49 protein-coding genes (2 of these 49 only partly in view) are annotated in these 57,671 nt (G+C 71.2%); 22 read left to right on the top strand and 27 right to left on the bottom strand.

Translation table 11 applies throughout. From position 1 onward, the window contains the following. The 4 genes in view from KRH_RS06075 to KRH_RS06060 are tightly spaced (at most 55 nt apart) and all read left to right on the top strand, a layout consistent with a single transcriptional unit that may run on beyond the window. A protein-coding gene (locus KRH_RS06075; protein WP_226905880.1) for a DUF3099 domain-containing protein crosses the window boundary here: on the top strand, positions 1-237 show its 3' portion. It extends 147 nt beyond the left edge of the window; 237 of the gene's 384 nt are visible here — the last part of the coding sequence; its start codon lies off the left edge, out of view; its stop codon occupies positions 235-237. 40 nt (positions 238-277) lie between these two features. Next, positions 278-724 carry a hypothetical protein gene (locus tag KRH_RS12445; protein WP_012398306.1) on the top strand — a complete coding sequence of 149 codons (447 nt, stop codon included), beginning with the start codon at positions 278-280 and terminating at the stop codon, positions 722-724. Then, positions 724-1,698, top strand: a complete 975-nt coding sequence (locus KRH_RS06065; protein WP_041297355.1) for an SURF1 family cytochrome oxidase biogenesis protein — start codon at positions 724-726, stop codon at positions 1,696-1,698. Before KRH_RS12445 ends, KRH_RS06065 begins: the two co-directional genes overlap by 1 nt. Before the next feature lie 55 nt (positions 1,699-1,753). Further along, complete coding sequence (locus KRH_RS06060; RefSeq protein ID WP_012398304.1) at positions 1,754-2,863, top strand: alcohol dehydrogenase catalytic domain-containing protein; 1,110 nt, start codon at positions 1,754-1,756, stop codon at positions 2,861-2,863. Between the two features lie 60 nt (positions 2,864-2,923). Here KRH_RS06060 and KRH_RS06055 read toward each other — a convergent pair whose 3' ends face one another. Next, the gene (locus KRH_RS06055) at positions 2,924-4,522 is read right to left on the bottom strand and encodes an ABC-F family ATP-binding cassette domain-containing protein (RefSeq protein WP_012398303.1); all 1,599 of its coding nucleotides are present in this window, start codon (positions 4,520-4,522) and stop codon (positions 2,924-2,926) included. 397 nt (positions 4,523-4,919) lie between these two features. Between KRH_RS06055 and KRH_RS06050 the strand changes: the two genes are divergently transcribed. The 4 genes from KRH_RS06050 to KRH_RS06035 all read left to right on the top strand — a co-directional run bounded on the left by KRH_RS06050 (position 4,920) and on the right by KRH_RS06035 (position 8,100). Then, positions 4,920-5,552, top strand: a complete 633-nt coding sequence (locus KRH_RS06050; protein WP_012398302.1) for a biotin transporter BioY — start codon at positions 4,920-4,922, stop codon at positions 5,550-5,552. 51 nt (positions 5,553-5,603) lie between these two features. Continuing rightward, positions 5,604-6,314 (top strand): energy-coupling factor ABC transporter ATP-binding protein, encoded by a 711-nt coding sequence (locus tag KRH_RS06045; protein WP_226905884.1) that lies wholly within the window; start codon positions 5,604-5,606, stop codon positions 6,312-6,314. Then, positions 6,311-7,054 (top strand): energy-coupling factor transporter transmembrane component T family protein, encoded by a 744-nt coding sequence (locus KRH_RS06040; protein WP_012398300.1) that lies wholly within the window; start codon positions 6,311-6,313, stop codon positions 7,052-7,054. The genes KRH_RS06045 and KRH_RS06040 overlap by 4 nt, the downstream gene beginning before the upstream one ends. Positions 7,055-7,194: 140 nt before the next feature. Further along, entirely contained in the window at positions 7,195-8,100 is a 906-nt protein-coding gene (locus tag KRH_RS06035) for a KPN_02809 family neutral zinc metallopeptidase (protein ID WP_012398299.1), read from the top strand. Between the two features lie 27 nt (positions 8,101-8,127). Here the strand turns inward: KRH_RS06035 and KRH_RS06030 are convergent, their stop codons facing one another. The 6 genes from KRH_RS06030 to KRH_RS06005 form a co-directional block, all read right to left on the bottom strand. Further along, positions 8,128-9,369: an alpha-hydroxy acid oxidase gene (locus KRH_RS06030; RefSeq protein ID WP_012398298.1), complete on the bottom strand. Its 1,242-nt coding sequence runs from the start codon at positions 9,367-9,369 to the stop codon at positions 8,128-8,130. A gap of 269 nt (positions 9,370-9,638) precedes the next feature. Next, positions 9,639-9,998, bottom strand: coding sequence for a metal-sulfur cluster assembly factor (locus KRH_RS06025; protein ID WP_012398297.1), 360 nt, complete (start codon positions 9,996-9,998; stop codon positions 9,639-9,641). A gap of 33 nt (positions 9,999-10,031) precedes the next feature. Continuing rightward, positions 10,032-10,796, bottom strand: coding sequence for a Fe-S cluster assembly ATPase SufC (gene sufC, locus KRH_RS06020; RefSeq protein WP_012398296.1), 765 nt, complete (start codon positions 10,794-10,796; stop codon positions 10,032-10,034). Positions 10,797-10,884: 88 nt separating this feature from the next. Further along, positions 10,885-12,186 (bottom strand): Fe-S cluster assembly protein SufD, encoded by a 1,302-nt coding sequence (sufD, locus tag KRH_RS06015; protein ID WP_105590520.1) that lies wholly within the window; start codon positions 12,184-12,186, stop codon positions 10,885-10,887. Position 12,187: 1 nt separating this feature from the next. After that, entirely contained in the window at positions 12,188-13,663 is a 1,476-nt protein-coding gene (gene sufB / locus KRH_RS06010; RefSeq protein WP_012398294.1) for a Fe-S cluster assembly protein SufB, read from the bottom strand. Beyond that, the gene (locus tag KRH_RS06005; protein ID WP_012398293.1) at positions 13,660-14,424 is read right to left on the bottom strand and encodes a helix-turn-helix transcriptional regulator; all 765 of its coding nucleotides are present in this window, start codon (positions 14,422-14,424) and stop codon (positions 13,660-13,662) included. Before KRH_RS06005 ends, sufB begins: the two co-directional genes overlap by 4 nt. A 215-nt stretch (positions 14,425-14,639) precedes the next feature. Between KRH_RS06005 and KRH_RS06000 the strand changes: the two genes are divergently transcribed. The 3 genes from KRH_RS06000 to KRH_RS05990 all read left to right on the top strand — a co-directional run bounded on the left by KRH_RS06000 (position 14,640) and on the right by KRH_RS05990 (position 17,546). Beyond that, the gene (locus KRH_RS06000) at positions 14,640-15,632 is read left to right on the top strand and encodes an ABC transporter ATP-binding protein (protein ID WP_012398292.1); all 993 of its coding nucleotides are present in this window, start codon (positions 14,640-14,642) and stop codon (positions 15,630-15,632) included. Continuing rightward, the gene (locus KRH_RS05995; RefSeq protein ID WP_012398291.1) at positions 15,629-16,423 is read left to right on the top strand and encodes an ABC transporter permease; all 795 of its coding nucleotides are present in this window, start codon (positions 15,629-15,631) and stop codon (positions 16,421-16,423) included. The genes KRH_RS06000 and KRH_RS05995 overlap by 4 nt, the downstream gene beginning before the upstream one ends. A gap of 94 nt (positions 16,424-16,517) precedes the next feature. Further along, positions 16,518-17,546 (top strand): COX15/CtaA family protein, encoded by a 1,029-nt coding sequence (locus KRH_RS05990; RefSeq protein ID WP_012398290.1) that lies wholly within the window; start codon positions 16,518-16,520, stop codon positions 17,544-17,546. A 49-nt stretch (positions 17,547-17,595) separates the two neighbouring features. Here the strand turns inward: KRH_RS05990 and KRH_RS05985 are convergent, their stop codons facing one another. Both KRH_RS05985 and KRH_RS05980 read right to left on the bottom strand, forming a co-directional pair. Next, positions 17,596-18,507 (bottom strand): dihydrodipicolinate synthase family protein, encoded by a 912-nt coding sequence (locus KRH_RS05985; protein ID WP_041297354.1) that lies wholly within the window; start codon positions 18,505-18,507, stop codon positions 17,596-17,598. Positions 18,508-18,595: 88 nt separating this feature from the next. Further along, positions 18,596-19,492: a heme o synthase gene (locus KRH_RS05980; RefSeq protein WP_050738109.1), complete on the bottom strand. Its 897-nt coding sequence runs from the start codon at positions 19,490-19,492 to the stop codon at positions 18,596-18,598. 427 nt (positions 19,493-19,919) lie between these two features. Between KRH_RS05980 and tkt the strand changes: the two genes are divergently transcribed. From tkt to pgl, 6 genes are all read left to right on the top strand, one after another. Next, positions 19,920-22,031 (top strand): transketolase, encoded by a 2,112-nt coding sequence (gene tkt / locus KRH_RS05975; RefSeq protein WP_012398287.1) that lies wholly within the window; start codon positions 19,920-19,922, stop codon positions 22,029-22,031. An 87-nt stretch (positions 22,032-22,118) separates the two neighbouring features. Then, on the top strand, positions 22,119-23,225 hold the full coding sequence (gene tal, locus KRH_RS05970) for a transaldolase (RefSeq protein WP_012398286.1): 1,107 nt from the start codon (positions 22,119-22,121) through the stop codon (positions 23,223-23,225). Between the two features lie 138 nt (positions 23,226-23,363). Further along, entirely contained in the window at positions 23,364-24,968 is a 1,605-nt protein-coding gene (locus KRH_RS05965) for a glucose-6-phosphate isomerase (RefSeq protein ID WP_012398285.1), read from the top strand. Positions 24,969-25,010: 42 nt separating this feature from the next. Beyond that, complete coding sequence (zwf, locus tag KRH_RS05960) at positions 25,011-26,543, top strand: glucose-6-phosphate dehydrogenase (protein ID WP_012398284.1); 1,533 nt, start codon at positions 25,011-25,013, stop codon at positions 26,541-26,543. Further along, entirely contained in the window at positions 26,540-27,586 is a 1,047-nt protein-coding gene (locus tag KRH_RS05955) for a glucose-6-phosphate dehydrogenase assembly protein OpcA (RefSeq protein ID WP_081431592.1), read from the top strand. Before zwf ends, KRH_RS05955 begins: the two co-directional genes overlap by 4 nt. Then, positions 27,583-28,371 (top strand): 6-phosphogluconolactonase, encoded by a 789-nt coding sequence (pgl, locus tag KRH_RS05950; RefSeq protein WP_012398282.1) that lies wholly within the window; start codon positions 27,583-27,585, stop codon positions 28,369-28,371. The genes KRH_RS05955 and pgl overlap by 4 nt, the downstream gene beginning before the upstream one ends. Positions 28,372-28,537: 166 nt before the next feature. Here the strand turns inward: pgl and secG are convergent, their stop codons facing one another. The 13 genes from secG to KRH_RS05885 all read right to left on the bottom strand — a co-directional run bounded on the left by secG (position 28,538) and on the right by KRH_RS05885 (position 44,634). After that, entirely contained in the window at positions 28,538-28,792 is a 255-nt protein-coding gene (gene secG, locus KRH_RS05945; protein ID WP_041297353.1) for a preprotein translocase subunit SecG, read from the bottom strand. A 203-nt stretch (positions 28,793-28,995) separates the two neighbouring features. After that, a complete protein-coding gene (gene tpiA, locus KRH_RS05940) occupies positions 28,996-29,811 on the bottom strand; it encodes a triose-phosphate isomerase (protein WP_012398280.1) in 816 nt (271 codons plus the stop codon). Positions 29,812-29,847: 36 nt separating this feature from the next. Then, a complete protein-coding gene (locus tag KRH_RS05935; protein ID WP_081431591.1) occupies positions 29,848-31,071 on the bottom strand; it encodes a phosphoglycerate kinase in 1,224 nt (407 codons plus the stop codon). An 86-nt stretch (positions 31,072-31,157) separates the two neighbouring features. After that, positions 31,158-32,165 carry a type I glyceraldehyde-3-phosphate dehydrogenase gene (gene gap / locus KRH_RS05930; RefSeq protein WP_012398278.1) on the bottom strand — a complete coding sequence of 336 codons (1,008 nt, stop codon included), beginning with the start codon at positions 32,163-32,165 and terminating at the stop codon, positions 31,158-31,160. Positions 32,166-32,400: 235 nt separating this feature from the next. Continuing rightward, positions 32,401-33,393, bottom strand: a complete 993-nt coding sequence (whiA, locus tag KRH_RS05925) for a DNA-binding protein WhiA (protein ID WP_012398277.1) — start codon at positions 33,391-33,393, stop codon at positions 32,401-32,403. 49 nt (positions 33,394-33,442) lie between these two features. Then, positions 33,443-34,516: a gluconeogenesis factor YvcK family protein gene (locus tag KRH_RS05920; protein WP_012398276.1), complete on the bottom strand. Its 1,074-nt coding sequence runs from the start codon at positions 34,514-34,516 to the stop codon at positions 33,443-33,445. 27 nt (positions 34,517-34,543) lie between these two features. Then, positions 34,544-35,458, bottom strand: a complete 915-nt coding sequence (gene rapZ / locus KRH_RS05915; protein WP_012398275.1) for an RNase adapter RapZ — start codon at positions 35,456-35,458, stop codon at positions 34,544-34,546. Between the two features lie 58 nt (positions 35,459-35,516). Beyond that, positions 35,517-37,586 carry an excinuclease ABC subunit UvrC gene (gene uvrC, locus KRH_RS05910; protein WP_012398274.1) on the bottom strand — a complete coding sequence of 690 codons (2,070 nt, stop codon included), beginning with the start codon at positions 37,584-37,586 and terminating at the stop codon, positions 35,517-35,519. Beyond that, positions 37,579-38,274, bottom strand: coding sequence for a lysophospholipid acyltransferase family protein (locus KRH_RS05905; protein WP_012398273.1), 696 nt, complete (start codon positions 38,272-38,274; stop codon positions 37,579-37,581). Before KRH_RS05905 ends, uvrC begins: the two co-directional genes overlap by 8 nt. A gap of 12 nt (positions 38,275-38,286) precedes the next feature. After that, complete coding sequence (locus tag KRH_RS05900) at positions 38,287-38,976, bottom strand: HAD hydrolase-like protein (protein ID WP_012398272.1); 690 nt, start codon at positions 38,974-38,976, stop codon at positions 38,287-38,289. Then, positions 38,973-41,978 (bottom strand): excinuclease ABC subunit UvrA, encoded by a 3,006-nt coding sequence (gene uvrA, locus KRH_RS05895; RefSeq protein ID WP_012398271.1) that lies wholly within the window; start codon positions 41,976-41,978, stop codon positions 38,973-38,975. The genes KRH_RS05900 and uvrA overlap by 4 nt, the downstream gene beginning before the upstream one ends. A gap of 133 nt (positions 41,979-42,111) precedes the next feature. Next, the gene (locus KRH_RS05890; protein WP_012398270.1) at positions 42,112-43,992 is read right to left on the bottom strand and encodes an MDR family MFS transporter; all 1,881 of its coding nucleotides are present in this window, start codon (positions 43,990-43,992) and stop codon (positions 42,112-42,114) included. Positions 43,993-44,109: 117 nt separating this feature from the next. Continuing rightward, positions 44,110-44,634: a MarR family winged helix-turn-helix transcriptional regulator gene (locus tag KRH_RS05885; RefSeq protein ID WP_012398269.1), complete on the bottom strand. Its 525-nt coding sequence runs from the start codon at positions 44,632-44,634 to the stop codon at positions 44,110-44,112. Between the two features lie 216 nt (positions 44,635-44,850). Between KRH_RS05885 and KRH_RS05880 the strand changes: the two genes are divergently transcribed. From KRH_RS05880 to KRH_RS05860, 5 genes are all read left to right on the top strand, one after another. Beyond that, entirely contained in the window at positions 44,851-45,507 is a 657-nt protein-coding gene (locus tag KRH_RS05880) for an MBL fold metallo-hydrolase (RefSeq protein ID WP_041297581.1), read from the top strand. Continuing rightward, positions 45,504-46,496, top strand: coding sequence for a bile acid:sodium symporter family protein (locus KRH_RS05875; RefSeq protein WP_012398267.1), 993 nt, complete (start codon positions 45,504-45,506; stop codon positions 46,494-46,496). Before KRH_RS05880 ends, KRH_RS05875 begins: the two co-directional genes overlap by 4 nt. Positions 46,497-46,636: 140 nt before the next feature. Beyond that, positions 46,637-49,249 (top strand): DEAD/DEAH box helicase, encoded by a 2,613-nt coding sequence (locus KRH_RS05870; protein ID WP_012398266.1) that lies wholly within the window; start codon positions 46,637-46,639, stop codon positions 49,247-49,249. Between the two features lie 75 nt (positions 49,250-49,324). Next, positions 49,325-50,062, top strand: coding sequence for a transcriptional regulator (locus KRH_RS05865; RefSeq protein WP_012398265.1), 738 nt, complete (start codon positions 49,325-49,327; stop codon positions 50,060-50,062). Next, positions 50,059-50,559 carry a hypothetical protein gene (locus tag KRH_RS05860; protein ID WP_012398264.1) on the top strand — a complete coding sequence of 167 codons (501 nt, stop codon included), beginning with the start codon at positions 50,059-50,061 and terminating at the stop codon, positions 50,557-50,559. Before KRH_RS05865 ends, KRH_RS05860 begins: the two co-directional genes overlap by 4 nt. Positions 50,560-50,772: 213 nt before the next feature. On the opposite strand, the gene KRH_RS05855 is transcribed toward KRH_RS05860, so the two are convergent. The 5 genes from KRH_RS05855 to KRH_RS05835 form a co-directional block, all read right to left on the bottom strand. Beyond that, positions 50,773-52,080: a TerC/Alx family metal homeostasis membrane protein gene (locus KRH_RS05855; protein ID WP_012398263.1), complete on the bottom strand. Its 1,308-nt coding sequence runs from the start codon at positions 52,078-52,080 to the stop codon at positions 50,773-50,775. 270 nt (positions 52,081-52,350) lie between these two features. Continuing rightward, positions 52,351-53,565 carry a TerC family protein gene (locus KRH_RS05850; RefSeq protein WP_012398262.1) on the bottom strand — a complete coding sequence of 405 codons (1,215 nt, stop codon included), beginning with the start codon at positions 53,563-53,565 and terminating at the stop codon, positions 52,351-52,353. Between the two features lie 107 nt (positions 53,566-53,672). Next, entirely contained in the window at positions 53,673-55,808 is a 2,136-nt protein-coding gene (gene uvrB / locus KRH_RS05845; protein WP_012398261.1) for an excinuclease ABC subunit UvrB, read from the bottom strand. A gap of 213 nt (positions 55,809-56,021) precedes the next feature. Beyond that, on the bottom strand, positions 56,022-56,648 hold the full coding sequence (gene coaE / locus KRH_RS05840) for a dephospho-CoA kinase (protein ID WP_050738045.1): 627 nt from the start codon (positions 56,646-56,648) through the stop codon (positions 56,022-56,024). Beyond that, positions 56,614-57,671, bottom strand: the 3' portion of a protein-coding gene (locus tag KRH_RS05835) for a dephospho-CoA kinase (RefSeq protein WP_050738044.1). 1,336 nt of this gene lie beyond the right edge of the window; only the last 1,058 of its 2,394 coding nucleotides appear in the window; the start codon falls outside the window, past its right edge — the gene reads right to left on this strand; its stop codon occupies positions 56,614-56,616. Before KRH_RS05835 ends, coaE begins: the two co-directional genes overlap by 35 nt.

The following is a 57,671-nucleotide window of genomic DNA, read 5'->3' as shown; positions in this document are numbered from 1 at the left end:
GTGGGGGCGGCCCTGCTGCCGTGGTTCGCGGTGATGCTTGCCAACCGGGGGGCGGACCGCTCCGAGCGTGCCGGCTCGGCCTACCAGCCGCCCGCGCGCACCGAGCTGCCCACGGTCGCCGAGACCCGGGACCGCGCCCCGGATCCGGACACCGTGGTGGTGGACGCCGAGTACACGGTGCACCCCGTCCAGCGGCAGCTGCCACCGGCTCCGCCCTCGGCCACCCGGCGCAACTGAGCGCCCCCAGCCCCACTCTCCCCGGGAGGAACGTCACACGGTGCACTTCGATCTGCTCGGCTCGCTGGAGCCCCACCCCTCGGGGGACGACGACGCCGCCCCGGTTCCCGCGCGCGACACGCACCCCGCGGTGTGCTCGCGCCGCGGCTGCCGTGCTGCCGCACGGTGGGCGCTGCGGTGGAACAACCCCCGCGTCCACACCCCGGAACGCCGCAAGACGTGGCTCGCGTGCGACGAGCACCGCGAGCACCTCGCCGACTTCCTGGGCCAGCGCGGCTTCCTGAAGTCCGTGGACCCGTTCCAGGACCCCGCACCTGCCCCCGACGGCTGCGCACCGGGCTCCGAGGACCCGGCGGCGACCCCGGAGGGTCCCGCCCGAGAGGTGTCGGCACCGGGCCCCGAGGGCGCCACCGCTGGGACCGGGGGCGGGCGCACCCGGGGCGGCAGCGGCGTCGTCGGGACCGGTTCAGAGGGGCGGCAGCCGTGATGCGCAAGTACTCGTTCCTGACCACCCCGGCGTGGATCGGCTGGTTCCTCATGGCCTGCGCGGCCGCGGTGGTGTGCCTGTTCCTCGCGCAGTGGCAGATGACGCGCAACGACCACCTGGTGGCCGAGAACACCAAGATCACGAACAACTACGACGCCCCCGCCTACGACCCCGCGCGGGGCCTGCCTCTGTTCCAGGACTACGACGACTCCGCCACGTGGCACCCGGTGCGCCTCGAGGGCACCTACCTGCCCGAGGACACGGTGCTGATCCGCAACCGGCCCCACGACGGGCGCGTGGGCTACGACGTGCTCGTGCCGCTGCGCACCACCGAGGGCCCCGTCGTGGCGGTCAACCGCGGGTGGATCCCCACGGACGACTCCGCCAACGGGATGCCCTCCGCCGTGCCCGCGCCCCCGGCAGGGACGGTGACCGTGACCGCGCGGCTGCGCCCCTCCGAGGCCACCGTGGACCGGGGTGCGCCGGAGGGCCAGGCCGCCTCGATCGACCTGCCCGCCCTGAGCTCCCGCTGGGGTGAGGACCTGGCCACCGGTGGCTACGGCGACCTCGTCTCCGAGGACCCTTCTGCGGCGCACACCCCGCAGCCCGGTGAGCGCCCGGAGGTGGCCTACGGCCCGCACCTGTCCTACTCGATGCAGTGGTACGCGTTCGCGGTGCTGGTGTTCGTGGCCTACGGGTACTCGGCGCGCCAGCACGTGAAGAACGAGGAGTGGGACCGTGCCTACGCGGCGGAGGTCGAGCGGCAGCTGGCCCGCTACTATGACGCCGAGGGCACCTACATCGGGGACGTGGACGAGTCCCTGGTGATCCGTCAGCTGCAGATGGCCGACGACATGCCCGCCCACCTGAAGTCCCTCTACCGCCCGAAGCGCACGCGCGTCTCGTCCGTCCCCACCGCGGAGGACGAGGAGGACGCCCTGCTGGACGCGCTCGAGGCGCAGAACCGCCGGTGAGGCGAGCGGGCGGCGTCGCCCGTCCCGTGCCCACCACACCCGTGAAGGAGTTGCCGTGAAGATCACCGCCGCCGTGCTGGACGAGATCGGGCTGTCCCGCCCGTACGCCGAGTCGCACCCGCTGTCCATGCAGGAGCTGGAGCTGGACGGTCCCGGCCCGGGCGAGCTGCTGATCCGGGTGCGGGCGGCCGGGGTGTGCCACTCGGACCTGTCCGTGGTGGACGGCAACCGGCCCCGTCCGATGCCCATGGTGCTCGGTCACGAGGCCTCGGGCATCGTGGAGCAGGTGGGCGAGGGTGTCACGGACGTGGCCCCCGGGGACCAGGTGACCACCGTGTTCCTGCCGCGCTGCGAGCAGTGCGAGAACTGCGCCACGAACGGCAAGCTGCCCTGCACCCCCGGCACCGAGACCAACAACGCCGGGCTGCTGCCGGGCTGGGCCCTGCGGCTGCACCGGGACGGACAGGACGTGCACCACCACGTGGGCGTCTCCGGCTTCGCGTCCCACGCCGTGGTGAGCCGCCAGTCGGTCGTGCCCGTGGGGGCGGACGTGCCCCCGGAGATCGCCGCCGTGGTGGGCTGCGCCGTGCTCACGGGCGGCGGGGCCGTGCTCAACGCGGGGCGCCCCTCTGAGGGGGACACGGTCATGGTCGTCGGTCTGGGAGGCGTGGGCATGGCCGCGCTGCTGACCGCGCTGTCCCTGGAGGAGGGGCCCGTGATCGGTGTGGACGCCAACCCGGAGAAGCTCGCGCGCGCCACCGAGCTGGGCGCCACCGCCGTGCACTCCCCCGAGGAGCTCGCCGAGAACGGCGTGCGGGCGCAGGTGGTCATCGAGGCTGCTGGGCACCCGCGCGCCTTCGAGACGGCAGTGGCCGCCACCGCCCCGGGCGGCACCACCGTGACCGTGGGCCTGCCCTCCCCCGACGCGCGCTCCACCATCGCCCCGCTCGGGCTCACGGCGGAGGCCCGCACGATCGTGGGCTCCTACCTCGGTTCCGCGGTCCCCGCCCGAGACATCCCCGTGTACCTGGACCTGTGGCGCGCTGGCAAGCTGCCCATCGAGGAGCTGATCTCCGAGCGCGTGGCGCTCGCGGACATCAACGAGAGCTTCGACCGGCTCGCGGACGGCCGCGCGGTGCGCCAGGTCATCCTCTTCGAGGACTGACACCCGCGGCGCGCCGCCCGGGCGGCCCCGCGGCGTCGTCCCCGGCTCGCCGGACGGTGATCAAGCCAGGCTGATGAGGTCCTGGTACTCCTGGCTCCACAGGTCCTCCACGCCGTCCGGGAGCATGACCACGCGCTCGGGCTCGAGCGCCTCCACCGCGCCCTCATCGTGGGAGACGAGCACCACGGCACCCTCGTAGGTGCGCAGCGCGTTGAGGATCTCGTGGCGCGAGGCCGGGTCCAGGTTGTTGGTGGGCTCGTCCAGCAGCAGCACGTTCGCCGACGACGCCACGAGGGTTGCCAGCGCCAGTCGCGTCTTCTCGCCGCCGGAGAGGACTCCGGCGGGCTTGTCCACGTCGTCGCCCTGGAACAGGAACGAGCCCAGGATGGTGCGCACCTGGGTGTCCGCGAGGTCGGGCGCGGCGGACTTCATGTTCTCCAGCACCGTGCGGTCCGTGTCCAGGGTGTCGTGCTCCTGGGCGAAGTAGCCGAGCTTGAGCCCATGCCCCGCGACCACCTCACCGGTGTCCGGCTCGGACTGCCCGGCGAGCATCCGCAGCAGGGTGGTCTTGCCCGCGCCGTTGAGCCCGAGCACCACCACACGGGAGCCGCGGTCGATCGCGAGGTCCACGTCCGTGAAGATCTCCAGCGAGCCGTAGGACTTGGACAACCCCTGCGCGGTGAGCGGGGTCTTGCCGCAGTCCGCGGGCTTGGGGAAGCGAATGGCCGCGACCTTGTCCTGCACGCGCTCGCCCTCAATCCCCGCCATGAGCCGTTCCGCGCGGCGAATCATCTGCTGGGCGGCGGAGGCCTTAGTGGCCTTCGCGCGCATCTTGTTGGCCTGGTCCATGAGCACCCCGGCCTTCTTCTCGGCGTTCGCGCGCTCGCGCTTGCGGCGGGCCTGGTCCTGCTCGCGCTGCTGCAGGTAGTTCTTCCAGGTCATGTTGTAGACGTCCACCACGCAACGGTTGGCGTCCAGGTAGAGCACCTTGTTCACGACCATCTCCATGAGCTCCACGTCGTGGGAGATCATCAGCAGCCCGCCCTGGAAGCCGCGCAGGAACTCGCGCAGCCACACGATGGAGTCGTGGTCCAGGTGGTTGGTGGGCTCGTCCAGGAGCATGGTGTCCGCGTCCGAGAACAGGATCCGCGCGAGCTCCACGCGGCGGCGCTGGCCGCCGGAGAGCGTGTGCAGAGGCTGCTCGAGCACGCGCGCCGGGAGGTTGAGGTTGTTGGTGATGGTCGCGGCCTCGGACTCCGCCGCGTAGCCGCCGCCGGCCAGGAACTCGGACTCCAGGCGGTCGTAGCGGCGCATGGCCTTGGCGCGCACGGTCTCGTCCTCCGAGGCCATCTCCTCCTCGGTGCGGCGCAGCCGGGAGATCACGCCGGCGAGGTTGCGCGCGGAGAGGATGCGGTCCCGGGCCAGCTGGTCCATGTCGTCCACCTTGGGGTCCTGCGGCAGGTAGCCGATGGAGCCCGAGCGGGTGACCTCCCCCGCGGCGGGCAGCGTGAGCCCGGCCAGCACCTTGGTCATGGTGGTCTTCCCGGCGCCGTTGCGGCCCACCAGGCCCACCTTGTCGCCCTTGTCCACGCGGAAGTTCACCTCGTCCATGAGCAGACGCGCTCCGGCGCGCAGTTCGAGGTCGGTCACGGTGATCAACGGAGCAGGGCCTTTCGTGGGACGGTCACGCCGCGACGCGCGCGGGAACGGTGACGTCGGCGGTCGGTGCGGTGGCCCGGAGAGCCTCCGGGCATGCGGTCACCCCATGCGAGCGGGGAACCGCCCCAGTCTATCCGCTCGCGCAAATCCGCCACGGGGGCACCCGCCCCGCGGGCACCCCTTCAGAGGGGGGTCCCCCGCGGCTGGTCGCGTGCTGCGCCCCGTCCGCCGCGTTCCGCCCGCCGTGCTGCGGGCCCGCATGCGGCGCCGTGCCTTCCACCCCGCACCCGCGCTCGCGGGCCCCCTGCCGCGCGCGCCCCCGGACGACGACGCCGCCGCGCGCCGCCCGGCCGCCGCCTGGGCCGATCCCACCGGCCCAGCAACTAGACTGCAGCCCATGACAGAAGCCGCCCGCTCCCCTCGCACCGTGACCTCCTTCGACCTGGCCAACATCGCCGTGTTCGCCGCGCTGACCTGCGTGCTCTCGCTGGTCCCGGCCATCCCGGTGGGCCCGCTCGGGGTGCCGATCACGCTGCAGACCCTCGCGGTGCTCCTCACCGGCATGGTGCTGGGCGGCTGGCGGGGCTTCCTCGCCCTGGCCCTCTACGTGGTGGTCGGGCTGCTGGGTGTGCCGGTGTTCGCGGGCTTCTCCGGCGGGCCGGGCGTGCTCGGCGGGCCCTCCGTCGGGTACCTCCTCTCCTTCCCGTTCGCGGCCGCCCTGGTGGGCTGGCTCTCCCACCGCTTCGTGCGCGTGGAGCGCGTGAACCGCCCGGAGGGCTCCTCCGCGGTGGACCCGGACCGCCGCAGTGGGCTGCCCGTCAAGCTGTTCCTCGCCGGGCTGGCCGGGCTCGTGCTGACCCACGTGGTGGGCATCGTGGGCATGATGGTCAACGGCGGCCTCGCCCTGCCCGCCGCCGCGCTCGCTGATCTCGCCTTCGTGCCGGGAGACGTGGTCAAGGCCCTCGTGGCCGCGCTGATCGCCGTGGCCGTGCACCGGGCCTTCCCCCGCATGGCCGGAGCGGTTCTCTGAGTGGGCGGTGACGCCCACCCCGCTCGCACCCCGGCGCTGCGCTGCACGGACGTGACGGTCGTGGCAGACGGCCCCCGCGGGCCGGTGACCATCCTGGACCGGGTGGACTGCTCGTTCACCGCGCCCCGCACCGCGGTGATCGGGCTCAACGGCTCGGGCAAGTCCACCCTGCTGCGGCTGTTCAACGCCCTCGTGACCCCCTCCGCCGGCACCGTGGACACCCACGGCGTGGACCCGGTGGCCTCGCCCCGGCAGGCCCGCTCCCTGGTGGGCTTTGTGTTCACGGACCCCGCCTCCCAGATCCTCATGCCCACCCCGCTCGAGGACATCGAGCTCTCCCTCCGCACCCGGATCCGGGACCGGCAGCTGCGCACCCGCACGGCCACCGGGTGGCTGCGGCGCATGGGGCTGCAGGAGCGCGCCCACCACAGCGTGTTCGACCTCTCCGGCGGGGAGCGCCAGCTCGTGGCGCTCGCGGCGGTGCTCGCTGTGGAGCCCAGCGTGCTGGTGCTGGACGAACCCACCACGCTGCTGGACCTGCGCAACCGGCTGCAACTGCGCGAACTGCTCGACGGCCTCCCCCAGCAGCAGCTGATCAGCACCCACGACCTCGAGCTTGCAGCCACCGCCCAGCACGTGGCCGTGGTCCACGCCGCCCGGCTGATCGAGCAGGGTCCGCCCGAGCGGGTGATCCCCCGCTACCGCCGGTGGTGCGAGCACGGCTTCCCGGACGAGGCGCCCACCGGGGACCGGTCCGCGTGAACCGGGGAAGCGGCCCGGGCGAGGCGCGCGCCCACGACCGGGGCGGCGTCGTCCGCGGTCCCGGAACGCGGGCGTCCTCCGCGCGGAGGCAACGCACCCCGGCCCGGCTGCGCCGGGGCGGACGACGCCGCGCCCGCGGCGAGGACCTCCTGGGCAGCTACGTGCCCGGCACCTCGGCCCTGCACCGGTGCCCGCTGTGGGCCAAGGCCGCGCTGCTGCTCGGGGCATCGCTCGCCGTGATGCTGCTGCGCGCATGGCCCGTGTCCCTGGCCGTGCTGGCCCTGACCGCGGTGGTCTCGGCCAGCAGCGGACTCGGCCTGCGCCGCTGGGCCGCCTCGCTGCGTCCCCTGTGGTTCCTGGTGCTGCTGCTCACCGGGTACCACGTGCTCGCCACGGGTCCCGCCCGTGCCGCGGACGTTGTGCTCTCAATGCTCGCGGTGATCGCGCTGTCCCGCCTGCTGATCTCCAGCACCGCCCTGCCCCGGCTCATCGACGGACTCGTGCTGCTGTGCTCCCCGCTGCGCCGCGTGGGCGTGGACCCCGAGCGCGTGGGCCTGGCGGTGTCGCTGATGATCCGTTCCGTGCCCTGGCTCTTCGGCGTGATGTCCACCCTGCGCGACGCCGCCGCGGCCCGCACCGTGCGCCCGCACGCCGCCCGCCTGGTGACCCCCGCGGTGATCGCCGCGGTCGACTACGCCCACCGCTCCGGGGAGGCCCTCGCCGCCCGCGGCCTGGACTGACGGCGGCCCGGAACGGCCAGGCCCGGGGACACCCCGGGGCGCCTCGGGCGGCGTCGACGCCCGGTGACGCGCGCGACGCCACGAGCGGCGTCGGCGGCCCGTGGCGCGCCACCGCGGCCCGCCGGCCCTATGCTTCCCCCATGAGCTTCAACGAGAACTCCCAGCTGGACGCCGGGCGCGTCCGCTCCGGCGGCGGTGGCCGCGGCATCGCGGTGGGCGGTGGACTGGGCAGCGTGGTGATCCTGCTGCTCGCCGGACTGTTCTTCGGCCAGGACGGGATCGACGCTGTCACCGGCGGCTCCCAGGCCCAGACCACCGGCACGCAGCAGGTGGACGGCGCCCTGGCCGAACGGTGCCGCACGGGCGCGGATGCCAACTCCGACCCCTCGTGCCGCATGGTGGCCACCGTGCAGTCCCTGGACCAGTTCTGGGGGGACTACTACCCGCGGGCCACGGGCAAGGCGTACACCCTGCCAGAGGTCACGCTGTTCCGGGGCAGCGACAGCACCTCGTGCGGCCAGGCGTCCTCCGCCACCGGCCCGTTCTACTGCCCGCCGGACCGCACCGTGTACCTGGACACGGCGTTCTTCGAGCAGATGCGCACCGACTTCGGGGCGGGCACCGACGCCCTCGCCCAGGAGTACGTGATGGCGCACGAGGTGGGCCACCACGTGCAGAACCTGCAGGGCACCCTCGGACGCGCGCAGCGGGACCCGAACGGGCCCACCTCGGCGGCGGTGCGCACCGAGCTGCAGGCCGACTGCTACGCCGGGATGTGGGCGAACCACGCGGCCGAACCGGGCGGGAGCGTGCAGCTCAAGCCAATCACCCGCCCCGAGCTCTCGGACGCGATCGAGGCCGCCGGGGCGATCGGCGACGACCGCATCCAGGAGACCACCCAGGGCCGGGCGCACCCCGAGTCCTTCACGCACGGGACGTCCGCGCAGCGTCAGGCGTGGTTCCTCACCGGGTACCAGACCGGGGACATCCGGGCGTGCAACACGTTCACCGCCGAGTCCCTGGACCGGCCCGCCGCCCTGAAGTGAGCCCGGCCGCGGGAGGCCCGCGTGCGCTCAGCCGCGCGGCACCCGCTCCTCGCGCGGCAGCCACGGCGCGCGCATGCCGTGCGGGCCGAGGTCCGCGGTGCTCGCGGCACCCATCAGCATCATCGTGGTGCGGATCTGCGCCTCCAGCAGCTCGATGACCCGTGAGACGCCCTGCTCTCCCCCGGCCATGAGGCCGTAGAGGTAGGCGCGGCCGATCAGCACGAAGTCCGCTCCGGCGCACAGCGCGGTGACCACGTCCGCCCCGGACAGCACCCCGGAGTCCAGGATCAGGGGCACGTCCGGGCCCACCTCATCCCGCAGCTCGGGCAGCGCCGTGAGGGACACCGGCGCCCGGTCCAGCTGCCGGCCCCCGTGGTTCGAGACCACGAGCCCGTCAGCGCCCACGCTCATGGCACGGCGCGCGTCCTCCCGCGTGAGGACTCCCTTGACGTAGAGCGTGCCGTCCCACTGCTCGCGGATCCACTCGAGGTCCGCGAGGTTCAGCCCGGGGTCGAACATGGTGGAGATCAGGTCCGCCAGCGCCCCGGAGGTGTCCGAGAGGGAGGCGAACTTCAAGGAGTCCGTGGTGAGGAAGTTGAACCACCACTCGGGCCGGTAGGACGCGTCCAGCACCGTCTTGGGGGTGAGCCGCGGCGGGATCACCATCCCGTTGCGCGTGTCCCGCAGCCGCTGGCCCGGCACGGGGGTGTCCACGGTGACCAGCAGGGTGGTCGTGCCCGCGGCCTTCGCGCGGCGGATCAGGTCCAGGGAGGCGTCGTGCTCGCGCCACAGGTAGAGCTGGAACCAGCGCTCCGCGTCCGGCGCGGCATCCCGCACCTCCTCGATGGAGCGTGTGCCCATGGTCGAGAGGGAGAACGGGATGCCAGCGCGCTCGGCGGCCCGCACTCCCCCGATCTCACCCTCGGAGTGCATGAAGCGCGTGAAGCCCGTGGGGGCGATGCCGAAGGGCAATGCACTGCGGAAGCCCGTGATCTCGGTCGAGAGGTCCGCGGTGTCCGTGCCGTGCAGGATCCGTGGCAGCAGCTCCACGGACTCGAACGCCTCCCGGCTGCGCCGGTAGGTGAGCTCCTGGCCCGCGGCCCCGTCCACGTAGTCGAACGCGGGCTTCGGCGTGCGCCGCCGCGCGATCCGCCGCAGCGCCTCGACGTCCGCGGCCTTGGCGAGCCGCGCCGCCCGGCGATCCGGGTTGAACGAGCCGAACTGCATCAGCGGCTTGAGCTCGGACAGTTGCGGCAGATGACGTTCCATGGGTTCCTCCGGTCGCGGACTCTCGCTCGAAACTACCAGGGGCACGGCACCGCTCTGCGCAGGACCGGTGCGTTCGGATCCAGGGCGGTCACGTGCTCTGGGGCCCGGGCCGCCCGGCCGAACCCCGAGGGCCCCGGCGCGGTCCGCAGGGAGCGGCCGCCCGGTCTGCAGACAGCGGGAAGGGCACGACCCGTGCGGATCGTGCCCTTCCCGTGCCCCGTCTCCGGAGCGGTGGTCACCGTGGCCCGCGCGTGGCGGAGCCGGTGGGATCAGATGTTGAAGCCCAGGGCCCGCATCTGGTCCCGGCCGTCCTCGGTGATCCGTTCCGGACCCCACGGGGGCATCCAGATCCAGTTGACGTGCCACTCGTCCACCGCCGGGGACAGGTTCTGGGCCACCTGCTCCTCGATGACGTCCTGCAGCGGGCACGCCGCCGTGGTCAGCGTCATGTCCAGGCGCAGGGAGGCGTCCTGCTGGTAGTCGAGCCCGTACAGCAGGCCGAGGTCCACGATGTTGACGCCCAGCTCGGGGTCGATCACGTTCTTGAGCAGGTCCTCGATCTCGGCGAGGGACGCCTGGCCCTTGGGACCGGGCGCGTCGCTCACGGGTGCTGCCGTGGAATCGCTCATGGCGAGACCTCCTTCGTTGTGGTGGGCCCGGTGCTACTTGGCCGCGGCCTGGACGTAGCGGTCGTAGCCCTCGTTCTCGAGCTGGTCCGCGAGCTCGGGGCCGCCCTCGTCCACCACGCGCCCGTCCGCGAACACATGCACGAACTGCGGCTTGATGTAGCGCAGGATGCGGGTGTAGTGGGTGATCAGCATGATCCCGGTGTTGTCCTCGGACAGCGCGCGGTTCACACCCTCGGACACGATCTTCAGGGCGTCCACGTCCAGGCCGGAGTCGGTCTCGTCCAGCAGGGCGATCTTCGGCTTGAGGATCTCCAGCTGCAGGATCTCGTGGCGCTTCTTCTCGCCGCCGGAGAAGCCCTCATTGACGTTGCGCTGGAGCATGTCGGTGTCAATCTTCAGCTGTTCCATGGCCGCGCGGACGTCCTTGGTCCACGTGCGCAGGGAGGGCGCCTCGCCGTCCACGGCGGTCTTGGCGGTGCGCAGGAAGTTGGAGGTGGTCACACCGGGGATCTCCACCGGGTACTGCATGGCCAGGAAGAGCCCGGCGCGCGCCCGCTCGTCCACGGACATCTTCAGCACGTCCTGCCCGTCCAGGGTCACGGAGCCGGAGTCCACCTGGTACTTGGGGTGGCCGGCGATCGTGGAGGCCAGCGTGGACTTGCCCGAGCCGTTGGGGCCCATGATCGCGTGCACCTCACCGGAGTTGATGGTCAGGTTCACGCCCTTGAGGATGGGCTTGGCGGACTCGTCGTCGAGGATGACGGACGCGTGGAGGTCCTTGATCTCCAGAGTTGACATGAAACGTTTCTCCTTGGGTCTCGTGGGCACCGGCCCGTTCTCGGGTGCGGTGCGAGTGCTTCGGTGGGGCGACGACGCCGCCGCGGGCTCAGTTCTCGGTGCGGGCCAGTTCTGCCTCGAGGGACGCGCGCAGCTGCTCCTCGAGCGCTTCGACACCCACCTGCTGGATGATCTCGAACAGGAATCCACGGACCACCAGGCGGCGGGCCTGGTCCTCCGGGATGCCGCGGGACATCAGGTAGTACAGGTGCTCGTCGTCCAGCTGCCCCGTGGTGGAGGCGTGGCCGGCACCGGCGATCAGCCCGGTCTCGATCTCGAGGTTCGGCACGGAGTCCATGCGCGGACCGTCGTTGAGGATCAGGTTCCGGTTGAGCTCGTACGTGTCCGTGCCCTCGGCCTCGGCGCGGATCAGGACGTCCCCCACCCACACGCCGTGGGCGTTCTCGCCCTGCAGCGCGGACTTGTAGTTGACCCGCGAACGGCAGCGCGGCACGGAGTGGTCCACGAACAGGCGGGACTCCAGGTGCTGGCCGTCGTCCACGAACGTGAGGCCGTACATCTCCACGTCGCCGCCGGGGGCGGTGAAGCGGGTGGACGGGGTGACCCGCACGAGGTCACCGCCCAGGCTCACGAGCACGTGCTTGAACGTGGCGTCCCGGCCGAGGGTGGCCTGCTGCGAGGAGGCGTGCACGGAGTCGTCCGTCCACTCCTGCAGGGAGACCACGGTGAGGTTGGCGCCGTCGGCCACCGAGAACTCGACGTTCTGGGAGAGCACGGCGGTGCCCACGTGGCGCAGCACCACGAGAGCCTTGGAGTTGGACCCGGCGTCCACCACGATGTGCTGGGCCGCGGGCTCCTCGGACTCGCCGGTGAGCGTGACGATCACGGGCTCGGCCACCTGGGCGTCGCGCGGGACCGAGATCACGGTGGCCTCGCGGAACGAGGACCACGCGTTGGCGGAGACCCGGTCCTCCGGAATGCCGGCGGAGCCCACGCGGGGGTCCTCGCTCGGCACCGAGGTGACCTGAACGGCGTCGTCCCCGGAGACGGAGACGGCCGGCGCGGGACCCTGCAGGGCGGCGTCGTCGAGCCCGCGCAGGCGCTTGATCGGCGTGAATCGCCAGTCCTCGAGCTTGCTGCTTAGCGGCGGGAAGTCCGCGATGTCGTAGGACGTGGTGCGCCCGGCACGGGAGGAGTCCGGCACGCCGGAGATGTCCCCGTGCTGGGTGTGGCGGATCTCGGGCTCACCGGCCTGGTTGCGGCCCTCCTGCAGGGTCTCGCCCTCCTGGCTCATGCCCGGGATGGCCACGCGGTCCTCGCCGGTGGACACCCCGTTCACCTGCTCGTCGGCGTCCTGTGCGGCACGGGCGGTCTGATCAGTGGTGGACATATCAGCCAACGGATCCTTCCATTTGCAGTTCGATGAGACGGTTGAGCTCGAGCGCGTACTCCATGGGCAGCTCACGCGCGATCGGCTCCACGAAGCCGCGCACGATCATGGCCATGGCCTCCTCCTCGGGCATGCCGCGCTGCATGAGGTAGAACAGCTGCTCCTCGGACACGCGGGAGACCGTGGCCTCGTGGCCCATGGTGACGTCGTCCTCGCGGATGTCCACGTAGGGGTAGGTGTCCGAACGGGAGATGGTGTCCACCAGCAGGGCGTCGCACACCACGTTGGACTTGGAGTGCGTGGCGCCCTCGCGCACCTGCACGAGGCCGCGGTAGGCGGAGCGCCCGCCGTTGCGCGCCACGGACTTGGACACGATCGACGAGGACGTGTTCGGGGCGATGTGCACCATCTTGGAGCCGGTGTCCTGGTGCTGGCCCTCGCCCGCGAACGCGATGGACAGGGTCTCACCGCGCGCGTGCTCGCCGGTCATGTAGACCGCGGGGTACTTCTGGGTGACCTTGGAGCCGATGTTGCCGTCCACCCACTCCATGGTGGCGCCCTCGTGGGCGATGGCGCGCTTGGTCACCAGGTTGTACACGTTGTTGGACCAGTTCTGGATGGTCGTGTAGCGCACCCGGGCGTTCTTCTTGCAGATGATCTCCACCACGGCGGAGTGCAGCGAGTCCGTCTTGTAGATCGGCGCGGTGCAGCCCTCGATGTAGTGGACGTAGGAGTCCTCGTCCGCGATGATCAGCGTCCGCTCGAACTGGCCCATGTTCTCGGTGTTGATGCGGAAGTACGCCTGCAGCGGGATGTCCACGTGCACGCCCTTGGGGACGTACACGAACGAGCCGCCGGACCACACGGCCGTGTTCAGCGCGGCGAACTTGTTGTCGCCCACGGGGATCACGGTGCCGAAGTACTCCTCAAAGAACTCGGGATGCTCCTTCAGGGCGGTGTCCGTGTCCATGAAGATCACGCCCTGGGCCTCGAGGTCCTCGCGGATCTGGTGGTAGACCACCTCGGACTCGTACTGCGCGGCCACACCGGCCACCAGGCGGTTGCGCTCCGCCTCGGGGATGCCGAGCTTCTCGTACGTGTTGCGGATGTCCTCGGGCAGCTCCTCCCAGGAGCCCGCCTGCTGCTCCGTGGAGCGCACGAAGTACTTGATGTTGTCGAAGTCGATGCCCGACAGGTCCGCGCCCCACGTGGGCATGGGCTTGCGGTCGAAGAACTTCAGGCCCTTCAGGCGCAGCTGCGTCATCCAGTCCGGCTCGCTCTTCTTGGCCGAGATGTCCCGGACCACTTCCTCGTTCACGCCGCGGCGTGCGGACGCGCCGGCGTCGTTCTTGTCGGCCCAGCCGTACTGGTACTGGCCGATCCCCTCGAGCTCCGGGTTCATCTCCAGGATCTCGGAAATCGTGGTGTCGCCTGTCATGGTGCCCGCGGTGTCCGCGGGGTCGATGCGCTCGGTCATGACAACCCTCCCTGTCGTGCGGTTGTGTGGTTGGTGGAGTTCGTGTGGCCCGCGGCGCGCAGCTGCAGCGGGACGTGTGTGGTGCAGACGTGGGCGCCCGCGGCCATGGTGGAGAGCCTGCGAACGTCCACGTCCAGCAGCTCGGCGATCATGGCGGTCTCCTGCTCGCAGAACTCGGGGTACTCGTTCGCGATGTCCTGGATGGGGCAGTGGCCCTGGCACAGCTGGGCGGAGCGCAGCGTGACACCCTTGGGCCCGCGCGGTGTCACGGTGGTGTGGGACGCCACGAAGCCGTCGCGGCTCATGGCCGCAGTGAGCGCGTTGAGGCGGTCCTCGACGTCGGGTCCGGCCGCCTCGACCTGCGGGCGGTAGCGTTCGCGCCAGCGCCCGATCTCCTGGGAGACGAACGTGTCCACGAGGTCCTCCCCGCCCACCTCGCGCATGGTCTCCAGGGCCCGCCGGGCGAGCCCACGGTAGTCGTGGCCGAGCTGCTCGTGGCCGCCGGGGGCCACCACGTAGCGGCGCGCGGGACGGCCCGCACCGGACTGGGCGCTGCGCACCATCGAGACCTCGACGATCTGCTCGGACTCGAGCACGTCCAGGTGGCGGCGCACGGCCGCGGGCGTCAGCCCGAGGTCCTTGGCGATCTGCGCGGCGGAGATGGGCCCGTGGGCCAGCACGAGCGAGAGCACCCGGGACCGGGTGGTGTCATCCTGGTCCGTGCGGACCGTGCCCGGGTGGTCCGTGGCAGGTGAACTCATGCTCAGTGCAACACCCTTCGATGACGTGTGCGTGTGGAAGTTGCGCCCCGCACCTCACGGCGGACCCGCGGGGGTCCGGAGGGAGCGGGACTCCCCCGGTGGGACACGCAATACATAACGAGGGTATGTGGTATTCCATTCCCGTCAAAACGGTCGGGGAGCGCCCCCGCCCGCACCGGCGGCAGCGCCGGGCGTTCTACACTGACCGGGTGCCGATGCCGAGTGAGACCACCTCCGCCCCCGCCGCCGCGCCCGATCCCGACGCCGCCGCGCTGCACATCAGCGACCTCGTCAAGACCTTCGCGGGCCGCCACGAACCCGTCCACGCCGTGCGCGGTCTGAGCATGGCCGCCCACCGCGGCGCCGTCACCGCGCTGCTCGGGGCCAACGGTGCGGGAAAGACCACCACGCTGCACTGCGCCCAGGGCCTGCAGCAGCCCACCTCCGGGACCGTGCGCCTGCTGGGCGAGGACCCCTGGGGGGCCTCCCCCGAGCTGCGCGCCCGGGTGGGGGTCATGCTGCAGGACGGCGGGCTGCCGCAGGCCGTGCGGCCCGAGGAGCTGCTGCGCCACCTGGGTCGGCTCTACGCGGACCCCGTTCCCGTGCCCGAGCTCGTGGCACGGCTGGGCATCCAGTCCTTCGCGCACACCCCCGTCCGGCGGCTCTCCGGCGGCCAGCGCCAGCGCGTGGCGCTGGCCGCAGCGCTCGTGGGCCGCCCCGAGGTGCTGTTCCTGGACGAGCCCTCGGCCGGGCTCGACCCCCGCTCCCGCCAGCTCGTGTTCGAGCTCGTGCAGCGGCTGCGGGACGAGGGCACGTGCATCATCCTGACCACCCACCTCATGGACGACGCCGCCCGGCTCGCCGACTACGTCTACATCGTGGACCGCGGCGCCGTGGCCGCCCAGGGCACCGTGACGGACCTCGTGCGCACGGGCCGCGACTCCTCCCTGGTGATGACCGTGACGCTGTCCCCGGAGCAGCGGCCCGCGCTGCGCGCCGACCCCCCGTGGCGGCGTCCCGAGTTCCACGACGTCCGGTGGACCGTGAGGGACCGCACCGTGACCCTCACCGGCCCGCTCGACGCCGCCCGGGTGCGCGTCATGACCGAGTGGGCCACCCGCGACGACACCCTGCCGGAGGCGCTGAGCGTGCAACCCCGTTCCCTCGAAGACGTGTTCCTGGACGTGGCCGGGAGGGACGAGCGGTGAGCGCACGGCAGGCCCCGGCCCTCGAGGCGGTCCCCGAGCGGCGTCGTGCCGCGTCCCTGCCCCGGCGCGTGGTGGCGCAGGCGCGCTACGAGGCCGTGACCATGATCCGCAACGGCGAGCAGCTGCTGCTGCTCGTGATCCTGCCCGTGCTCGCGCTCGTGGCCCTGACCATGACGGACCTGCTGGACGGCTACCGGACGGACGGCGCGTCCCGCGCGGACGTGGCCGTGCCCGGGATCCTGGTGCTGTGCGTGCTCTCCAGCGCGTTCTCGGGCCAGGGCATCCAGACGGGCTTCGACCGGCGCTACGGCGTGCTGCGCCACCTCTCCACCACCCCCCTGGGACGCGGCGGGCTGATCGCCGGCAAGCTGCTGGCCGTGCTCGCCGTGCTCGCCGTGCAGTACCTCATCGTGGCCGCCGTGGCGTTGTGGCTCGACTGGCACCCCGCCCCGGGAGCCGTGCTCGCCTCCGTTCCCCTGCTCGTGCTCGTGGCGGTGGCGTTCACCGGGCTCGGGCTGCTGATCGCCGGCACCCTGCGCGCCGAGGCCACGCTCGCCGTGCTCAACGTGGTGTGGGTTGCGCTCGCCGCGGGCGGCGGGGTGGTCTTCCCGCTCACCGCGCTGCCGGGCTGGCTCGCGTGGCTCGTGGCCTGGCTGCCGTCCTCTGCCGCCGGGGAGGTGCTGCGGGAGTGCTTCCTGCAGGGCTCCGTGAGCCCGCTGCCCCTCGTGGTGCTCGCCGTGTGGGCCGTGCTGAGCTGGGCCGCCACCGTCCGGTGGTTCAAGTGGGTGTGAGCTGCTGAGCACCGCGGGCCTCCCAGGGGGGCTCCCACGCGAACCTCGCTACACTGGAGGGGTCCCGTCCCCTCTGCCCCCTGGATGCCCCGCCATGTCTGATGCCGCTCCCCGTACAGCCGTCGATTCCTTCTGGTGGCCCCGCACCGTGACCCCGTGGGTGCGCGGCCTCGCGGTGGCGTCCCTGCTGGCCAACGGGCTGCTCATCTTCACGGGCGGTCTGGTGCGGCTCACCGGCTCCGGGCTCGGGTGCCCCACGTGGCCCCGCTGCACGGCGGACTCCTGGACCAACACCCAGGAGATGGGTGTGCACGGGGTCATCGAGTTCGGCAACCGGCTGCTCACGTTCGTGCTCACGGTCGTGGCGGTGCTGACCTTCCTGTCCGTGCTCAAGCTGCGCCAGGAGCACCCCAAGCTCTACCGCCTGGCCCTGTACCTGCTGCTGGGCATCCCCGTGCAGGCCGTGGTGGGCGGCGTGCTGGTGCACCTGGACCTGCACCCCCTGCTGGTGGGCGTGCACTACTTCCTCTCGGCGATCATGATCGCCCTCTCAACCCTGCTGGTGCTCAACACCCGCCGCGAGGGGCTCTCTGCGGTCGCCCACGACCAGCGCCCCGGCCAGCTGCACGGCCACACCTCCCTCGTGCGCGGGCTCGCGGTGCTCACGGGGGTGCTCGCCGCAGTGGTGCTCTACATGGGCACCCTGGTGACGGGCACCGGACCTCACGCCGGGGACCAGGACAGCGCCCGGCTCGCGTTCAACTCCGTGGTGATCGCCCGGGCCCACGCCGTGCCGGTGTACCTGCTGACGTTCACCGTGATCGCGGGCATCCTGCTGTGCACGGTCAAGGGCCTGCCCCGCGTGCTGCGCACCGCCTACGCGCTCATGCTCCTGGTGATCGTGGCCCAGGGCGCCGTGGGGTACTTCCAGTACTTCAACGGGGTCCCGGTCCCCGCGGTCTCGTTGCACATGGTGCTCTCCGCCGTGCTCATCTGGGCCGCCACCCGGGTGGTGTCCATCAGCTTCTACCTCGCGCAGGACGTCCACGAGCACGCGGCCCCGGTGGATCTCGGGCACGACGCCGCCGCCCCCCTGGGCGCGGACGCCCAGCCCGCGCGCTGAACCGCCCGCCGGGCCCCGGCGCCCGGGGCGGGTGCGCGGCCTCGAGGGTTCAGCGCAGGGCGGGGGTCGTCTCCCGCAGCAGGGTGACGGCCTCGGCCAGGGCGCGCTTGCCGTGCGAGGAGATCGGCAGCAGCGGTCGCCGCGGTGCCCCCGTGCGGACCCCGCACACCTCGGCGAGGGCGTAGAGCGCGGACAGGGGCCGTTCGTGGCCCATCACGGCCATGAGGGGACGCAGCGCGGCACTCCACGCGACGGCGTCGTCCGCGCGGCCCTCGGCGACCGCCCGGTGGAAGGCCGTGAACTCGGGCGCGAGCAGGGCCGCCATACCGCTGTGCCAGGCGGCCGCGGGATACTCGTCGACGATGAGCTGGTCCCTGCTGGCCCCGTGCACCGTGCCGGGCTCGGCCTGCTGGGCGAACAGCAGCTGCCGGGAGTGGAAGAGCCGCCCCGAGGTGGCCGTGTCCTTGAAGGCCACCACGCTGTCCAGCCACGACAGCTCGGCGGCGAGCTCCACGGGGTACGTGAAGCCCGTGGTGGAGGGGTTGTTGTACAGGCACAGCGGCAGGGACACGGCCGAGGCCACCGTCTCCACCTGGTCCGCGATCTCCTGCGAGACCAGCGGGATGTAGCTCACCGGGCTCAGCACGAGTCCGTCCGCGCCGTTGTTCTCGGCGGAGTACGCCAGCTGCAGGACCTCCCGAGTGGTGATCGCGGAGATCCCGACCCCCACGGGCGTTCCCGAGCCCGACGCCGCCCGCACAGCTGTGCGTACCACCTCGGAGCGTTCTTTCGCGTCGAGGTAGGCGAACAGCCCGGACGTTCCCAGCACCACGATCCCGTCCACGCCGCTGCGGGCGAGCTGCGCCACGCTGTGCTCGAGCGAGTCCAGGTCCAGGGCACCACCGGGGTGCAGGGGCGTCACGGGATAGGCGATTACACCGGAGAACGTCATGGAGAGCATGGGCACCAGTTTAGGTGGGCCTCACCCGGGAACCGGGCCGTGTGCCGTCGCGGTCCGAGCCGGGGGCCGTCCACGAACCGGGGCCGGTTCAGAAAATGGGCCCGCCCAGGAACGGGTCGAGGGCCACGCCCACGAACACAAAGGTGATGTACGCGATCGAGCCGTGGAACACGTACATGGCCTGCTTGAGAGTGGGGCGCCCGTCGCGCGCGAGGCCGTGCAGCTTGTGGCAGTGGTAGGTGAACCACGCGCCCGAGAGCAGCGCGATGATGCCGTACACCCAGCCGGCGCCGCCCACGGGGATCAGCAGCAGTGAGCAGATCACGGTGGCCCACGCGTAGAGCACCACCTGGGCACCCACGGTGCGAGCGGTGTCCACGGCGCCCAGCATGGGCACCCCGGCGCGGGAGTAGTCCTCCGCGTACTTCATGGACAGCGGCCAGTAGTGCGGCGGGGTCCACAGGAAGATGAAGGCGAACAGCACGAACGCGGGCCACTCCAGTGTGCCCCGCACCGCGGCCCAGCCGATGAGCACGGGCATGCAGCCGGCGATGCCGCCCCACACGATGTTCTGCGCCGTGCGCCGCTTGAGGATGATGGAGTAGAAGACGGCGTAGAGCGCGATGGCCACCACGCCAAGCACACCGCACAGCACGCTCACCCCCAGGGTGAGCCAGGCGACCGCCACGGCGGACAGCGCCCACGCGAAGACCAGGGCCTCGCGGTCGCCCACCTCGCCCGTGACGAGCGGCCGCTTGGCCGTGCGGCGCATGAGCCGGTCCTCGTTGCGGTCGATGTAGCAGTTGAAGGCGCCAGCCGCGCCCGCGGCGAGCGTGCCGCCGATGAGCGTGTTGAGCACGAGCCAGAAGTTCGGCACACCCTGCTGGGCGAAGAACATGGTGGGGACGGTGGCCACGAGCAGCAGCTCGATGATCCTGGGCTTGGTCAGCGCCACGTACGCCTTGAGCTTGCGGCGCGCGGTCATGGGCCCCTCGAACCCCACCGGGGCGACCTCGCCGATCCGTGCGCCGGTCGCGCCGTGTCCGTGCGACCCGTTGCCGTGTGACGCCGGGGTTCCCGAGGACTCGGGGTGCGTCGCGGTGTCGAGGTGATTCACGGAATCCTTGCTCCAAAGAACGTGGTGGCCCGCGCGGGCGGGAGACTGCGGGATGCTCGCGTGCCGTGCACGCACCGACACCCGGTCACCAGTATAGCGGCCGGGCGCTCCCCGGGGCCGTGACGGACCGCACCCCGCGGGGTGGGCGCTGCGGCACGAGCCGTCCCTGACGTTCACGCCCCGGCCGGACTAAGGTTGGGGGCGGAACCTGCGTTCCGCAACGCCCCGACCGGGCCCACGGCCGGGACGGTTGCGGCGCGCTCCGCACACGCCCACAGGAAAGGGGCTCGCCACCGTGCCGAACCTTGATGAACCGTTGAACTGGACCGAGCAGGACGCCCGCGCCGTGGACACCGCGCGCGTGCTCGCCGCGGACGCCGTGCAGAAGGTGGGCAACGGCCACCCCGGCACCGCCATGTCCCTGGCCCCCGTGGCCTACCTGCTGTTCCAGAAGATCATGCGGCACGATCCCTCGGACGACCGCTGGACCGGGCGCGACCGCTTCATCCTCTCCCCCGGGCACACCTCCCTCACGCTGTACCTGCAGCTGTTCTTCGCGGGCTACGGGCTGGAGATGTCCGACCTCGAGTCCCTGCGCACGTGGGGCTCCAAGGTCCCGGGCCATCCCGAGTACCGCCACACCACCGGTGTGGAGATCACCACGGGCCCACTGGGCCAGGGCCTCGCGTCCTCCGTGGGCTTCGCCTACGCCCAGCGCTACACGCGCGGTCTCTTCGACGCCGACGCCGCCCATGGCACCTCCCCGTTCGACCACCACGTGTTCGTGATCGCCTCCGACGGCGACCTCGAGGAGGGCATCACCTCCGAGGCCTCCTCGCTCGCGGGCACCCAGGAGCTCGGCAACCTGGTGGTGATCTACGACGACAACAAGATCTCCATCGAGGACGACACCAACGTGGCGTTCAACGAGGACGTCCTGGCCCGCTACGAGGCCTACGGCTGGGACACCGCGCGGGTGGACTGGCGCAACGGCGGCGAGTACACCGAGGACGTCGAGGCGCTGTACGACGCGATCGTCGCGGCCACCAAGGTCACGGACAAGCCCTCGATCATCGCCCTGAGCACCATCATCGGCTGGCCCGCCCCCACCAAGCAGAACACCGGTGGCGTGCACGGCTCGGCCCTCGGCGCGGACGAGGTCGCTGCGACCAAGAAGATCCTGGGCTTCGACCCCGAGAAGTCCTTCCAGATCGAGCCCGAGATCATGTCCCACGTGCGCGAGGTCGCCCAGCGCGGCAAGGCCGAGCGCGCCGAGTGGGAGAAGTCCTTCGAGCAGTGGCGCGGCGCCCACCCGGAGAAAGCGGCCCTGTACGACCGGATCAAGAACCAGCAGCTGCCCGACGACTACAAGGCGGCGTTCCCGGTGTTCCCGGCGGGCACGGACATGGCCACGCGCAAGGCCTCCGGCAAGGTGATCAACGCGATCGCGGAGACCTTCCCGGAGCTGTGGGGCGGTTCTGCGGACCTGGCCGGCTCCAACAACACCACGATCGACGCGGCGTCCTCCTTCATCCCTGAGAAGCGCTCCACCACCACGTGGAGCGGCAACCCGTACGGCCGCGTGCTGCACTTCGGCATCCGCGAGCACGCGGCGGCGGCGATCGTCAACGGCATCGTGATGAGCAGCCAGACCCGCGCATTCTCCGGCACGTTCCTGATCTTCTCCGACTACCAGCGCCCGGCCGTGCGCCTGGGTGCGCTCATGAAGGTCCCGGCCATCTACGTGTGGACCCACGACTCCATCGGCCTCGGGGAGGACGGCCCCACGCACCAGCCCGTGGAGCAGCTCTCCTCGCTGCGCGCGATCCCGGGCCTCGACGTCGTGCGCCCGGCGGACGCGAACGAGACCTCCGTGGCGTGGCGCACCATCCTGGAGAGCCACGAGCACCCGGCGGGCATCGCCCTGACCCGCCAGGACCTGCCCACGCTCGCCCGCGAGGACCTGCACCCGGACGCCGAGGGCGAGGCCTTCGCCTCCGCCGAGGGCGTGGCCCGCGGCGGCTACGTGCTCGCCGACACCGAGGGCACCCCGGACGTGGTCCTCATCGGCACCGGCTCCGAGGTGCACCTGGCGCTGCAGGCACGTGAGCAGCTCCGGGCCCAGGGCGTGGCCGCGCGGGTCGTGTCCATGCCGTGCCGCGAGTGGTTCGACGCGCAGGACCGGGAATACCGCGAGTCCGTGATCCCTTCCACCGTGCGGGCCCGCGTCACGGTGGAGGCCGGGATCCGAATGTCCTGGAACGACCTCCTCGGGGACGCCGGACGTGCCGTGTCCCTCGAGCACTTCGGCGAGTCTGCGGACTACAAGACGCTCTACCGCGAGTTCGGCATCACCGCCGAGGCCGTGGTGCAGGCGGCGCAGGAGTCCATCGCCGCCGCGCGCTGAGGCCCCTCGGCACCACCCGGTCGTCGCGGGTGCCCCGTGCACCCGCGACGACCCCCACAAATTCCCATGCGACCGGAGGACACAGACATGACGACACCCACCCAGAAGCTCTCGGACGCCGGGGTCTCCATCTGGCTCGACGACCTGTCCCGCCAGCGGCTCACGAGCGGCAACCTGCAGAAGCTCATCGACACCGAGAACGTGGTCGGCGTGACCACCAACCCCACGATCTTCGCGGCCGCCCTGGCAGACGGCGAGTCCTACCGCGAGCAGGTCGCGGAGCTGGCCGCCGCGGACACCTCGGTGGACGACGCCGTCTTCCGCATCACCACGGACGACGTCCGGGACGCGTGCGACCTCTTCGCGCCCATCGCCGAGGCCACGCAGGGCGTGGACGGGCGCGTGTCCATCGAGGTGGACCCCCGGCTCGCCCAGGACGCCGATGCGACCTCCGCGATGGCCCAGAAGCTCTCGCAGACCATCGACCGCCCGAACGCGCTGATCAAGATCCCCGCCACGGAGAAGGGCCTGCCCTCCATCGCGGCCACGGTCGCCGAGGGCATCTCGGTCAACGTCACGCTGATCTTCTCGCTCGAGCGCTACCGCGGCGTGATCAACGCCTACATGGAGGGCCTCGAGCGCGCCCTGGAGAACGGCAAGGACCTGTCGACTATCCACTCGGTGGCCTCCTTCTTCGTCTCCCGCGTGGACACGGAGATCGACAAGCGCCTGGACGCCGTCGGCTCCTCCGAGGCCACCGCGCTCAAGGGCAAGGCGGGTCTCGCCAACGCACGCCTGGCCTACCAGGTCTACGAGCAGTCCCTCGACACCGAGCGCTGGAAGCGCCTGGCGGCCGCCGGCGCCAACCCCCAGCGCCCCCTGTGGGCGTCCACGGGCGTGAAGGACCCCTCCCTGCCGGACACGCTGTACGTGACCGAGCTGGTGGCTCCCAACACCGTGAACACCATGCCGGAGAAGACCCTCGACGCCACGTTCGACCACGCGGAGGTCACCGGGGACACCGTCACCGGGACCTACGAGCAGTCCGCGGAGGTCCTCGACGCGATCGCCGAGCAGGGCGTGTCCTACCAGGAGGTCGTGGCGCAGCTCGAGACCGAGGGGCTGCAGAAGTTCGACGCCTCCTGGGAGGAGCTGCTGAGCACCGTGCGCGCCGCGCTCGACGCCGCCCGCTGATCCGGCCGCGGCGCGTCGGGTCCACCGGCGAGCCGCACGCCGCCCGGCGGTCCGCAGGTGCGGACCGCACCGCGTGCCGGGGCCACCGGCCCTGGCACGCCGCCCCACCGCCCACATCCCCGTTGGAGGAGGCTCCCCGTGAGCTCACTGTCACTGCAGGCATCAGGTTCCGCGCGCGAGGCGATCGACACCCACGTCCCGCGTCTCGTCGCCGACTCGTTCGCGTCCCGGCTCTTCGACCAGGACCCCTCCCTGTGGGGACCGGCCGCCGAGGAGGAGGCGGCCGTGCGCCTGGGCTGGACCGATGCCGCCGCCGTGTCCCGTCCGCTGGTCCCGGAGATCATGGAGCTGCGCGACGACTTCGCCCGTGAGGGTGTCACCCGCTTCGTGCTCGCGGGCATGGGCGGCTCCTCCCTGGCCCCCGAGGTGATTACCCGCAGCGCGGGCGTCGAGCTGTTCGTGCTGGACTCCACGGACCCGGAGATGGTGTCCCAGGCGCTGACCGACCTGGAGCACACGGCCCTGGTGGTCTCCTCCAAGTCCGGCTCCACCGTGGAGACGGACTCCGCCCGCCGAGTGTTCCTGGAGGCGTTCGAGCGCGCCGGGATCGACGCCCCCTCGCGCATCGTGGTGGTGACCGACCCGGGCTCCCCCATGGACTCCGCCTCCCGCGAGGCCGGCTACCGCAAGACGTTCAACGCGGATCCGAACGTGGGCGGCCGGTTCTCCGCCCTCACCGCGTTCGGGCTCGTCCCCTCCGGTCTGGCCGGCGTGGACATCGCGGCGTTGCTCGACGACGCTGAGGAGGCCGCGGAGATGCTGCGCGGGGACGACGAGGACAACATCGGCCTGCAGCTGGGCGCGGCCCTGGGCGGCACCCAGCCGCTGCGCGACAAGATCGTGCTCGTGAACCAGGGGGCGCCCTTCACGGGCTTCGCCGACTGGGCCGAGCAGCTGATCGCCGAGTCCACGGGCAAGTCCGGCACGGGGGTGCTCCCGGTGGTCGTCTCCGACGACGCTCCCGAGCTGACCTCGCACGCGGAGGACGTACTGGTGGTCTCCCTCGTGGACGAGGAGGAGGTCCCCTCCGACGACGCCGAGGGCGTACGCGTGGCAGGGTCGCTCAGCGGTCTGATGCTCGCGTTCGAGGTGGCGATCGCGGTGGCCGGGCGGCTGCTCGGCATCGACCCCTACAACCAGCCCGACGTCGAGTCCGCCAAGGCGGCCACGCGCGAGCTGCTCGCGCAGAAGCCCGAGCCCTCCCCCGCCGCCGCGACGGACGGCGCGATCGAGATCCGCGGCGACGAGGCCCTGCTGAACGGTGCCACCACCGTCAAGGAGGCGCTCACCGCGCTGCTCGCCCAGCTGCCGGAGGACGGCTACCTGAGCGTCCAGGCCTACTTCGACCGCCTGCGCTGGAGCTCCCTGGAGTCCGTGCGGGACACCCTCGCGCGGCGCACCGGGCGCCCCGTCACGTTCGGCTGGGGCCCCCGGTTCCTGCACTCCACGGGGCAGTACCACAAGGGTGGCCCCGCGCAGGGCGTCTACCTGCAGATCACGGCGGCCACGAGCACGGACGTGGACATCCCGGGCATCCCTTTCACGTTCGGCGAGCTCATCGCCGCTCAGGCCGACGGCGACGCCGCGGTGCTGGGTGAGCACCACCGTCCCGTCCTGCGGCTGCGCCTCACGGACCGCGTCGCCGGTGTCGAGCAGCTGCTGCGGGTGGCGTCCGAGCTCTGAGACCCGCCCCCACCACCCATCCGCAACCGGACAGGAAGTCCCGTGCCTGAGACCACCAACCCCCTGCGCGACCCGCGCGATCGGCGCCTGACACGCGTGGCCGCGCCGTCGGCCCTCGTGCTCTTCGGCGTGACCGGCGACCTCGCCAAGAAGAAGCTGCTGCCCGCGATGTACGACCTCGCGAACCGCAGCCTGCTGCCGCCGGCGTTCTCGCTGGTCGGCTTCGGGCGGCGGGACTGGGACAACGCCCAGTTCGCGGAGTACGTCAAGGAGCACGTGACCGAGCACGCGCGCACCCCCTACAACGAGGACCTGTGGAACCAGTTCGCCTCGGGGTTGCGCTTCGTGCACGGCGAGTTCGACGACGACGACGCCTACGACCGGCTCGCGCAGACCCTCGATGAGCTGGACCGGGACCGGGGCACGCGCGGAAACCACGCGTTCTACCTCTCGATCCCACCCAAGGCGTTCGAGACCGTGTGCCAGCAGCTCGCGGACCACGACCTCGCGGACGGCGACGACTGCGCGGGCTGGCGCCGCGTGGTGATCGAGAAGCCCTTCGGGCACGACCTCGAGTCCGCGCGCGAGCTCAACGCGATCGTGGAGCGCGTGTTCCGCGCGGACAGCGTGTTCCGCGTCGACCACTACCTGGGCAAGGAGACGGTGCAGAACATCCTGGCGCTGCGCTTCGCCAACCAGATGTTCGAGCCGCTGTGGGACACCCGCTACGTGGACCACGTACAGATCACCATGGCCGAGGAGATCGGGATCGGCTCCCGCGCCGGGTACTACGACGGCGTGGGTGCCGCCCGGGACGTGATCCAGAACCACCTGCTGCAGCTGCTCGCGCTGACTGCCATGGAGGAGCCCGCCTCGTTCTCTGCGCGCAACCTGCGCCGGGAGAAGGCCAAAGTGCTGGAGTCGGTGGTCCTGCCCGAGGACCTCGGTCAGCACTCCGCACTGGGGCAGTACACCTCCGGGCTGCAGGGCGGGGAGTTCGTGAAGGGCTTCCACGAGGAGACGGACATCCCCGCGGACTCCCGCACCGAGACCTTCGCGGCCCTGCGCGTGGACATCAACAACCGGCGCTGGTCCGGCGTGCCGTTCTACCTGCGGGCCGGCAAGCGGCTGGGCCGGCGGGTCACGGAGATCGCCGTGGCGTTCCGCAAGTCCCCCAACCTGCTCTTCCGGGACACCGACCACGACGAGTTCGGGCAGAACGCCATCGTGATCCGGATTCAGCCGGACGAGGGCGTCACCATCCGCTTCGGCTCCAAGGTCCCCGGCACCCAGTCGGAGATCCGCGACGTGACCATGGACTTCGGCTACGGCCACGCGTTCACGGAGTCCAGCCCGGAGGCCTACGAGAGGCTCATCTTCGACGTCCTGCTCGGAGAGCCCCCGCTGTTCCCGGACCACTCGGAGGTGGAGCTGTCCTGGAAGATCCTGGACCCGTTCGAGCAGTACTGGTCGGAGCACCGGATCACGCCCGAACCCTACGCACCGGGTTCGTGGGGTCCCGCATCCGCCCACGAACTGATGGCCCGTGACGGACGCGTCTGGAGGCGACCGTGATAGTCGACATGGAGAACACCACCGCGGCGAGCATCGAGAAGAAGCTCAACGAGCTGCGGGACGAGAACGGCGTGGTCACGCTGGGGAGGGTGCTCACCCTGGTGATCCTCGCCCAGGCGGGCCACTCCGAGATGGCGGTCGAGGCCGCCAACTACGCGAGCCACGAGCACCCGTGCCGGATCATCGTCCACGTGGCGCACCCGGGCTCCGAGGAGACCCGCCTGGACGCGCAGCTGCGCATGGGCGGGGACGCGGGCGCCTCCGAGGTGATTCTGCTGCACGGCTACGGTGAGCTCGCCGAGCCCACCGAGACCCTCGTCTCCGCGCTGCTGCTGCCGGATGCACCAATCGTGGCGTGGTGGCCGCACGACTTCCCGCAGAACCCGAGCGCGAGCTCGATCGGGCGCATCGCCCACCGCCGCATCACGGACTCCTCCCGCGCGGACGAGCCGTTCGAGTCCCTGGCCCAGCTCTCCCGGCAGTACACGCCGGGCGACACCGACCTCGCCTGGACGCGGATCACCAACTGGCGCGTACAGCTGGCGGCGGTGCTGGACCAGGTGGGCCCGGTGACCGTGCGCGAGATCGTGCTGGAGGGCGTCGCCGTGGCCCCGTCCATGGTGCTGCTCGGCGTGTGGCTGTCGACCCGGCTGGGCGCGCCGGCCACGATCGTGGGCGATCCCGCCCGCCGCGCCCTGGACCGCGTGGCGCTGATCACCGACGACGGCGCCGTCGAGCTCGACCGCCCCGGACGCAGCGTGGCCGTGCTGACCCAGCCCGGCCAGCCCGAGCAGCAGATCGCGATGCCCGTGCGGGACCTCAATGCGTGCCTGGCCGAGGAGCTGCGGCGCCTGGACGCGGACGAGGTCTACGGAGAGGTGATCACCCGGGGACTGGGCAGTGCCCGCATCACCACCCGCTCCGCGGAGGAACCGGGGACCGCCGTCACGCTCGGCAAGGCCATGGAGGTGGCCGACGACACCGGCGAGTCGGCCGAGGTGGTCGGGGAGTCCACCGAGGCCCCGGACGGGGGCACGGCATGAGCGCTCGGCCCGAACCCCGGCTCGTGCCCCACGCGGACGAGGACCTGCTCGCCGCGGAGACGGCCCGGCGGGCGCTCGAGGTGCTCGAGGCGGCCCAGGACGGGCGTGGTGAGGCCACGGTCGTGCTCACCGGCGGGAGCATGGGAACACGGGTGATCCGTGAGATCGCCCACCACCAGGACGCACCGCTGGTCGACTGGTCGCGGGTCAACGTGTGGTGGTCGGACGAGCGCTTCCTCCCCGGAACGGACCCGGAGCGCAACGGCGTGCAGGCGGCAGACGCGTGGAACCCCGCTCTGGAGCTCACGTGGGACCGGGTGCACCCGGTGGCCGGCGCGGACGAGATCGCCACCGCCGACGCCGCGGCCGCCGACTACCGCGAGGAGCTCGCGGCCGCTGCCGCTTCCGAGGGTGCCGACGGCGCCCTGCCGCACATCGACCTGCTGCTGCTGAGTCTCGGACCCGACACCCACGTTGCCTCCCTGTTCCCCGGGCGGGACGAGGTGCGGCGCACGGATGAACCGGTGTTCGCGGTGTTCGACTCCCCCAAGCCGCCGCCGACCCGCGTGAGCATGTCCCTGCCCGCGCTGAACTCCGCGGAACGGGTGTGGCTCCTGGTGGCCGGCGCCGCCAAGGCGGACGCGCTGGCCGCCGTCCGCCAGCCGGGCGTCTCCCCCGTGGAGGCCCCCGGAAGCGCCGTGCGCGGAGTCGCGGAGACGCTGTGGCTCGTCACGGAGGACACGCTGCCCACCGTTCCACGGGATCCGCGACCCGGCAGCGAGTGAGCCCCGCCCCGTGAGCGCGGGTGCCCCAATCGAACGAAGAGACCCGGACCGCTGAGGTCCGGGTCTCTTCGTTCATGCTCTGTTCGCGCTTGCTCTTGCCTTGTTTGCGCGGGGGTGGCCGGTCCTGGGGGTGCCGCTGCCCGTGGTCGTTCCGGCCACGCCGGGCTCAGGCCACGGGAGGGTTGAACCTCATCATGAGGCCGTAGCACAGGATGGACAGGGCCCACACGATGGCCAGCACCGTGGTGATGCGCACCACGTTCTTCTGAGCGGCCCCGGAGGTGTTCAGCGACTGCGTCATGCCGCCGCCGAACATGTCCGACAGGCCACCGCCCTTGCCCTTGTTGAGCAGGACGAACATGATGCACAGGATGCTGGTGAGCACGATGACCACCTGCAGCGCGATCTGGAGGATCTCCACGAATAGCCTCACTTCGGGGTTCTGGGACGGCCGTGTCACGCCACGGCCGCAGGTCGGGCTCCGGGGGCGGGCACGGAGTGCACCGCACCGGGCCCTGAGCCGGGATTCGCGCACCACTCTACCGCGCGTGCGCCCCGGCCCGGTCCGCCACGGGTCCGGAAGGTGTGCTGCACCCCCCCCCGGGCCCCGGGGCGGAGCCGTGCTCAGCCGGTGACGAGGTGCTGCTCGAAGCGGGCGATCTTGGCGAACTCCTCGGCGTCGAGGCTGGCCCCGCCCACCAGGGCGCCGTCCACGTCCGCGCCCGAGAGGATGGATGCCACGTTGGAGGACTTCACCGAGCCGCCGTACAGGATGCGCGTGGCGGCCGCGAAGTCCCCGCTGTACAGCGAGGTGAGCTCGTCACGGATGGCGTGGCACATCTCCTGGGCGTCCTCCGGCCCGGCCACCTCCCCGGTGCCGATGGCCCACACGGGCTCGTAGGCCACCACGAGACCCTGCAGCTCGCCCTCGGAGAGCTCCGCGAGGCTTCCCCGCAGCTGGTTCAGGGTGTACTCCACGTGGCGCCCGGCCTGGCGCTCGTCCAGGCCCTCGCCCACGCACAGCACGGGCGTGAGGCCGTGACGCAGCGCCGCACGGATCTTGTCGCGGCACACTTCGTCCGTCTCGTCGTGGATGGCGCGCCGCTCCGAGTGCCCCACGAGCGCGTAGGTGCACCCCAGCTTGGCCAGGAACTGGCCGGAGACGTCACCGGTGTACGCGCCGGAGTCCTGGTCCGAGAGGTCCTGCGCGCCGTAGCGGATGGACAGACCGTCCCCCTCCACGAGCGACTGCACCGAGCGCAGGTCCGTGAACGGCGGGAACACGGCCACCTCCACGCGGGAGAAGTCATGCTTGGCGTCCTTGAGGGCCCACGCGAGCTTCTGCAGCAGGGCGATGCCCTGCGTGTGGTCCATGTTCATCTTCCAGTTGCCCGCGATCAGGGGCGTGCGGTCGAACGCACCGTTGGTCTGGGTGGTCATGCTCGTTCTCCTTCGCTCGGAGGGTGGGTCGGGGGTTCAGGCGCCCAGCGCGACGACGCCGGGCAGCTCCTTGCCCTCGATGAACTCGAGGGACGCTCCGCCACCGGTGGAGATGTGGCCGAACTGGGAGTCCTGGTACCCCAGGTTGCGCACCGCGGAGGCGGAGTCGCCGCCGCCGATCACGCTCATGGCGTCCGAGGTGGCGAGGGCCTCCGCGACGGCCTTGGTGCCGCCGGCGAACGCCGCCATCTCGAACACGCCCACCGGACCGTTCCAGAACACCGTGCGCGCCCGGGAGATGGCGTCGGCGAAGATCTTCGCGGACTCGGGGCCGATGTCCAGACCCAGCCCGGAGTCGCCGATCGTCCCGCCCTCGATGTCGTCCACGGGGCGCACCTCGTGCTCGGCGTCCTCCGCGAACCGGGAGGCGTAGACGACGTCGACCGGCAGCACGATCTCGGTGCCGGCGCTCTGGGCGCGGTCCAGGTAGCCCTTGACCGTCTCGATCTGGTCCTGCTCCAGCAGCGACGAGCCCACGGCGTGGCCCTGGGCCGCGAGGAAGGTGAAGACCATCCCGCCGCCGATCAGCAGCTGGTCCGCCTTGCCGATGAGGTTCTCGATCACGGCCAGCTTGTCGGAGACCTTGGACCCGCCCATGACCACCACGAACGGGCGCTCGGGGTCGGTGATGACCTTGTTGAGCACGTCCACCTCGGTCTTCACGAGATCCCCCAGGTAGCCGGGCAGCACGTGGGCGATGTCGTACACCGAGGCGTGCTTGCGGTGCACGGCGCCGAAGGCGTCGTCCACGTACGCGCCGTCCTCCCCCGTGAGGGCGGCGAGCTCGCGCGCGAAGGCCTCCCGCTCGGCGTCGTCCTTGGAGGTCTCGCGCGGGTCGTAGCGCACGTTCTCGAGCACGAGGACCTGCCCGTCCTGCAGTGCATCGGCCTTGGCCCGGGCGTCCTCGCCCACGACGTCGGTGGCCACGACCACGGGCGCCTCGGAGAGCTCCGCCAGCCGGTCGGCGGCAGGCTTGATGGAGTACTTGGGGTCCACGGTTCCCTTGGGGCGGCCGAGGTGGGCCATGACAATGACGCGCGCTCCGGCGCGGGCGAGCTTCTCGAGCACCGGCAGCGAGGCCCGCACGCGACCGTCGTCGGTCACGGTGGAGCCGTCCAGCGGCACGTTGAGGTCCGAGCGCACGAGCACGCGGCGTCCCGCGACGCCCTCCGCAATGAGATCGTCCAGTGACTTGGCCATGTTTGTCATCCCTTCCCTGTGGTGAACACGTACCGATGACAATGGCGCCGGCACCCTGGGGCACCGGCGCCACTGAGCGGTCTGTCTCAGAGCTTATCGGCTACGTAGGACACGAAGTCCACGAGCCGGATGGTGTAGCCCCACTCGTTGTCGTACCACGCGATGACCTTGACCTGGTTGTCGATCACCTTGGTCAGCGGCGCGTCGAACACGGTGGAGACGTCGTAGCCCTCGATGTCCTTGGAGACCAGCGCCTCCTCGGAGTACTCGATGATGCCCTTGAAGTCGCCCTCGGCGGCCTTCTTCACGGCGGCGTTGACGGACTCGACGGTGACGTCCTCGCGCACGTCCACGGTGAGGTCCACGAGGGAGCCCGTGGGAACCGGCACGCGCACGGCGAAGCCGTCCAGCTTGCCCTTCAGCTCGGGGAGCACCAGACCCACGGCCGCGGCGGCGCCGGTGGTGGTGGGGATCATGCTCAGGGCCGCGGCGCGGGCGCGACGCAGGTCCTTGTGCGGGGCGTCGTGCAGGCGCTGGTCACCGGTGTAGGCGTGGATGGTGGTCATCAGGCCGCGCTCGATGCCGAACTCGTCGTTGATCACCTTGGCCAGCGGGGCCAGGCAGTTGGTGGTGCAGGAGGCCGCGGACACCAGGTTCATGGTGGCGGGGTCGTAGGACTCGTGGTTCACGCCGTACACGAAGGTGCCCTCCACCTCCTTGCCCGGGGCGGAGAGCACGACCTTCTTGGCGCCGGCGTCCAGGTGGGCCTGCATCTTGGGGCCGGTGGTGAACTTGCCGGTGGACTCGACCACGATGTCCACGCCCAGCTCGCCCCACGGCAGCTTGGAGGGGTCCGCCTCGGCGAAGAACTTCACCTGGTGGCCGTCCACGGACATGACGTCCCCGTCGAGGCTCACCTCGGAGCCCAGACGGCCCATCACGGAGTCGAACTCGAACAGGTGCTTGAGGGTCTCGGGAGCGGTGAGGTCGTTGACGGCCACCAGCTCGATGTCGTGGCCGTGGTGGGTGTACAGGGCCCGTGCGAAGCAACGACCGATGCGTCCGAATCCGTTGATGGCAACCTTGACTGTCACTGCAATCTCCTCTGCGAGTGGGTGTGCGGTGCACTCCGGCCCGTCCGGATGTGGGATCAAAACCAATCGGCATAAATCCCACACCCGAAGTGCGGTGACGACCCGGGGTCCACCTGCTCTTCCGTGTTCATTCTAGCGGGATTCATGCCCCGGGAACAGTGGCGGGGGGCAACTGCGACACAGCTGGCGCAAACCCCACATGAACCAACATTCATGCGGGGTTCACCGGCCCGTGCTAGTGGGCCCGCGCCTGCGCCCCTCCGGCCTGGGCCGCGAACTCGGTGGTGGTGGCGATCCCCAGCTCCTCGGCCCGGCGGTCGGCCATGGCCAGCAGCCGCCGGATCCGCCCGGCGATCGCGTCCTTGGTCAGCGGCGGATCGGACAGCCGCCCGAGCTCGTCGAGGCTCGCCTGCTTGTTGGCCACGCGCAGCCGGCCCGCGGCCCGCAGGTGCTCGGGGGCCTCGTCGCCCAGGATGTCGAGGGCGCGCTCCACCTTGGCGCCGGCCGTCACGGCCGCCTGGGCGGAGCGGCGCAGGTTCGCGTCGTCGAAGTTGGCGAGCCGGTTGGCAGTGGCGCGGACCTCCTTGCGCATGCGCCGGTCCTCCCACTGCAGCAGCGCCCGGTGTGCGCCCAGCCGGGTCAGCAGCGCGGCGATCGTGTCGCCGTCGCGCACCACCACCCGGTCCACGCCGCGCACCTGGCGGGCCTTGGCCAGCACGTCGAGGCGGCGGGCGGAGCCCACGAGCGCGAGGGCGGCCTCCGGGCCGGGGCACGTGAACTCCATGGCCGCGGCACGGCCGGGCTCGGTGAGGGAGCCGTGGGCCAGGAACGCCCCGCGGATCACCGCGGCCGACTCGTCCACGCTGCCGTTGACCACGGTGGGCGGCAGTCCCCGCACGGGGCGCCCGTGCGCGTCCAGCAGACCGGTGCGCCGCGCGAGGGCCTCACCGTCACGGGCGACGCGCACCACCCACGTGGGCTCGCGACGCAGCCCGCCACCGCTCATCACGCCGAGTTCGCACTCGTGGCCGAAGACCTCCCCCACGGTGCGCACCGCGCGGCGCGCCACGGACTCGGTGTCGAGCTCCGCCTCCACCACGATCCGCCCCGCCACGATGTGCAGTCCCCCCGCGAAGCGCAGCAGCGCGGACAGCTCCGCCGCGCGCACCGCGGACTTGCGGACCTGCAGGTGGGCGAGTTCTTCCTTGACCGAGGCGGTCAATGCCATAGACGTCGATCTCCTTGCGTACGGGCGGGCGGGCGGGCGCTCGGGGCGCTCAGGGCTCCGCGTTCATGATCTGCTGGTAGGCCGCGGCCAGTTTGAAGGGGTTGTGCACGGAGCTGCCGTCCTTGTCCCGCAGCGAGTCCCAGTGCACCACGGCGCCGAGCTGGGCGGCCGCCGCCTCGACGTCCTTGGGGGACTCCGCGGCGGACGGGTCCGCGAGCACTACGTCGAGGCGCAGCTCCGGGGCGTAGCGCTTGAGCACCCGCAGCTGGTCCCCCGAGCCCATGCTCAGGGTCTCCGAGTCCCGCGAGAGGTTCAGCGTGACCAGCCGCTTGGCGGGCGAGGCGCAGATGGCGTCCCGCAGCTGGGGCAGCAGCAGGTGCGGCAGCACCGAGGTGTGCCAGGACCCCGGGCCCAGCACCACCCACGCGGCCTCCTCGATGGCCGTGAGGGCCTCCGGGCAGGCCGGGGCCTGGGACGGCGAGAGGCGCACATTGCACACGTCCGCCTCCTTGGCCAGGCGGGACTGCCCCGTGACGGTGCGGGTCACGGACTCGGGCGGGCACGCGACCGTGGGGCTGCTGCCCGGGGAGACGTCCCCCTCGATCACGAGCGGCACGCAGCTCATGGGCAGCACCTGGCCGCGGGCCCCGAGCAGCGCCCCGGCCCACCGCAGGCCCTCGACGGGATCACCCAGCAGCTCCCACAGCGTGACGATCAGCAGGTTGCCCAGGGCGTGGTTGTCGAGCCCCTCGTCCGGGTGGGCCTTCACGCTGAAGCGGTGCTGCATCACGTCGCTCCACGTGCGCCCCCACTGGGAGTCGTCGCACAGCGCGGCCAGGGCCATCCGCAGGTCGCCGGGGGGCAGCACGCCGAGGTCGTCGCGCAGCCGCCCGGACGAGCCGCCGTCGTCGGCGACCGTGACCACCGCGGTCAGTGCCGGCGCCAGCAGGCGCAGGGCGGACAGGCTCGCGGAGAGGCCGTGGCCGCCGCCCAGGGCGACCACCGAGTCCGCGTCGGTGAGGCCGTCGCGGGCGCGGGGGTCCAGGGAGTGGTACGGGTCGACGTCGCGCCGGCTGCTCAGCGGCAGCCGAGGCAGCGCGCCGGTGGTGGGGAATGAGCTCATGGTTTCCGTAGGGTCTGGGGGTCCGGGCTACTCGCGGCCCATGTCACGGTGCTGGAGGTTCACGGTCACGCGCGGGGACTTGCTCAGCCGCCGCGCGACCTCCTCGGTGATGGCCACCGAGCGGTGCTTGCCCCCCGTGCAGCCGATCGCGATGGTCGCGTAGTGCTTGCTCTCGGTGCGGTAGCCCGCGAACACCGGTTCGAGCATGGACACGAAGCGGTCCACGAAGGTCTGGGCGCCGTCCGTGGCGAAGACGTAGTCCCGCACCTCGGGGTCCTTGCCCGTGCGGGGGCGCAGCGCGGGGACCCAGTGCGGATTGGGGATGAAGCGCACGTCCGCCACGAAGTTGGCGTCCGCGGGGACCCCGTACTTGAAGCCGAAGCTCATCACGGTCAGCCGCAGCACCACCGGCCCGCTCGTGGAGAACATGTCCGCGACGGCCCGGGTCAGCGCGTGGACGTTGAAGGACGTGGTGTCCAGCACCGAGTCCGCCGTCTCGCGCAGGTCCTTCAGCAGCTCGCGCTCGGCCCGGATGCCGTCCAGGATCCGCCCCCCGGCCTGCAACGGGTGGGGTCTGCGCTGGAGCTCGTAGCGGGAGACCAGCACCTCGTCCGAGGCCTCCAGGAACAGCACCGAGAACTCCACACCGGAGTGCTCGAGCGCGGCCAGGGTCTCCTTCATGTCGTTGAACAGCGCCTTGCCGCGGACGTCGATCACCACGGCCAGCTTGGGCAGGCTCTGCGGGGTGCGCGAGGCGAGGTCGGCGAGGGTCCCGAGCATCTGCGGCGGGAGGTTGTCCACCACGTACCACCCGAGGTCCTCCAGGGCGTTGGCCGCCGTGGAGCGGCCCGCGCCGGACATCCCGGTGACGATCAGCAGCTCGGCCGTGGGGGGCTTCACCGGCTCCAGCGTGGGCGCGGCATCCGGTGGTGGGGTGCTCATGGTCTGACGGACCGCCTGATCTACCGACTGCAAGGTTCCCCTTCAGGGTAGACCAGATTCAGTCGAGCAGTTCGCCCGTTCCGGTGTCCACCGCCGGGGCGGTCGACGACGCCGCCGCCTCCCCTCCCAGCGCCTGCGCCACCTTCACGGCCAGGGCCGGTCCGAAGCCCTTGACCTCCAGGATCTGCTCGGCGGTGGCCGCGCGCAGCTTCTTGACGGAGCCGAAGTGCTTCAGCAGCGCCTTCTGCTTGGCCGGCCCGAGCCCGGGGACCTCGTCCAGCGCGGAGACGGTCATGGCCTTGGAGCGCTTCTGCCGGTGGAAGGTGATCGCGAAGCGGTGGGCCTCGTCGCGCACGCGCTGCATGAGGAACAGGCCCTCGGAGGCGCGCGGCAGGATCACGGGGAACTCGTCGTCGGGCACCCACACCTCCTCCAGGCGCTTGGCCAGGCCCACCACGTGCACGTCCGTGACCCGGAGGTCGTCCAGGGCGCGCTGCGCCGCGGCCACCTGGGGCGGACCGCCGTCCACGATCACCAGGTTGGGCGGGTACGCGAAGGCCCGGGTGGTGCCCTCGTCGTCGTCGGCGGCCACCTCCCCCGTGCTCACGCCCTTCTCGGCGGCGCGGCGCTGCTGCTCCACGTGGCGGGAGAACCTGCGGTGGATCACGTCGTACATCGAGGCGGTGTCGTCCCGGGCGGCGTCCCCGGTGATCGAGAACTTGCGGTACTCGGACTTGCGCGGCAGCCCGTCCTCGAACACCACCATGGACGCCACCACGTTGGTGCCCTGCACGTGGGAGATGTCGTAGCACTCGATGCGCATGAGTGCGTCCGGCAGCCCGAGCGCCTCCTGCAGCTGCTGCAGTGAGGCCGAACGCGTGGTGAGGTCCCCGGCCCGGCGGGACTTGTGCAGGGTCAGCGCCTGCCGGGCGTTCTCGGCCACCGTCTCGAGCAGCTGGGCCTTGTCCCCGCGCTGCGGGCGCTGGACGGTCACCTGGGAGCCACGCAGCTCGCTGAGCCAGGCCCGGATCTCGTCCGCCTCGTCCGGCAGCACGCTCACGTGCACCGCGCGCGGGATGGTGTCCTGTCGGTACGCGAGCTCGGACGTGCGCCGGTGCTGGCCCACCACGTCCTCGCTGCCGTGGCGTGCGGTCCTCCTGCGGCCCGACGCCGCCGGGGCCAGTCCGGACTGCGCCTCGCCGTAGACCTGCTGGAGCAGGTTGGTCATCAGCTGCGCCGTGGTGACGTCCTCGACCTTCTCCGTGATCCAGCCGCGCTGGCCGCGGATGCGCCCGCCGCGCACGTGGAAGACCTGCACGGCCGCCTCAAGCTCGTCCTCGGCGATCGCGAAGAAGTCCGCGTCCGTGGAGTCCGTGAGCACCACGGTGTTGCGCTCGAAGACCCGTTCCAGCGCACCCACGTCGTCGCGGCGTGCGGCCGCGGTCTCGAAGTCCATGCACTCGGCGGCCTCGTTCATCTGCCGGGTCAGCTCGCGGATGTACGGCTTGGCGTGGCCCGCCATGAAGCGGCAGAGGTCGTCCGCGAGCTCGCGGTGCTCCTCCTGCGAGATGTTGCCCACACACGGGGCGGAGCACTTGTCGATGTAGCCCAGCAGGCACGGCCGGCCGCTGCGCTCGGCGCGCTGGTACACCCCCGTGGTGCACGTGCGCACGGGAAACACCCGCAGCAGGGCGTCCAGGGTGTCGCGGATGGCCCACGCCTGGGAGTAGGGGCCGAAGTAGCGGTTGCCGGGCTTCTTCTCGCCGCGCGTGACCATGGCCCGGGGAACGTCCTCGGACATGGTGACCGCGAGGTACGGGTAGGACTTGTCGTCCCGGTAGGCGATGTTGAACCGGGGGGCGAACTCCTTGATCCACGTGTACTCGAGCTGGAGGGACTCGAACTCGGAGCCCACCACGGTCCACTGCACCGCAGCCGCGGTGGTGACCATGGCGCGGGTCTTGGGTGCCAGCTGGTGCAGGGGTGCGAAGTAGGAGGAGACCCTGTTCCGCAGGTTCTTGGCCTTGCCCACGTAGATGACGCGGCCGTGCTCGTCCCGGAAGCGGTAGACCCCCGGATTGGTGGGGATGTCCTGACGGGCCGGCTTGTAGCTCGCCGGATCAGCCACGCCCCAGGTCCTTCTCCGCGGACGGGGACACGTTGTAGGCGTCCTTGAGCGGCTGGCCGGAGAGCCCGGCGATGGTGGTCATGAGGTACTCCACGAGGTCCTTGCGCATCTTGCCGGTCTGGCGCTGCCCGGGGCCCGCGCCGGGGACCATGATGGGCTCCCCCACGTGCATCTCGAACTTGGCCGGGCGGATCATGGTGGCCCCCGGCGGCTGCAGCCGCTGGGTCCCGATGAGTCCCACGGGGACCACGGGTGCCCCGGTCTTGAAGGCCAGGTAGGCCACCCCGGAGTGGCCGCGGTACAGGTAGCCGTCCCGGGAGCGGGTGCCCTCCGGGTAGATGCCGAACACGTTGCCGTTCTCCAGGTGCTCGACGGCCGGGTCCAGTGCGGCCACCGACTCGCTCTGCTGGCCGCGGGCCACGGGGATGATGTCGATGAACTCGAACGCCTCGCGCATGAACCGGCCCTTGATCCCGGGGCTGTTGACGTACTCGGCCTTGGCGATGAACTTCACCCGGCGCGGCATGAACGCCGAGATGATCACGGAGTCCAGGAAGGAGAGGTGGTTGGACGCGATGATCACGGGCCCGGTCTCGGGCAGCCGGTCCAGGCCCGAGACCACCGGGCGGCACAGCATGCGCAGGGCGCGGGCCACCGTGGCCTTGGTCAGGTCGTACTTGGTGATCATTGCCGCCGCTCCCTACTGGTCCGTGTACCGACTGAGCAAGTGTGCCAAATCACCGGGCTCACGGGCGAGCGCGGCGCACCCGGTGTCCAGCTCCCCGGGCTGGGCGAAGCCCCAGCACGCTCCCACGCAGTCGATCCCCTGGCTGCGGGCGCCCTCGACGTCGTAGCTGCGGTCCCCGACCATCACGGTGCGCGCGGGGTCCGGGGGCAGCGCGCCCAGCCGCCGCAGGGCCTCGGCGATGATGGCGGGCTTGTCGTGGAGCCGGCCCGCCCCGCCACCGGGCGGCGCGAGGTCGTCGGCGGCGCCGCTGACCGTGTCGAAGAACCTATCGAGCTCGAAGCGCTCGACCACCTCCAGCGCAATGTGCTCCGGCTTCTGGGTGGCCACGGCCTGACGGACGCCGCGCTCCCGCAGGGACTGCAGGACCTCGAGAATTCCGGGGTACACGGTGGTGCGCTCGAGCCCCTCGGTGAGATACCCGGCCCGGTAGACGCTGACCACCTGGGCGATCTGGTCCTCGGGGACGTCCGTGAACCGCCGCAGGGACTCGCCGATGGGCGGTCCCACGAACCGGTCGAGGTTCTCCGGGGCCTCGAAGCCGCACGCCCACAGGGCTTCGGCGATGCCCTCCGTGATGGCGCCAGCCGGGTCCAGGACGGTGCCGTCCAGGTCCCACAGCACCACGGGACGCTGACCGTTCACGACGACGCCCCGGCGGACCCGCTGCGCCCCGCGGCGACCGCTGCGGGTACCGGGGAACCGGCCCGGTGGGCGGCCTCGCGGGCCGCGGAGTTCTCCAGGACCTCCCGGAGGAACTGGCCGGTGAAGCTCTCCGGGTTCTGCGCGACCTGTTCCGGCGTGCCCTCGGCCACGACCGTGCCGCCACCCGAGCCGCCGTTGGGACCGAGATCCACGATCCAGTCCGCGGACTTCACCACGTCCAGGTTGTGCTCGATGGTCATCACGCTGTTGCCCTTGTCCACGAGGCTCTGCAGCACCATCAGCAGCTTGCGGATGTCCTCGAAGTGCAGACCCGTGGTGGGCTCGTCCAGCACGTACACGGTGCGCCCGTTGGAGCGCTTCTGCAGCTCTGCGGCGAGCTTGACCCGCTGGGCCTCACCGCCGGAGAGCGTGGTGGCCGGCTGCCCGAGTCGCACGTAGCCCAGACCCACCTCCACGAGCGTGGTGAGGTAGCGCGCGATCGCCGTGAACGGGGCGAAGAACTCGGCCGCCTCCTCGATGGGCATGTCCAGCACCTCGGCGATGTTCTTGCCCTTGTAGTGCACCTCCAGGGTTTCCCTGTTGTAGCGGGCCCCCTTGCACACCTCGCACGGGACGTAGACATCCGGCAGGAAGTTCATCTCGATCTTGAGGGTGCCGTCACCGGAGCACGCCTCGCAGCGCCCGCCCTTGACGTTGAAGGAGAACCGGCCCTGCTGGTAGCCGCGGACCTTGGCCTCCTGGGTCTCGGCGAACAGCTTGCGGATGCGGTCGAACACGCCGGTGTACGTGGCCGGGTTCGAGCGCGGCGTGCGCCCGATGGGGCTCTGGTCCACGTGCACCACCTTGTCCAGGTGCTCCAGACCGTCGATGCGCCGGTGCCGCCCGGGGACCTGCTTGGCGCCGTTGAGCTGGTTGGCCAGGCTCGTGTAGAGGATGTCGTTCACGAGCGTGGACTTGCCCGAGCCGGACACACCCGTGACCGCCACGAACACACCCAGCGGGAAGTCGACCGTGAGGTTCTGGAGGTTGTTCTCCCTGGCTCCCACCACGGTCAGCTTCCGCTTCTTGTCCACCGGGCGGCGGGTGGCCGGGACCTCGATGAGCTTGCGGCCGGTGAGGTAGTCCGCCGTGATCGACTCGCGGTTCTCGAGCAGCTGGTCGTAGGTGCCGGAGTGCACCACGTCCCCGCCGTGGACGCCGGCGCCCGGGCCCACATCCACGATCCAGTCCGCCTCGCGCATGGTGTCCTCGTCGTGCTCGACCACGATCAGGGTGTTACCCATGTCCCGCAGCCGCAGCAGGGTGTCGATGAGCCGGCGGTTGTCGCGCTGGTGCAGCCCGATGGACGGCTCGTCGAGCACGTAGAGCACGCCCACGAGTCCCGCGCCGATCTGGGTGGCCAGCCGGATCCGCTGGGCCTCACCGCCGGAGAGCGTGGCCGCCGCCCGTTCCAGGTTGAGGTAGTCCAGGCCCACGTCGATCAGGAACGTCAGCCGCGCGACGATCTCCTTGAGCACCTGGTCGCCGATCGTGGCGTCCCGTTCGCTGAGCTCGAGGTTCTCGAAGAAGGTCAGCGAGTCCCGCATGGGCAGGCGGGTGGCCTCGGCGATGTTCTTCCCGCCCACGGTGACCCCGAGGATCGTGGGGTTCAGCCGGGCCCCGCCGCACGCCGGGCACGCCACCTGGCGCATGTACTGCTCGTAGCGGTCCTTGGCGTGGTCGGACTCGGTTTCCTCGTGCTTGCGCTTGATGTAGCCGTACACGCCCTCGAAGCCCTGCGAGTACTTGCGCTCGCGGCCCCAGCGGTTGCGGTAGGCCACCGTGACCTTGTAGTCCTTGCCCTCGAGCACGGCGCGGCGCGCCTTGGCGGGGAGGTCCTTCCACGGCGTGACCATGTCGAAGCCGACCTCCTTGCCGAGGCCGGCGAGCAGCCGGTTCCAGTACTCGCTGGTGGCCTTGCCGAGGGACCACGGGGCAATCGCGCCCTCCACGAGAGAGAGGTCCGGGTTGGGCACCACGAGGTCCTCGTCCACCTCCAGCCGCGAGCCGATGCCGTCGCACTCGGGGCACGCGCCGAACGGGGCGTTGAAGGAGAAGGAGCGGGGCTCGATCTCGTCGCTCTGCAGCTCGTGCTCGTTGGGGCACGCGAGGTGCTCGGAGAACGTGCGCCGGACGTCCTGCCACGGGGACTGCTCGCCCTCGCGGGTCACGAGCTCCACGACCACGCGGCCGTCCGCGAGGTTCAGTGCGGTCTCCACGGAGTCCGTGAGGCGCTGGCGCGCGTCCGGCTTGGCCGTGAGGCGGTCCACCACCACGTCGATGGTGTGCTTGTACTGCTTCTTGAGCTTGGGGGCGTCCTCGAGCTGCACGGTCTCGCCGTCCACCACGGCGCGCGCATAGCCCTGCTGGCTCAGCTGCTGGAAGAGGTCCTGGAACTCCCCCTTGCGGCCCTTGACCACGGGGGCGAGCACCATGAAGCGGGTGCGCTCGGGCAGCTCCAGCAGCTGGTCCACGATCTGCTGCGGCGTCTGCCGGGTGATGGGCTCCCCGCACACCGGGCAGTGCGCGCGGCCGATGCGCGCCCACAGCAGGCGCATGTAGTCGTAGATCTCGGTGATGGTGCCCACGGTGGAGCGCGGGTTGCGGGAGGTGGACTTCTGATCGATGGACACCGCCGGGGAGAGTCCCTCGATGAAGTCGACGTCCGGCTTGTCCACCCGGCCCAGGAACATGCGCGCGTACGAGGACAGCGACTCGACGTAGCGGCGCTGGCCCTCCGCGAAGATGGTGTCGAACGCGAGCGAGGACTTCCCGGAGCCGGAGAGCCCCGTGAACACCACCATGGAGTCCCGCGGGATGGTGAGGTCCACGTTCTTGAGGTTGTGCTCCCGGGCGCCCTGCACCACGATCTCGGTGAGGTCCGAGACACCGGACGCGCGGGTCTTCGGGGCGTGTTCGTGGGCGGTCCGCTCCGCGAGCACGGAGCTGGACTGGCGGTCGCTGGAGGTTTCGTGGGTTCGCTCTGACACGGCTGCAACTCTAGTACCCGGCACCGACACGGCCACCGCCCCCGCCCGGGGAGTCAGCCCAGCGCGCAACCCCCGGGGCGGGCGCTCAGGCCCGGTGGCGCGGACCGCCGGATGCCCGCCCGGGGCCGCGGGCGGCGTCGTCCTCCCGGGGCTGCGCGGTCTCGTGGACGGCGCGATCGGTGCGCCCGCCGTCGGCGCCGGGGGACGACGACGCCGGGTCGCCCACGTGCGGCGTCGCGCCCTCGTCCCGGGGATGGGCCGCTGCCTCCTCCCCCGCGCCCCGGCGCAGCCCCGTGGCAGTGGGGTCCACCACCGGGATCTGCCCCGTCTCCGCGTGCTGCATCCGCAGCCCCGCGGCCTCCACGGGGTTGACCTCCCTGGTGACCAGGGTGATCTGACCGGTCTCGGGGTCCACCTCCGCCACGTCCACGGTGGTGCGCAGCGGGGTCTCCTTCATGAGCAGCACGCACAGCAGGGTCACGAGGGACGCGATCCCGGCCACGAGGAACAGCAGACCGGTGCCCGTGCCGTACGCCTCGCGGACGGCCCCCAGCACCTCGGGGGGCAGCCCCGCGAGGTCGATGGACGCGGCGTCGGGCGTGGCCGAGGAATCCATGCCGTGCTCCGCCGCGAACCGGGACATCTGCGTGGCCATGTGCCGGGTGAGCAGCGCACCGAACATGGACACCGCCACGGCGCCGCCCACCGTGCGGAAGAACGCGACCGCGGAGGACGCGGCGCCCATGTCCTTGAGCCCCACGGTGTTCTGCACCGCGAGCACGAGGTTCTGGTTGAGCGTGCCCACGCCCAGCCCCACGAGGCAGATGAAGATCCCCACGAGCCACGCGGGGGTCGTGTGCGTGAGCCCGGCGCCGAGGAAGAGCCCCACCGCGAGCACCACCGCGCCCACGACCAGGATCCGCTTCCAGCGCCCGAAGCGGGAGATCAGCTGACCCGCGATCGTGGAGCCCAGGAACGAGCCGACCACCTGCGGGAGCATCAGCAGGCCGGACTCCGTGGGCGTGTAGCCCTGACCGAGCTGGAAGTACTGGCCCAGGTAGGTGGTGGAGGCGAACATGGCGGCGCCCGTGGCGATCGCCGCGATGATCGCGAGCACCGTGGTGCGCTCCGTGATCACGTGCAGCGGCATGGTGGGCTCGCTCGCGCGGCGCTCCACGGCCACGAAGGCCACGGCGGTCACGAGCGCCAGCACGATCAACAGCACCGACTCCCACGAGCCCCACGCGAAGAGCTTGCCCGCGAAGGACACCCACAGCAGCAGCGCGGAGGTGGCCAGCGCGAGCAGCCCCATGCCCAGGAAGTCCACCCTGGGCGAGCGGTCACGAGAGACCTCGGGCAGGTGCAGGGTCCGGACGATGATGACCGCCGCCACCAGGGAGAGCGGCACGGGGATCAGGAAGCACCAGCGCCAGCCGAACGCGTCCACGATCAGCCCGCCCAGCAAGGGTCCCACGGAGGTGGCCACGGCCATCACGGCACCCATGTACCCGGCGTAGCGCCCGCGTTCGCGCGGCGGGATGATGGTGCCGAGGATCGTCTGGGCGAGGGCCATGAGCCCGCCCATGCCCACGCCCTGGATCACACGGGCCACCACGAGCATCCCGATGGATCCCGCGATGCCCGCCGCCCCGGAGCCGATCACGAAGATGGCGATGGCCATGAGCAGCAGCTTCTTCTTGTCGAAGAGGTCCGCGAGCTTGCCCCACATCGGCGTGGTCACGGCGTTCGCCAGCAGGGTCCCGGTCACGGTCCAGGACAGGGCGGTCTGGTCCCCGCCGAGGTCCGCCATGATCACGGGCAGCGCGGTGCCGATGATGGTCAGGGTGACCATGGCCATGAAGAACGCCGCGAGGATGCCGGTGAGCGCTCTCAGGACGTCCCGGTGCTCCTGCTCGCTCGTGCGTGCGGGGCGGGTACGGGATGTGGGCTGGCGGGCTGGCGTCATGTGCAGGTGTCCTCTCCGCGCCGGTCCGTGCCGGGCGCGCTATGCCGGGGGTCTGTGGGGGGATGTGGTGCGGGGCGTGCGCGGGCGAGCCGCGCCGTTCGTGCGGTTGCGGCCGCCTCAGCGCCCGGGCCCGGGGCCCGGCGGGCCGGGGTCGCCGGGGCCGCCGGTCACCACGGGGACGGCGGTGGTCATCGGGGACATCCCGGAGGAGCTCAGGAAGAGCTCGGTGAGGCGCTTGAGGTCCGCACTCGTGCGGACGGCCTCGGCCTCGCTCAGGTCGGCTAGGCGCACCACGAGGCTGCGGGCGTCCGCCCGCAGGGCCGTCTCCAGGGCGCGCCGTCCGGAGTCGGTGATGCTGAGGATCTGCGCCCGCCCGTCCTCAGGGTCCGGGGCGCGGACCACGTGGCCCAGCTGCTCCAGCACTGCCAGCTGGCGGCTCATGCCGGACGCGCCCAGGTTGGACTCGGCCACGATGTCCTTGGCCCGGCGCCCCGGCATGCACGTGAGCATGGTCAGGATGTTGGTCTGCACCACCGTCAGCTCCCGCTGCGCGGCCGTGGCCTTGAGCACACGTCGGGTGGCGCGCTGCAGCTCCAGGAGGTCCCGGACGAGCTGCTCGGCCGTGCCGTTCGAGACCCCCATGCTCTGCGTCCTCCCCTTCCGTGGTGCCCGGGGACGACGGCCCGGCCCGTAGGCGTGCGGCCGTGGGCACGGCGGCGTCGTCCCCCAAGTATTTGCTTCACGCAACTATATAATTCGGGTCGGTTGTTGTCCACCCTCGGCACACGGCGCGGGCAGGCCCCGCACAGCCGGGCGTGCTATTCGCCGCAGCCGGTGCTGACGCCTACACTCGTGGGCATGATCGCTACGCAGACTGAGGTCACGGAGCTCACCGACATCACGATCCGCCGGATCTCGGTGAGCGACATGGAAAACAACGTGTATCTGCTCACCTCCAAGACCGAGGGCACCCAGGTGCTCATCGACGCCGCCGACGATGCCCGGGCCATTGCCGGGATGGTCGCCGCGGGCTCCGGGGACTGCTCCGACTGGGGCAACCTGCAGCTGATCATCACCACGCACTCGCACTGGGACCACGTGCGCGCGCTGGAGGACGTGGCCACCCACGCCGAGGCCATGACCGCGTGCGGCACCGCGGACGAGGCGGACATCGCCGTGCCCATGGACCTGACCTTCGACAACGGGGACACCGCCGAGCTCGACGGCATCGAGCTGGAGGTCATCGAGCTGCGCGGGCACACGCCGGGATCGATCGCCCTGGTCTACCGGGACCCGGAAGGGCCCGCGCACATCTTCACCGGGGACTCCCTGTTCCCCGGCGGACTGGGGAAGACGAACTCCCCCGAGGACTTCCGCCAGCTCTTCCAGGACGTCACCGAGCGCATCTTCGACCGCTTCGACGACGACACCGTGATCCACCCCGGCCACGGCGAGCCCACCACGCTGGGGGCCGAGCGGCCGCACCTGCGGGAGTGGGAAGAGCGCGGCTGGTGAGCGCCTCTCCCGCGTCCGCTCCGCAGAATGACGCCGCCGCGGGGCGCTCCGAGGACCGCGCCGCCTACGTGGCGGTGCTCGTGTTCCCCCTGCTCGTGCTGGCCGGTGGCGCGGCGGGATACCTCTTCGCACCCGCCGTGCACCAGGCCGCGCCCTGGACGAACCCCCTGCTGGGGCTCGTGATGTTCGGCATGGGGCTGACCCTGCGCCCCGCGGACTTCGCGCTCGTGGCCACCCGGCCCGTGCCGATCCTCGTGGGCGTGATGGCCCAGTACGTGCTGATGCCCGGCATCGCCGTGCTCGTCTCGTGGGCTCTGCAGCTGCCCCCGGAGATCGCGGCGGGCGTGATCCTGGTGGGCTGCGCGCCGGGCGGCACCGCCTCCAACGTGGTCTCCTACCTGGCGCGCGGTGACGTGGCGGTATCGGTGACCATGACGTCCATCTCCACCCTGCTGGCCCCGCTGCTCACTCCCCTGCTGACGCTCTGGCTCGCCGGAGCCTACATGCCCCTCAACGGCGGGTCCATGGCGAAGTCCATCGCCATGGTGGTGCTGCTGCCCGTGCTGGCCGGACTCGTGGTGCGCCTCGTGCTGCCGCGCGTGGTCGCGCGACTGCTCCCGGTCCTGCCGTGGCTGTCCGTGCTCACGATCGCGGTGATCGTGGCCATCGTGGTCTCGGGCTCCGCGGAGAAGATCCTGCAGGCCGGCCTGCTGGTGCTCGTGGCGGTGGCGGTGCACAACGCCCTGGGCATGACCCTGGGGTGGCTCGTGGGCCGGGTGACCGGCCAGCCCGCGCCCGTGCGACGCACCACCGCGATCGAGGTGGGCATGCAGAACTCCGGCCTCGCCGCCGGTCTCGCCGCCCAGTACATGTCGCCGCTGGCCGCGCTGCCCGGCGCGGTGTTCTCGGTGTGGCACAACCTCTCCGGCGCGGTCTTCGCGTTGCTGTGCCGCCGCGCGGACGCACGCACCCCACGCACCGCGGACTGAACCCCGCCCCGGCCTCCCCGGCGCCCCTGCACCGGTCCCGTTCCGGGCGGTGCCACGGGCGACGACGCCGCGGGGCCCGGTGCCCGGCGCCGCACCCCGCGCCCGACTGCGTGTCCGCCCCGGCGGATAGGCTGGCGGGGATGAAACTCCTCGACTCCCTGGCCCCAGACCTCTCCGCCCCCGGTCACCGGTACCTGCGGGGTGACTTCGCGTCCAACCCGCTGAGCGAGGACGAGATCTACGAGGGGTTCCTCGGGTGGATCGCCTCGCGGGACATGGAGCTCTACCCGGCGCAGGACGAGGCCGTGCTGGAGGTGGCGAACGGCTCCAACGTCATCCTGGCCACCCCCACCGGCTCCGGGAAGTCCACCGTGGCCGTGGCCGCGCACTTCGCGGGCCTCGCGCGCGGGCAGCGCTCCTACTACACCGCGCCCATCAAGGCGCTCGTGTCCGAGAAGTTCTTCGACCTCTGCGAAATCTTCGGGGCGGAGAACGTGGGCATGGTCACCGGGGACTCCGCCGTGAACGCGGATGCGCCCATCGTGTGCTGCACCGCCGAGATCCTCGCGAACGTCGCCCTGCGCGAGGGCCGGGACGCAGATCTCGGCCTGGTGGTCATGGACGAGTTCCACTTCTACTCCGACCCCCAGCGCGGGTGGGCGTGGCAGGTGCCGCTCATCGAGCTGCCGCAGGCGCAGTTCCTGCTGATGAGCGCCACCCTGGGGGACGTCACTCGCATCGAGCAGCGGCTCACCGAGACCACGGGTCGGGCCACGTCCCTGGTCTCCTCCGGGGAGCGGCCCATCCCCCTGCACTTCTACTACTCCGAGCGGCCCATCCACGAGGAGCTGGAGGAGCTGCTCACCACCCACCAGGCGCCCGTGTACGTGGTCCACTTCTCGCAGCTGGCGGCCGCGGAGCAGGCGCAGAGCCTGATGTCCGTGGACGTGCTCAGCAAGGAGGAGAAGCAGCGGGTCGCGGAGCTCATCAAGGACTTCCGGTTCTCCGCGGGCTTCGGCAAGACCCTCAACCGGCTCGTGCGCCACGGGATCGGCGTGCACCACGCGGGCATGCTGCCCAAGTACCGCCGGCTCGTGGAGCAGCTGGCGCAGACCGGTCTGCTCAAGGTCATCTGCGGCACGGACACCCTGGGCGTGGGGATCAACGTGCCCATCCGCACGGTGCTGATCACCGCGCTGTCCAAGTACGACGGCCGCCGCACCCGCCGGCTCAGTGCACGCGAGTTCCACCAGATCGCCGGCCGCGCCGGGCGCGCCGGCTACGACACCGCCGGGACCGTGGTGGTCCAGGCCCCCGAGCACGTGATCGAGAACGAGCGCGCCATGGCCAAGGCACGTGCCAAGCACGGCGACGACCAGAAGAAGCTGCGCCAGGTGCCCAAGAAGAAGGCGCCCGAGGGCTTCGTCTCCTGGAGCCGCAAGACCTTCGAGCACCTCGTGGAGGCCACCCCCGAGCAGCTGAGCTCGTCCTTCGCCATCACCCACTCCATGGTGCTCAACATGCTGCAGCGCCCCGGGGACAACATCGCTGCGGGGTACCGGCTGCTCACCGCCGTGGACGAGCCCCGCGCCCGGCAGCGCGCCCTGCTGCGCCACGCCCTGTCCATCCTCAAGGAGCTGCTGCGTGCCGGTGTGGTGGTGCGCCTGCCGGAACCGGACGAGACCGGGCGCCGCTACCGCCTCACGGTGGAGCTGCAGGAGAACTTCGCGCTCAACCAGCCCCTCTCCCCCTTTGCGCTCGCCGCCCTGGGTCTGCTGGACCCCGAGTCCGAGACCTATGCGCTGGACGTGGTCTCGGTCATCGAGGCCACCCTGGAGAAGCCCCGCCAGGTGCTGACCATGCAGGAGAAGAAGGTCAAGGGCGAGGCGCTGGCCGCCATGAAGGCCGAGGGCCTTGAGTACATGGAACGCATGCGCGAGCTGGACGAGATCACCTACCCGCAGCCGCTGAGGGAGCTGCTGGACCAGGCGTTCGAGACCTACCGGGGTTCCGCCCCGTGGGTGTCCCAGTTCGAGCTGTCCCCCAAGGCGATCGTGCGGGACATGTACGAGCGCGCCATGACCTTCGGGGACTACGTGCAGTACTACGGTCTGGCCCGCTCCGAGGGCATCCTGCTGCGCTACCTCTCGGACGCGTACAAGGCCCTGCGCCAGACCGTGCCCGTGGACGCCACCACCGAGACTCTCACGGACCTCGTGGAGTGGCTCGGCGAGAGCATCCGCCAGACCGACAACTCCCTACTGGACGAGTGGGAGAAGCTCGCCTCCGGCGAGGAGTCCCCGTCAGGGACCAGCGCGGACTCCCTGGAGGAGCTCGTGGCGGAACAGCCCGAGGGGGTCACCTCCAACCCCCGGGCCTTCCGCGTGATGGTGCGCAACGCCCTGTTCCAGCGCGTGGAGCTCTTCGCCCAGGAGAAGGAGAAGGTGCTCGGGGCCCTGGACGAGAAGTCCGGCTGGGACCGCGACCGCTGGGCGGATGCCATGGACGCGTACTTCGACGAGTACGAGGACCTCTACACCGACGCCCAGTCCCGTGGCCCCTCCCTGATCCGCATCACCGAGGACCCCGAGGGGCTCCCGGGTTTCTGGACCGTGGTGCAGGTCTTCGACGACCCCGACGGCCACCACGACTGGGGCATCAACGCGCGCATCGACCTGGCGGCCTCCGACGAGGACGGCTTCCCCGCCGTGCTCGTGGACAACGTGGGTCCGGTGACGGACACGGGCCGCTGACGGCCCCACTATGCAGGTGGAACCGCATCTTCACGTACTATGCAGGTGAGACCGCATGAACGAGAGGAGCGGATCGTGTTTGCACTGACCGTGGACCGTCGCGACTCCCGCGCCGACGCCGAATGGCTGGACATGCGTGAGCACCTCGACGCGTGCCGGAGGAACCTCCCCCGCCCGCTCGTGGCGTGGGACATCACCGCCGGGGACGAGCTCCAGGCCCTCTACGACGACGCCGCGCCCGCCCTGCAGGCCGTCCTCGCCCTCGCCGACGCCGGCTCGTGGCACGTGGGTCTCGGCGTCGGGGACGTGGACCGCCCGCTCGCCCAGGCGGCGCGGGAGAACACCGGGGCGGCCTTCGTGGCGGCCCGCGAGGCCGTCCAGGCCGCGAAGGACGCGGGCGGCCCGGCCGTGCGCGGCGGCGAGTGGGCCGAACGCGCGGACGCCCTGCTGGGCCTGCTGTGCGCCGTGCGGGAGCGCCGCACGGACTCGGGTGCCGCCGCCGTGGCCCTGGCCGAGACCGGGATGACCCAGCAGCAGATGGCCAAGCACCTGGGGATCACGCAGTCCTCCGTGTCCCGGCGCCTCGACGCCGCCCTGTGGCATCAGGAGCACGCGGCCCGGGAGGCCCTCACCGCCGTGCTGGAGCTCGCGGACGGCGCCGCGGCGGCACCGCCTCGACGCTCCCCCGCCCGGTCCACGAGCCGGCTGGCCACTTCCACCCCTGTCGAACATGGGCACGGGCACTCCGCGCGGCAGGACGCCCCCGCGCAGACCACCCACGCGGTTTCTTCCCGGGGAGGTACCCCCTCGTGACCCACATCCGCCCGCTCGCCACCGTGGTGCTTCCCCTCGCGCTGGTGCTCGTCACCGTAGCGTGGACGTTCGCCGCCGGAACCGTGCCGCCCACCTGGGCCTTCCCCGCCCTGCTCGTGGCGGGAACCCTGTCCGGGGATCCCGTGGTCCGTGCCGTGTTCGCGTTCGCGGACCTCTCCGCGGTGCGCGCCCAGCCCGGCGAGAGTCCGTGGAACGAGTCCGAGGCCGTGGCCGATCCCGTGGACCCGCCCCTGCGAGGCGGGCTCGTGATCGGCGCGCTCGAACGCGCCGCCGCCATCGTCTCGCTACTCACCGGCATGGTCGCGGGCATCGGGGTGGTCGTGGCCGTCAAGGGTCTCGCGCGCTACGGGGAGTTCACCAACGCGCAGCAGCGCGAGCAGTTCATCATCGGCACCCTGGTCTCGCTGCTGTGGGCCGCGCTGTTCGCGGGGGCGGCCCTGTGGTGCACGACGCCGCCGGGGCCCTCCGCCGGGTAGGTGACGGTTCTCCTCGCGCGTGGGCCGCGCGCTCCTTCCCCGGGTGGGCGACCGACCCCGGGACTGGGCCGTGCGGCGTCGTCGGGCGGTGCAGCGGCCCGGCCGAGGGCCCGCCGCACTGCCAGCCCTGCCGGGACGGACCTCAGCACGGTGGGCTGGCGCGAGCCCCCGGCCCTGTTGCGGCACGGGCATGTGAAGGCCTGGGCCGCTGCGCTAGGCCGGGGACGAGCCTGCCCCGCGGGTGCCGCCCGCGTCGGAAGCGGAGGCGACGTCCGGCGCGGCACCGGAGGTGTCTCCCGCGTCCGGGGACGGCGTGCGCACCGCCCCCGTCTCCTGGAACTCGCGGTGCTGCCCACGGGCCGTTTCGAGCATGTGGCGGAAGCGCGCGCGGTGCTCGATCAGCTCGTTCTTGTGCTTCTCCGAGATCCGCGGGAAGTGGGCCTGCAGTGCGGAAAGCTCCGCCGCAAGCTCGTTGCGCTCGGCCGCGGGGGCGTCGCCCGGCAGGGCCAGGTAGCGCTCCGTGAGCTCCTGGGTACGCTGGATGGTGCGCAGCGCGCGGCCCTTGGGGCTGAGCAGGGACGCGAGGACCGTCACCACCAGCACCCCCACGATCACCGCGAGTGACGTTCCGATCCCGATCTCCACGACGGAGACGTGCTGGCCGTCGTTGATGAACGGCAGGGTGTTCTCGTGCAGCGCGTGCAGGATGAGTTTCACGCCGATGAACGCGAGGATCACGGACAGCCCCCACGAAAGGTAGATCAGCCGGTCCAGCAGCCCGTCGATCAGGAAGTAGAGCTGGCGCAGCCCCATGAGCGAGAACGCCGTGGCCGTGAACACGATGTACGGCTCCTGCGTGAGGCCGAAGATCGCGGGGATCGAGTCGAGGGCGAAGAGGATGTCGGTGCCGCCGATCGCCACCATCACCAGCAGCATGGGGGTCAGCGCGCGCTTGCCGTGGTGCACGGTGAACAGCTTGTCGCCGTCGTAGTGCTCGGTGGTGTGGAACAGCCGCCGGGCCAGGCGCACCACGATGTTGTTGGCGTCGTCCTCCTTGTCCTGCGCGAGCTCCCCCTTGATGAGGTTGCCCGCGGTGAACACGAGGATCAGGCCGAACAGGTAGAACACCCAGGCAAACGCGTTGATCGCGGCCGCGCCCACGAAGATGAACGCCGTGCGGGCCACGAGCGCGAAGACGATGCCGAACAGCAGGACCTTCTGCTGGTCCGCGCGCGGCACCGCGAAGGACCCCATGATGATGAGGAACACGAAGAGGTTGTCCACGGACAGGGCCTTCTCCGTGACGTAGCCGCCGTAGTACTCGGCCATCAGGGTGGGCCCGTCCAGGACCAGGATCACCAGCCCGAACAGCAGGGCGATGCCCACGTAGACCGCGGACCACACCGCGGCCTCTCGGACGGTGGGTTCGTGCGGCGTGCGGACGTGGAAGAGGAAGTCGTAGACCAGCAGGCCCAGGATGAGGGCAATGGTGATGCCCCACTGCAGGGAGGTGATCTCCACGGAAGGGTCTCCTTGTGGGTGTGTGAACCGCACAAGTCTCTCCCCCACGTCCGCCGCACCTCGGGTGGGCGATCTGACGTGGTCCGTGCCCGGCCCGGCGGTGGCGCCGAACGTACTGACGTACACGGAAGGTGAGGGATACTCCCTTGATCGTGGACCATCCTACCGGCTGCGGGAGCTGCCGCCCAGTCCCCCGGTGCAGACGACGGCGCCCCACCGGTTCACCGCCGGTGGGGCGCCAGAGCGCGAGGTGCTGTGCCGGGCGTGCTGCTACTTGCCGCCGTCGGCCTGGGCCAGGCGCTGCTCCCGCAGCCCGTGGGCGCGCTCGAGGAGGTCGCGGTAGCGGGCCTCGGACTCGATGAGCTCGTCCCGGTACTTGGCCTTCACGGAGGGCAGCTGGTCCCGGTACTTCTTCATCTTCTCGGCGGCCTGGGTGCGTTCCTCCAGCGGCGCGGACTCCGGGAGGCTGAGGTAGCGCTCGGACCAGTCCCGCGCGCCGTTGATGATCCGCACCGCCCGGCCCTTGGGGCTGAACAGGGACGCCACGACCGTGAGCACCAGCACCCCCACGATCACCGCGAGCGAGAAGCCCGTGCTGACCTCCACCACGTGCACGGACTGGCCGTCGTTGATAAAGGACAGGGTGTTCTCGTGCAGCGCGTGCAGGATGAGCTTCACGCCGATGAAGCCCAGGATGATGGCCAGGCCCCAGGACAGGTAGATGAGCCGGTCCAGCAGCCCGTCGATCAGGAAGTACAGCTGGCGCAGGCCCATGAGTGAGAACGCCGTGGCCGTGAAGACGATGTAGGTCTCCTGGGTGAGCCCGAAGATCGCGGGGATCGAGTCCAGCGCGAACATGATGTCCGTGAGGCCGATGGCCACCATGACCAGCAGCATGGGGGTCATCATGCGCTTGCCGTCCACCTCGGTGAACAGCTTGTCCCCGTCGTACTCGTCCGTGGTCTTGAGGAAGCGCTTGGCCAGGCGGACCATCACGTTGTTGGCCTCGTCCTCCTCGTCCGCGTCCGTGACCTCACCCTTGACCAGGTTGCCCGCGGTGTAGATCAGGAACAGCCCGAACACGTAGAACAGCGCGGACCAGCGGTTGATCGCCGCGGCACCCACGAAGATGAACAGGGTCCGGGCGATCAGCGCCACGACGATGCCGAACAGCAGGACCTTCTGCTGGTCCGCCCGGGGCACCTTGAACGAGGCCATGATGATCAGGAACACGAACAGGTTGTCCACGGACAGCGCCTGCTCCGTGACGAAGCCGGCGTAGTACTCCGCGGCGAAACCAGGCCCGTCCCAGAAAAGCACGATCAGCCCGAACAGCAGGGCGAGGGACACGTAGAGGCTGGTCCACATGGCCGCTTCCTTGACGGTCGGCTCGTGCGGCTTGCGTGCGTGGAAGATGAAGTCGTAGGCGAGCAGGCCCACGATCACCGCGATGGTGATCCCCCATTGCAGTCCAGAAATCTCCACGGGTACCCCTTAGGCGTGAGAGTGGCAGGGAACAACCCGGGACCGGGCCGTACAGAGCCGCCAGTTTACCCGACGGCTCCCGCCGGTCCCGGGCCGCGTGGCCCGGCTCACGCGTGCCCGGCGTCCTTCATCCGGCGCAGCTCCTTCTTGAGGTCGGCGATCTCGTCCCGCAGCCGCCCGGCGAGCTCGAACTTCAGCTCGGCGGCCGCGTTGCGCATCTGCTCGCTGAGGCTCTCGATGAGCTCCACGAGGTCCTCCGCCGGGGCCGCGGCCACGCCGTCCCGCAGCAGCTTGGACTCGGCCGCAGCGGCCGCGCCGTCCTTCTCGGAGTTCTTTCCCTTGCCGCCCTTGACGGGGGCCGTGTGGTTGTTGGCCGCCGAGCGCTGGGCCAGCAGGGTTTTGGTGTCCTCGTCCTCGCGGGCCAGCTGGTCCGTGATGTCCGCGATCTTCTTGCGCAGGGGCTGGGGGTCGATCCCGTGCTCCGTGTTGTACGCCACCTGGATCTCGCGGCGGCGGTTGGTCTCCTCGATGGCCACGTCCATGGAGCGGGTGATCTTGTCCGCGTACATGTGGACCTCGCCCGAGACGTTGCGGGCGGCACGGCCGATCGTCTGGATCAGGGACGTGGTGGAGCGCAGGAAGCCCTCCTTGTCCGCGTCGAGGATGGCCACGAGGGAGACCTCGGGCAGGTCCAGGCCCTCGCGCAGCAGGTTGATGCCCACGAGCACGTCGAACGTGCCCATGCGCAGCTCCCGCAGCAGCTCCACGCGCTTGAGGGTGTCCACGTCCGAGTGCAGGTACTGGACCTTGACACCGTGCTCCATGAGGTACTCGGTGAGGTCCTCCGCCATGCGCTTGGTCAGGGTGGTCACGAGCACGCGCTCGTCCCGCTCCACGCGCAGCTCGATCTGCTCCAGGAGGTCGTCGATCTGGCCCTTGGTGGGCTTCACGACCACCTGCGGGTCCACGAGTCCCGTGGGGCGGATGATCTGCTCCACCACGGAGTCCACCTTGGACATCTCGTACGGGCCCGGGGTGGCGGACATGTACATGGCCTGCCCGATCCGCTCCAGGAACTCCCCCCACTTCAGGGGCCGGTTGTCCATGGCGGAGGGCAGGCGGAAGCCGTGGTCCACCAGTGTGCGCTTGCGGGACATATCCCCCTCGTACATGCCGCCGATCTGCGGCACGGTCACGTGGGACTCGTCGATGATCAGCAGGAAGTCGTCCGGGAAGTAGTCCAGCAGGCAGTGCGGGGCGGAGCCACGCGGGCGGCCGTCGATGTGCAGCGAGTAGTTCTCGATGCCGTTGCAGTAGCCCATCTGCTCCATCATCTCGAGGTCGTACTGCGTGCGCATGCGCAGCCGCTGGGCCTCCACGAGCTTGTTCTGGGACTCGAGCTCCTGCAGCCGCTCCTGCAGCTCCTGCTGGATGGACTCGATGGCGGTGGCCATCCGCTCCGCGCCGGCCACGTAGTGGGAGGCCGGGAACACGTACATCTCCTGCTCCTCGTTGATGACCTCCCCGGTGAGCGGGTGCAGGGTGTAGATGGCCTCGATCTCGTCCCCGAAGAACTCGATGCGCAACGCGTTCTCCTCGTACATGGGGATGATCTCCACGGTGTCACCGCGCACGCGGAACGTGCCACGGTGAAAGTCGACGTCGTTGCGCACGTACTGCATGTTCACGAACTGGCGCAGCAGAGCGTCCCGGTCCATCTCCTGGCCCACGGCCAGGGTGACCATCTGCTTGACGTACTCCTCGGGCGTGCCCAGGCCGTAGATGCACGAGACGGTGGAGACCACCACGGTGTCCCGACGGGTCAGCAGCGCGTTGGTGGCGGAGTGGCGCAGCCGCTCGACCTCCTCGTTGATCGAGGAGTCCTTCTCGATGAAGGTGTCCGTCTGCGGGACGTAGGCCTCCGGCTGGTAGTAGTCGTAGTAGGAGACGAAGTACTCCACGGCGTTGTTCGGCAGCAGCTCCCGCAGCTCGTTGGCCAGCTGCGCGGCGAGCGTCTTGTTCTGCACGAGCAGCAGCGTGGGCCGCTGCACGGCCTCGATCAGCCACGCCGCCGTGGCGGACTTGCCGGTGCCCGTGGCGCCCATGAGCACCACGTCCTTCTCCCCGCCCTGGATGCGTTCGGAGAGCTCCGCGATGGCCTTCGGCTGGTCCCCGGCGGGCTGGAACTCCGAGACGACCTCGAACGGGGCGACCACACGGTTGATCTTCTGGGCGAGCGACATGGCATCAGCGTACGCGCGCCCTCAGACACGCACGACGACGCCGCACGGCCGCCCGGGAACCCCACCGCACCCGGGCGTGCTCCACCCCCGCGAGCCGGTCCACGGCCTCGGCTCGGGCTCCACCGGCCGAGCGGCACAGGGCGAGCCCCACAGGTCGGGCCGGCCCACCCAGCGCCACGGCGGGTCAGCGGCGGCCGCGGTGCGGGCGGCGGATCAGCCCGTCTCCTCCGCCCACCACTGCCGGACCTGGCGCTCCAGCTCCTGCGGGGTCCCGGAGTTGTCGAACACCGTGGTGGCCACGGCGCGGCGCTGCGCGTCCGAGGCCTGGGCGGCGATGCGGCGGCGTGCGTCGTCCGGGTCCATCCCGCGGTCGGCGACCATGCGGCGGACCCGCTCGGCCTCGGGGGCCTCGACCACCAGCACGCGGTCCATGTCCGCGTGCTGGCCGGTCTCCACGAGCAGCGGGATGTCCTGCACGAGCACGCCCCCCGGCGGCACGTCGGCCGCGAGCCGCGCGGCCTCGGCGCGCACGAGGGGGTGCATGATGGCGTTGAGCTCCGCGAGCTTGGCCTCGTCCGCGAACACGATCCCCGCCAGCGCCGCGCGGTCCAGGCGACCGGTGGCCGCGTCCACCACGGTGTCGCCGAAGTGCTCGACCACGGCCTCGTAGCCGTCCTCACCCGGTTCCTGCAGCCGGCGCGCGATCGCGTCCGCGTCCACCACGACGGCCCCGAGCTCCGCGAGGCAGCGGGAGACGGTCGACTTCCCGGAGGCGATGCCCCCGGTGAGCCCCACGCGCAGCACGTCAGTGCGCCCCGGGCGTGCGAACGGCGTCGTCATTGTCGGTGGCCTCCTTCGGTTCGTCCTCGTCGAGCACCGGGCGGACGACGTCCTCCCAGATCTCGCGCACCTGCTCACGGACCCGCTCGACGCCGTCGTCGTTGACGATCACGCGGTCGGCGACCTCGCGGGTCTCGTCGTCGGAGGGCGCCTGGTCCACGATCTCCCACGCGACGTCCGCGGGCACGCCCTCGTCCCGGCGCAGGCGCTGCACGCGCTCCTCCGCCGGGGCCGCGACGGCCACCACGAGGTCGAAGCGGTCCCGCTGCTCGGTCTCCAGGGGGTCCCGCAGCACCTGGACCATCACGCGGTCGGGCCCGGCCTCGCGGGCACGACGCCGCGCGGACTCCCGCATGTGGGGCATCAGCAGCTCGTGGGCGCGCGCCCGGACGGTGTCGTTGCCGGCCATCAGCTCGTCCAGGGCGTCCATGGTCTCGGCGGCGTCCGCCCCCGGGCCCGTGGGCAGCTGCTCACCGAAGATGCGGTCCACCTCCGCGCGGGTCTCCGTGCCGGACTCCAGCAGCTCCCGCCACATCTCCGCGCTGTCGAGCATGACCGCGCCGAGCTCCTCGAACGCGTGGGCGGCGGTGCGCTTGCCCGCCGAGGCGCCGCCCGTGAGGGCGAGCTGGAACACCGGGCGCCCCTCCTGCTCGCGCTGCCAGTGCCACGTGCGCGGCTGGTGGGTGTCGTGCTCGGGCTCGGTGCCCACCTCGTACTCGGGGCGGATCACGAACTCGGACACCGCCGAGGTGTCCTCCTGCGCCCGGCGGTGGTACTCCTCCGCGGGCAGCACGCGCTTCCACTGCCGGGTGCGCATGGGCCGCGCGGTGCCGGCGTCCTGGCGCAGCGCCTGCAGCAGCATCACCGCCTGCAGCACCTCGAGGACCATCACCGGGGCGCCGATCACGATGATGACCTCCTGCAGGGCGTTGAGCCCGTTCTCGCCCGAGGTCACCACGATGGCCATGCACACCGCGCCCACAGCGAGGGTCCAGAAGATCCGCTGGCGCCGCGGTGCCTCGT

The organism is Kocuria rhizophila DC2201 (assembly GCF_000010285.1).
Taxonomy (GTDB): domain Bacteria; phylum Actinomycetota; class Actinomycetes; order Actinomycetales; family Micrococcaceae; genus Kocuria; species Kocuria rhizophila_A.
The sequence above is the reverse complement of the archived record's forward strand: the minus strand, read 5'-3'. Positions and strand labels throughout refer to the sequence as shown.

What these genes read in the sequence shown, in the direction of transcription:
- KRH_RS06065 (WP_041297355.1), top strand. Translation starts at nt 724, where the DNA reads ATGCGCAAGTACTCGTTCCTGACCACCCCGGCGTGGATCGGCTGGTTC.
- KRH_RS06050 (WP_012398302.1), top strand. Translation starts at nt 4,920, where the DNA reads ATGACAGAAGCCGCCCGCTCCCCTCGCACCGTGACCTCCTTCGACCTG.
- KRH_RS06035 (WP_012398299.1), top strand. Translation starts at nt 7,195, where the DNA reads ATGAGCTTCAACGAGAACTCCCAGCTGGACGCCGGGCGCGTCCGCTCC.
- KRH_RS06030 (WP_012398298.1), bottom strand. Translation starts at nt 9,369, where the DNA reads ATGGAACGTCATCTGCCGCAACTGTCCGAGCTCAAGCCGCTGATGCAG.
- KRH_RS06025 (WP_012398297.1), bottom strand. Translation starts at nt 9,998, where the DNA reads ATGAGCGATTCCACGGCAGCACCCGTGAGCGACGCGCCCGGTCCCAAG.
- sufC (WP_012398296.1), bottom strand. Translation starts at nt 10,796, where the DNA reads ATGTCAACTCTGGAGATCAAGGACCTCCACGCGTCCGTCATCCTCGAC.
- sufD (WP_105590520.1), bottom strand. Translation starts at nt 12,186, where the DNA reads ATGTCCACCACTGATCAGACCGCCCGTGCCGCACAGGACGCCGACGAG.
- sufB (WP_012398294.1), bottom strand. Translation starts at nt 13,663, where the DNA reads ATGACCGAGCGCATCGACCCCGCGGACACCGCGGGCACCATGACAGGC.
- KRH_RS06005 (WP_012398293.1), bottom strand. Translation starts at nt 14,424, where the DNA reads ATGAGTTCACCTGCCACGGACCACCCGGGCACGGTCCGCACGGACCAG.
- KRH_RS06000 (WP_012398292.1), top strand. Translation starts at nt 14,640, where the DNA reads ATGCCGAGTGAGACCACCTCCGCCCCCGCCGCCGCGCCCGATCCCGAC.
- KRH_RS05990 (WP_012398290.1), top strand. Translation starts at nt 16,518, where the DNA reads ATGTCTGATGCCGCTCCCCGTACAGCCGTCGATTCCTTCTGGTGGCCC.
- KRH_RS05985 (WP_041297354.1), bottom strand. Translation starts at nt 18,507, where the DNA reads ATGCTCTCCATGACGTTCTCCGGTGTAATCGCCTATCCCGTGACGCCC.
- KRH_RS05980 (WP_050738109.1), bottom strand. Translation starts at nt 19,492, where the DNA reads ATGACCGCGCGCCGCAAGCTCAAGGCGTACGTGGCGCTGACCAAGCCC.
- tal (WP_012398286.1), top strand. Translation starts at nt 22,119, where the DNA reads ATGACGACACCCACCCAGAAGCTCTCGGACGCCGGGGTCTCCATCTGG.
- pgl (WP_012398282.1), top strand. Translation starts at nt 27,583, where the DNA reads ATGAGCGCTCGGCCCGAACCCCGGCTCGTGCCCCACGCGGACGAGGAC.
- tpiA (WP_012398280.1), bottom strand. Translation starts at nt 29,811, where the DNA reads ATGACCACCCAGACCAACGGTGCGTTCGACCGCACGCCCCTGATCGCG.
- KRH_RS05935 (WP_081431591.1), bottom strand. Translation starts at nt 31,071, where the DNA reads ATGGCCAAGTCACTGGACGATCTCATTGCGGAGGGCGTCGCGGGACGC.
- whiA (WP_012398277.1), bottom strand. Translation starts at nt 33,393, where the DNA reads ATGGCATTGACCGCCTCGGTCAAGGAAGAACTCGCCCACCTGCAGGTC.
- KRH_RS05920 (WP_012398276.1), bottom strand. Translation starts at nt 34,516, where the DNA reads ATGAGCTCATTCCCCACCACCGGCGCGCTGCCTCGGCTGCCGCTGAGC.
- rapZ (WP_012398275.1), bottom strand. Translation starts at nt 35,458, where the DNA reads ATGAGCACCCCACCACCGGATGCCGCGCCCACGCTGGAGCCGGTGAAG.
- KRH_RS05905 (WP_012398273.1), bottom strand. Translation starts at nt 38,274, where the DNA reads ATGATCACCAAGTACGACCTGACCAAGGCCACGGTGGCCCGCGCCCTG.
- KRH_RS05890 (WP_012398270.1), bottom strand. Translation starts at nt 43,992, where the DNA reads ATGACGCCAGCCCGCCAGCCCACATCCCGTACCCGCCCCGCACGCACG.
- KRH_RS05885 (WP_012398269.1), bottom strand. Translation starts at nt 44,634, where the DNA reads ATGGGGGTCTCGAACGGCACGGCCGAGCAGCTCGTCCGGGACCTCCTG.
- KRH_RS05880 (WP_041297581.1), top strand. Translation starts at nt 44,851, where the DNA reads ATGATCGCTACGCAGACTGAGGTCACGGAGCTCACCGACATCACGATC.
- KRH_RS05870 (WP_012398266.1), top strand. Translation starts at nt 46,637, where the DNA reads ATGAAACTCCTCGACTCCCTGGCCCCAGACCTCTCCGCCCCCGGTCAC.
- uvrB (WP_012398261.1), bottom strand. Translation starts at nt 55,808, where the DNA reads ATGTCGCTCGCCCAGAAGATCAACCGTGTGGTCGCCCCGTTCGAGGTC.
- coaE (WP_050738045.1), bottom strand. Translation starts at nt 56,648, where the DNA reads ATGACGACGCCGTTCGCACGCCCGGGGCGCACTGACGTGCTGCGCGTG.